The organism is Streptomyces sp. NPDC045287 (assembly GCF_056432325.1).
Map to the genome: position 1 here is coordinate 1 of NZ_JBWKJG010000008.1, position 55,331 is coordinate 55,331.

54 protein-coding genes, 3 tRNA genes, 1 pseudogene and 1 riboswitch (1 of these 59 running past the window's edge) are annotated in these 55,331 nt (G+C 74.4%); of the genes and pseudogenes, 31 read left to right on the forward strand and 27 right to left on the reverse strand.

Annotation, left to right across the window (positions count from 1 at the left end; translation table 11 throughout):
• Window positions 1-87: 87 nt before the first annotated feature.
• Window positions 88-396, forward strand: a complete 309-nt coding sequence (locus tag AC07D6_RS15010) for a hypothetical protein (RefSeq protein WP_479044547.1) — start codon at window positions 88-90, stop codon at window positions 394-396.
• A gap of 155 nt (window positions 397-551) precedes the next feature.
• On the opposite strand, the gene AC07D6_RS15015 is transcribed toward AC07D6_RS15010, so the two are convergent.
• Together AC07D6_RS15015 and AC07D6_RS15020 are read right to left on the reverse strand one after the other, a co-directional pair.
• Window positions 552-1,232, reverse strand: a complete 681-nt coding sequence (locus AC07D6_RS15015; protein WP_479044549.1) for a CmcI family methyltransferase — start codon at window positions 1,230-1,232, stop codon at window positions 552-554.
• Window positions 1,233-1,415: 183 nt separating this feature from the next.
• On the reverse strand, window positions 1,416-2,465 hold the full coding sequence (locus AC07D6_RS15020; protein WP_479044551.1) for an RICIN domain-containing protein: 1,050 nt from the start codon (window positions 2,463-2,465) through the stop codon (window positions 1,416-1,418).
• 93 nt (window positions 2,466-2,558) lie between these two features.
• Between AC07D6_RS15020 and AC07D6_RS15025 the strand changes: the two genes are divergently transcribed.
• Both AC07D6_RS15025 and AC07D6_RS15030 read left to right on the forward strand, forming a co-directional pair.
• Complete coding sequence (locus AC07D6_RS15025) at window positions 2,559-2,924, forward strand: PH domain-containing protein (protein WP_315877688.1); 366 nt, start codon at window positions 2,559-2,561, stop codon at window positions 2,922-2,924.
• A gap of 111 nt (window positions 2,925-3,035) precedes the next feature.
• Window positions 3,036-3,446 carry a MerR family transcriptional regulator gene (locus AC07D6_RS15030; RefSeq protein ID WP_479044963.1) on the forward strand — a complete coding sequence of 137 codons (411 nt, stop codon included), beginning with the start codon at window positions 3,036-3,038 and terminating at the stop codon, window positions 3,444-3,446.
• 74 nt (window positions 3,447-3,520) lie between these two features.
• Here AC07D6_RS15030 and AC07D6_RS15035 read toward each other — a convergent pair whose 3' ends face one another.
• Window positions 3,521-4,327: a VOC family protein gene (locus AC07D6_RS15035; RefSeq protein ID WP_479044965.1), complete on the reverse strand. Its 807-nt coding sequence runs from the start codon at window positions 4,325-4,327 to the stop codon at window positions 3,521-3,523.
• 487 nt (window positions 4,328-4,814) lie between these two features.
• On the opposite strand from AC07D6_RS15035, the gene AC07D6_RS15040 reads away from it, so the two are divergent.
• From AC07D6_RS15040 to AC07D6_RS15055, 4 genes are all read left to right on the forward strand, one after another.
• Window positions 4,815-5,282: a hypothetical protein gene (locus tag AC07D6_RS15040; protein ID WP_315877690.1), complete on the forward strand. Its 468-nt coding sequence runs from the start codon at window positions 4,815-4,817 to the stop codon at window positions 5,280-5,282.
• A gap of 78 nt (window positions 5,283-5,360) precedes the next feature.
• The gene (locus AC07D6_RS15045) at window positions 5,361-5,915 is read left to right on the forward strand and encodes a toxin (protein WP_479044554.1); all 555 of its coding nucleotides are present in this window, start codon (window positions 5,361-5,363) and stop codon (window positions 5,913-5,915) included.
• A gap of 75 nt (window positions 5,916-5,990) precedes the next feature.
• Window positions 5,991-7,199, forward strand: a complete 1,209-nt coding sequence (locus AC07D6_RS15050) for an MAB_1171c family putative transporter (RefSeq protein WP_479044557.1) — start codon at window positions 5,991-5,993, stop codon at window positions 7,197-7,199.
• Window positions 7,196-7,924, forward strand: a complete 729-nt coding sequence (locus tag AC07D6_RS15055; RefSeq protein ID WP_479044559.1) for a hypothetical protein — start codon at window positions 7,196-7,198, stop codon at window positions 7,922-7,924. The genes AC07D6_RS15050 and AC07D6_RS15055 overlap by 4 nt, the downstream gene beginning before the upstream one ends.
• 150 nt (window positions 7,925-8,074) lie before the next feature.
• On the opposite strand, the gene AC07D6_RS15060 is transcribed toward AC07D6_RS15055, so the two are convergent.
• From AC07D6_RS15060 to AC07D6_RS15075, 4 genes are all read right to left on the reverse strand, one after another.
• Window positions 8,075-8,890, reverse strand: a complete 816-nt coding sequence (locus tag AC07D6_RS15060; protein WP_479044562.1) for a DUF4037 domain-containing protein — start codon at window positions 8,888-8,890, stop codon at window positions 8,075-8,077.
• Window positions 8,891-8,953: 63 nt separating this feature from the next.
• Window positions 8,954-9,316: a fluoride efflux transporter CrcB gene (crcB, locus tag AC07D6_RS15065; protein ID WP_479044564.1), complete on the reverse strand. Its 363-nt coding sequence runs from the start codon at window positions 9,314-9,316 to the stop codon at window positions 8,954-8,956.
• Window positions 9,313-9,447, reverse strand: coding sequence for a hypothetical protein (locus AC07D6_RS15070; RefSeq protein WP_479044566.1), 135 nt, complete (start codon window positions 9,445-9,447; stop codon window positions 9,313-9,315). The genes crcB and AC07D6_RS15070 overlap by 4 nt, the downstream gene beginning before the upstream one ends.
• Complete coding sequence (locus AC07D6_RS15075) at window positions 9,444-9,935, reverse strand: FluC/FEX family fluoride channel (protein ID WP_479044568.1); 492 nt, start codon at window positions 9,933-9,935, stop codon at window positions 9,444-9,446. Before AC07D6_RS15075 ends, AC07D6_RS15070 begins: the two co-directional genes overlap by 4 nt.
• Window positions 9,936-10,257: 322 nt before the next feature.
• Between AC07D6_RS15075 and AC07D6_RS15080 the strand changes: the two genes are divergently transcribed.
• Complete coding sequence (locus tag AC07D6_RS15080) at window positions 10,258-10,674, forward strand: four-helix bundle copper-binding protein (RefSeq protein ID WP_479044571.1); 417 nt, start codon at window positions 10,258-10,260, stop codon at window positions 10,672-10,674.
• 142 nt (window positions 10,675-10,816) lie between these two features.
• Here the strand turns inward: AC07D6_RS15080 and AC07D6_RS15085 are convergent, their stop codons facing one another.
• A complete protein-coding gene (locus AC07D6_RS15085; RefSeq protein ID WP_315877698.1) occupies window positions 10,817-11,179 on the reverse strand; it encodes an SsgA family sporulation/cell division regulator in 363 nt (120 codons plus the stop codon).
• Between the two features lie 200 nt (window positions 11,180-11,379).
• Here AC07D6_RS15085 and AC07D6_RS15090 point away from each other — a divergent pair, with 200 nt between their 5' ends.
• A complete protein-coding gene (locus AC07D6_RS15090; protein WP_479044574.1) occupies window positions 11,380-11,787 on the forward strand; it encodes a DUF6401 family natural product biosynthesis protein in 408 nt (135 codons plus the stop codon).
• Between the two features lie 4 nt (window positions 11,788-11,791).
• Here the strand turns inward: AC07D6_RS15090 and AC07D6_RS15095 are convergent, their stop codons facing one another.
• On the reverse strand, window positions 11,792-12,589 hold the full coding sequence (locus AC07D6_RS15095) for a mechanosensitive ion channel family protein (protein WP_479044576.1): 798 nt from the start codon (window positions 12,587-12,589) through the stop codon (window positions 11,792-11,794).
• Between the two features lie 259 nt (window positions 12,590-12,848).
• Here AC07D6_RS15095 and AC07D6_RS15100 point away from each other — a divergent pair, with 259 nt between their 5' ends.
• Window positions 12,849-14,252 carry a D-alanyl-D-alanine carboxypeptidase family protein gene (locus AC07D6_RS15100; RefSeq protein WP_315877701.1) on the forward strand — a complete coding sequence of 468 codons (1,404 nt, stop codon included), beginning with the start codon at window positions 12,849-12,851 and terminating at the stop codon, window positions 14,250-14,252.
• A 13-nt stretch (window positions 14,253-14,265) separates the two neighbouring features.
• Here AC07D6_RS15100 and AC07D6_RS15105 read toward each other — a convergent pair whose 3' ends face one another.
• The 3 genes from AC07D6_RS15105 to AC07D6_RS15115 form a co-directional block, all read right to left on the reverse strand.
• Window positions 14,266-14,664: a VOC family protein gene (locus AC07D6_RS15105; protein WP_315877702.1), complete on the reverse strand. Its 399-nt coding sequence runs from the start codon at window positions 14,662-14,664 to the stop codon at window positions 14,266-14,268.
• Between the two features lie 85 nt (window positions 14,665-14,749).
• Window positions 14,750-15,919: a DUF418 domain-containing protein gene (locus AC07D6_RS15110; RefSeq protein WP_315877703.1), complete on the reverse strand. Its 1,170-nt coding sequence runs from the start codon at window positions 15,917-15,919 to the stop codon at window positions 14,750-14,752.
• Between the two features lie 665 nt (window positions 15,920-16,584).
• Entirely contained in the window at window positions 16,585-17,115 is a 531-nt protein-coding gene (locus AC07D6_RS15115; protein ID WP_315877704.1) for an FBP domain-containing protein, read from the reverse strand.
• Window positions 17,116-17,196: 81 nt separating this feature from the next.
• Here AC07D6_RS15115 and AC07D6_RS15120 point away from each other — a divergent pair, with 81 nt between their 5' ends.
• Entirely contained in the window at window positions 17,197-17,376 is a 180-nt protein-coding gene (locus AC07D6_RS15120) for a hypothetical protein (protein WP_315877705.1), read from the forward strand.
• Between the two features lie 7 nt (window positions 17,377-17,383).
• Here the strand turns inward: AC07D6_RS15120 and AC07D6_RS15125 are convergent, their stop codons facing one another.
• Window positions 17,384-18,262: an NAD(P)H-binding protein gene (locus AC07D6_RS15125; protein WP_315877706.1), complete on the reverse strand. Its 879-nt coding sequence runs from the start codon at window positions 18,260-18,262 to the stop codon at window positions 17,384-17,386.
• 288 nt (window positions 18,263-18,550) lie between these two features.
• Window positions 18,551-22,153, reverse strand: a complete 3,603-nt coding sequence (gene cobN, locus AC07D6_RS15130) for a cobaltochelatase subunit CobN (RefSeq protein WP_479044581.1) — start codon at window positions 22,151-22,153, stop codon at window positions 18,551-18,553.
• Between the two features lie 36 nt (window positions 22,154-22,189).
• Window positions 22,190-22,321, reverse strand: a riboswitch (cobalamin riboswitch).
• Between the two features lie 10 nt (window positions 22,322-22,331).
• Between cobN and AC07D6_RS15135 the strand changes: the two genes are divergently transcribed.
• The 3 genes from AC07D6_RS15135 to AC07D6_RS15145 are packed head-to-tail and all read left to right on the forward strand — an operon-like array spanning window position 22,332 to window position 25,878.
• Window positions 22,332-23,591 (forward strand): cobalamin biosynthesis protein CobG, encoded by a 1,260-nt coding sequence (locus AC07D6_RS15135; RefSeq protein ID WP_479044583.1) that lies wholly within the window; start codon window positions 22,332-22,334, stop codon window positions 23,589-23,591.
• A complete protein-coding gene (locus tag AC07D6_RS15140) occupies window positions 23,588-24,223 on the forward strand; it encodes a precorrin-8X methylmutase (protein ID WP_315877709.1) in 636 nt (211 codons plus the stop codon). The genes AC07D6_RS15135 and AC07D6_RS15140 overlap by 4 nt, the downstream gene beginning before the upstream one ends.
• The gene (locus tag AC07D6_RS15145) at window positions 24,220-25,878 is read left to right on the forward strand and encodes a precorrin-2 C(20)-methyltransferase (protein WP_479044585.1); all 1,659 of its coding nucleotides are present in this window, start codon (window positions 24,220-24,222) and stop codon (window positions 25,876-25,878) included. Before AC07D6_RS15140 ends, AC07D6_RS15145 begins: the two co-directional genes overlap by 4 nt.
• A 136-nt stretch (window positions 25,879-26,014) precedes the next feature.
• Here AC07D6_RS15145 and AC07D6_RS15150 read toward each other — a convergent pair whose 3' ends face one another.
• Window positions 26,015-26,752, reverse strand: a complete 738-nt coding sequence (locus tag AC07D6_RS15150) for a cobalt-precorrin-6A reductase (protein WP_315877711.1) — start codon at window positions 26,750-26,752, stop codon at window positions 26,015-26,017.
• Between the two features lie 12 nt (window positions 26,753-26,764).
• On the opposite strand from AC07D6_RS15150, the gene AC07D6_RS15155 reads away from it, so the two are divergent.
• Entirely contained in the window at window positions 26,765-27,877 is a 1,113-nt protein-coding gene (locus tag AC07D6_RS15155) for a cobalt-precorrin-5B (C(1))-methyltransferase (RefSeq protein ID WP_479044588.1), read from the forward strand.
• 82 nt (window positions 27,878-27,959) lie between these two features.
• On the opposite strand, the gene AC07D6_RS15160 is transcribed toward AC07D6_RS15155, so the two are convergent.
• Window positions 27,960-28,463, reverse strand: a complete 504-nt coding sequence (locus AC07D6_RS15160) for a MarR family transcriptional regulator (protein ID WP_479044590.1) — start codon at window positions 28,461-28,463, stop codon at window positions 27,960-27,962.
• A gap of 46 nt (window positions 28,464-28,509) precedes the next feature.
• Between AC07D6_RS15160 and pip the strand changes: the two genes are divergently transcribed.
• From pip to AC07D6_RS15180, 4 genes are all read left to right on the forward strand, one after another.
• On the forward strand, window positions 28,510-29,469 hold the full coding sequence (gene pip / locus AC07D6_RS15165; protein WP_479044593.1) for a prolyl aminopeptidase: 960 nt from the start codon (window positions 28,510-28,512) through the stop codon (window positions 29,467-29,469).
• Between the two features lie 402 nt (window positions 29,470-29,871).
• Entirely contained in the window at window positions 29,872-31,425 is a 1,554-nt protein-coding gene (locus tag AC07D6_RS15170) for a M28 family metallopeptidase (protein WP_479044595.1), read from the forward strand.
• 223 nt (window positions 31,426-31,648) lie between these two features.
• Complete coding sequence (locus AC07D6_RS15175) at window positions 31,649-31,945, forward strand: type II toxin-antitoxin system VapB family antitoxin (RefSeq protein WP_003999914.1); 297 nt, start codon at window positions 31,649-31,651, stop codon at window positions 31,943-31,945.
• Between the two features lie 103 nt (window positions 31,946-32,048).
• A complete protein-coding gene (locus AC07D6_RS15180) occupies window positions 32,049-32,690 on the forward strand; it encodes a LytR C-terminal domain-containing protein (protein ID WP_479044597.1) in 642 nt (213 codons plus the stop codon).
• Window positions 32,691-32,921: 231 nt separating this feature from the next.
• On the opposite strand, the gene upp is transcribed toward AC07D6_RS15180, so the two are convergent.
• The gene (gene upp, locus AC07D6_RS15185; protein ID WP_479044599.1) at window positions 32,922-33,557 is read right to left on the reverse strand and encodes a uracil phosphoribosyltransferase; all 636 of its coding nucleotides are present in this window, start codon (window positions 33,555-33,557) and stop codon (window positions 32,922-32,924) included.
• 90 nt (window positions 33,558-33,647) lie between these two features.
• Here upp and AC07D6_RS15190 point away from each other — a divergent pair, with 90 nt between their 5' ends.
• The 8 genes from AC07D6_RS15190 to AC07D6_RS15225 all read left to right on the forward strand — a co-directional run bounded on the left by AC07D6_RS15190 (window position 33,648) and on the right by AC07D6_RS15225 (window position 38,684).
• Window positions 33,648-33,830 carry a hypothetical protein gene (locus AC07D6_RS15190; RefSeq protein ID WP_315877718.1) on the forward strand — a complete coding sequence of 61 codons (183 nt, stop codon included), beginning with the start codon at window positions 33,648-33,650 and terminating at the stop codon, window positions 33,828-33,830.
• Between the two features lie 409 nt (window positions 33,831-34,239).
• The gene (locus tag AC07D6_RS15195) at window positions 34,240-34,764 is read left to right on the forward strand and encodes a tRNA adenosine deaminase-associated protein (protein WP_315877719.1); all 525 of its coding nucleotides are present in this window, start codon (window positions 34,240-34,242) and stop codon (window positions 34,762-34,764) included.
• Between the two features lie 107 nt (window positions 34,765-34,871).
• Window positions 34,872-35,300 (forward strand): tRNA adenosine(34) deaminase TadA, encoded by a 429-nt coding sequence (gene tadA, locus AC07D6_RS15200; RefSeq protein WP_479044602.1) that lies wholly within the window; start codon window positions 34,872-34,874, stop codon window positions 35,298-35,300.
• A gap of 89 nt (window positions 35,301-35,389) precedes the next feature.
• Window positions 35,390-35,477 (forward strand) — tRNA-Ser (locus AC07D6_RS15205).
• A gap of 481 nt (window positions 35,478-35,958) precedes the next feature.
• Complete coding sequence (locus AC07D6_RS15210; RefSeq protein WP_189534700.1) at window positions 35,959-36,123, forward strand: hypothetical protein; 165 nt, start codon at window positions 35,959-35,961, stop codon at window positions 36,121-36,123.
• A 9-nt stretch (window positions 36,124-36,132) separates the two neighbouring features.
• Window positions 36,133-36,426, forward strand: coding sequence for a Dabb family protein (locus tag AC07D6_RS15215; protein WP_479044604.1), 294 nt, complete (start codon window positions 36,133-36,135; stop codon window positions 36,424-36,426).
• A gap of 222 nt (window positions 36,427-36,648) precedes the next feature.
• Window positions 36,649-37,596 carry an RNA polymerase sigma factor SigF gene (locus tag AC07D6_RS15220; protein ID WP_479044606.1) on the forward strand — a complete coding sequence of 316 codons (948 nt, stop codon included), beginning with the start codon at window positions 36,649-36,651 and terminating at the stop codon, window positions 37,594-37,596.
• 233 nt (window positions 37,597-37,829) lie between these two features.
• Window positions 37,830-38,684: an RNA polymerase sigma factor SigF gene (locus AC07D6_RS15225; RefSeq protein ID WP_315876895.1), complete on the forward strand. Its 855-nt coding sequence runs from the start codon at window positions 37,830-37,832 to the stop codon at window positions 38,682-38,684.
• Between the two features lie 189 nt (window positions 38,685-38,873).
• On the opposite strand, the gene AC07D6_RS15230 is transcribed toward AC07D6_RS15225, so the two are convergent.
• Complete coding sequence (locus tag AC07D6_RS15230; RefSeq protein WP_315876896.1) at window positions 38,874-39,089, reverse strand: hypothetical protein; 216 nt, start codon at window positions 39,087-39,089, stop codon at window positions 38,874-38,876.
• A gap of 201 nt (window positions 39,090-39,290) precedes the next feature.
• Between AC07D6_RS15230 and AC07D6_RS15235 the strand changes: the two genes are divergently transcribed.
• Complete coding sequence (locus AC07D6_RS15235; RefSeq protein ID WP_315876897.1) at window positions 39,291-39,782, forward strand: MarR family winged helix-turn-helix transcriptional regulator; 492 nt, start codon at window positions 39,291-39,293, stop codon at window positions 39,780-39,782.
• 71 nt (window positions 39,783-39,853) lie between these two features.
• A pseudogene (locus tag AC07D6_RS15240) lies at window positions 39,854-41,344 on the forward strand (MDR family MFS transporter); the annotation flags it as partial.
• A gap of 241 nt (window positions 41,345-41,585) precedes the next feature.
• On the opposite strand, the gene AC07D6_RS15245 reads toward AC07D6_RS15240, so the two are convergent.
• From AC07D6_RS15245 to AC07D6_RS15285, 9 genes are all read right to left on the reverse strand, one after another.
• The gene (locus AC07D6_RS15245) at window positions 41,586-42,428 is read right to left on the reverse strand and encodes a TetR/AcrR family transcriptional regulator (RefSeq protein ID WP_479044609.1); all 843 of its coding nucleotides are present in this window, start codon (window positions 42,426-42,428) and stop codon (window positions 41,586-41,588) included.
• A gap of 30 nt (window positions 42,429-42,458) precedes the next feature.
• The gene (locus tag AC07D6_RS15250) at window positions 42,459-43,964 is read right to left on the reverse strand and encodes an MFS transporter (RefSeq protein WP_479044611.1); all 1,506 of its coding nucleotides are present in this window, start codon (window positions 43,962-43,964) and stop codon (window positions 42,459-42,461) included.
• Between the two features lie 249 nt (window positions 43,965-44,213).
• A complete protein-coding gene (locus AC07D6_RS15255) occupies window positions 44,214-46,424 on the reverse strand; it encodes a glycosyltransferase family 39 protein (protein WP_479044614.1) in 2,211 nt (736 codons plus the stop codon).
• Window positions 46,421-47,704 (reverse strand): bifunctional glycosyltransferase family 2/GtrA family protein, encoded by a 1,284-nt coding sequence (locus AC07D6_RS15260; protein WP_479044617.1) that lies wholly within the window; start codon window positions 47,702-47,704, stop codon window positions 46,421-46,423. Before AC07D6_RS15260 ends, AC07D6_RS15255 begins: the two co-directional genes overlap by 4 nt.
• A gap of 26 nt (window positions 47,705-47,730) precedes the next feature.
• The gene (locus tag AC07D6_RS15265; protein ID WP_479044619.1) at window positions 47,731-49,188 is read right to left on the reverse strand and encodes a sensor histidine kinase; all 1,458 of its coding nucleotides are present in this window, start codon (window positions 49,186-49,188) and stop codon (window positions 47,731-47,733) included.
• Window positions 49,185-49,928 carry a response regulator transcription factor gene (locus AC07D6_RS15270; protein WP_315876905.1) on the reverse strand — a complete coding sequence of 248 codons (744 nt, stop codon included), beginning with the start codon at window positions 49,926-49,928 and terminating at the stop codon, window positions 49,185-49,187. Before AC07D6_RS15270 ends, AC07D6_RS15265 begins: the two co-directional genes overlap by 4 nt.
• A 313-nt stretch (window positions 49,929-50,241) precedes the next feature.
• Window positions 50,242-51,039 carry a DUF2797 domain-containing protein gene (locus AC07D6_RS15275; RefSeq protein ID WP_479044620.1) on the reverse strand — a complete coding sequence of 266 codons (798 nt, stop codon included), beginning with the start codon at window positions 51,037-51,039 and terminating at the stop codon, window positions 50,242-50,244.
• Window positions 51,040-51,381: 342 nt separating this feature from the next.
• Window positions 51,382-51,454: transfer RNA gene (locus AC07D6_RS15280), tRNA-Arg, on the reverse strand.
• A gap of 203 nt (window positions 51,455-51,657) precedes the next feature.
• Window positions 51,658-51,748 (reverse strand) — tRNA-Ser (locus AC07D6_RS15285).
• 204 nt (window positions 51,749-51,952) lie between these two features.
• Here AC07D6_RS15285 and AC07D6_RS15290 point away from each other — a divergent pair.
• Complete coding sequence (locus tag AC07D6_RS15290; protein WP_315876907.1) at window positions 51,953-52,405, forward strand: SSI family serine proteinase inhibitor; 453 nt, start codon at window positions 51,953-51,955, stop codon at window positions 52,403-52,405.
• 157 nt (window positions 52,406-52,562) lie between these two features.
• Window positions 52,563-55,331, forward strand: partial view of a response regulator gene (locus tag AC07D6_RS15295; protein WP_479044624.1) — the 5' portion only. It continues 1,335 nt past the right edge of the window; 2,769 of the gene's 4,104 nt are visible here — the first part of the coding sequence; it begins with the start codon at window positions 52,563-52,565; its stop codon lies off the right edge, out of view.

Below are 55,331 nucleotides of genomic sequence, written 5' to 3' on the forward strand. Positions count from 1 at the left end.
CGGCGCCGGCGGCCGGGTGCTGCACCTGGCCGGCCGGCCCCGACCCTGGGTCATGACGCCCGGCTCACGGCAGGTGTACCGACCAACGTGATCGGTAACTGCTGGTACGGATTCACCCTCCCCGAGGAAACCACGACGGAGATCACCGAACGGTGGCGCGAACCACCGGGGGTGGGACCGGTCTTCTGTCTGGAGCCGGGCGGGCACGACGCACCGCACCGGGCCTGCGTGATCAGCCTGACCGTGGGAGCGGTGTGGGTGGAGTGGGCGAAATGGAACAACCCGGAACCACGGGTCCTCCTGCTGCCCGACTGCCCGGCAACCAGCCCCGACGGCATGGACGCGTGCTCGATGTACGACGAACACGAAGGCCCACACACCTGGGAGAGGATCTGAACGACCCCTCCTTGCAGACCCCACCTCCACCTCCCGCCCCCGCTGGGAAACGCACCACATCCCCTCCGGGCCCCAGCGGGAACGGCTTCCACACAGCAGCCCGGATTCCCGGGACACGCCGGCGGGGGTGTCGCTCGCGACGGCCTTCGGCCGGTCTACCGCACCCGCTCCAGCCAGCCGCCCGGGTGGCACGTGAGCCCGTACCGCTCCAGGTCGCGCCGCTGCCGGAAGCCCGCGCCGTCCGGGCCGGCCAGCCAGTCCCGCACGGCGGGCCGGACGCCGCCCGGCATGCCCGGCGGCCTCAGCTCCGGCACGTCGACGATGCCGTCCTCGACCAGGAAGAACCCGCCGACCGGCACCAGCGGCGCGAAGTTCCGCAGCGCGGCGGCCGTCGTGTCGTACGTGTGCAGGGTGTCCTCGACGACCAGGCAGCGCGCCCCGGCCGGGAGCGCCTCGCGGGTGCGCCGGGCCGTGTCCGGGTCGGTGATGTCGCCCTCCAGCAGCGTGATGCCGTCATCGTACGACGGGTCGGCGGCCGACAGGGCGGCGCGCGCCTTGTCCTGGCTCAGGTCGAGGGTGACGACCCGGACGTCGCGCGGCACGCGGCCGTACCCGGCGAGGGCGCGCAGCCGGTCGCGGAACCACAGCGCGGACCCGCCGAAGTGCGTGCCCAGCTCCACGACGACCTGGCTGCGGGAGAGCCACATCAGGTGTTCCAGCATCCGCAGGTCCTCGGGGAACTTCTTGATCCGCACCCCGGCGTAGACGTCGCGGACGTGCTGCCGCTCCCGTGCCCTCCAGTACGTGCGGACGTCGCCGTCCAGCGCCGCCTCCACGCGCGGCGGCAGCGCGTCGTCGCCTTCCGCGCGGCCCGTGTGGTCTGCACGGCCTGTGTGTTCTACGCGACCTGTGTGTTCTGTGCGGACCGTGCGCTCAGTGTGCTCCGTGTGTTCCCCGCGGTCCGCGGACTCCTCGGGCGCCTCCACGCTTCCGAGCGAACCACGCGCGCGGGCGGGTGTCTACGGTGCCTGGAGCGCCCAGCCGCGCGGGGCGGCGGCGTCGGGGGCCTGGAGGCTCAGCGGGGAGCCGTTCTCCGGGCCGGTGGGGGCCAGGGCGAGGCCCCAGCCCTTCAGGGTGAACGTGTGGGTGGCCGCGTCGGCGGACGGGGTCGGCACCCAGCGCTGGGCGTCACCGTCGACGCAGGGTCGCTGGACGACGACGGCGCCGGGGCCGAGCGGGTCGGCGGGCTGGAGGCACAGGCCCGAGTGGACGGCCCGGATCCGGACGTGGCCGTCGCCGAGGTCGTCCAGTTGCCACTGCTGGTTGGGCTGGGCGTGGCGTTCCCAGGCGATGACGGGCGCGCCGTCGTGGGTGGCGCCGGACTGGACGTCGGCCGCCCGGCCGGTCGCGGGGTCGACCAGGACGAACGTTCCGGTGGGGACGGGCGGTCGCGTCGCGGAGGGGGTCGGGGTCGGGGTGGGAGTGGGGGCCGGGACCGGGCTGCCGGAGGGCGCGGCGGCCGGGGTGGTGCCGGGGGCCGGGGCCGCCTCGGGCGCCTCCCCGCCGCCCAGGGCGGCGCCGATCGCCAGGCCCGCGACCGCGCACACGGCGATCGCGGCGGCCACGAGCACCGCCCTGGGCAGACCGCGCGTGCGGCGGGACGCGGGCGGGCGCGACGGCGGTTCGTCCTCGACGCGCGGCAACGGCCGCGTCGCCTCCACGGGCGGGGGCCCGTACGCATCTGCGGGCGGGGGCCCGTACGCGTCTGCGGGCGGGGGCCCGTACGCGTCCGGCGGGTGGGCGGACGACGGGTGGGTGGACGGGGACGGGGGGCCGTAGGGGTCCGGCGACGGGTACGCGGACGGGGACGGGGGGCCGTAGGGGTCCGGCGACGGGTACGCGGACGGGGACGGGGGGCCGTACGGGTCCGGCGACGGGTACGCGGACGGGGACGGGGACGGGGGCCCGTACGGGTCCGGTGGCGGGTACGTGCCCCGGGTCGGCGGGAGGAGTTCCGTCGCCTCCGGGTCCCACCCGTGCGGGTCGCTGCCGTGTGGTCGCTGGTTCACCCTGTTCCTCGCCCTGGCCGTGCCGTCACTCGTCGCGCCGTCCGGCGACGGTACAGTGCGACGATCGTACGAATCGATCCGCGGGGGGCTCTCATGGCACTGTTCGGCAACGCGCACACCGTCGACCCGGCGAACGCGCAGCAGGAGTACGCGCGGCTCCTCGGCCCCGACGAGCGGGTGTACGCCGCGTTCCTGCTGATCCGCGACACGGTCCTGTTCACCGACCGCCGCCTGATCCTCGTCGACAAGCAGGGGATCACGGGCAAGAAGGTCGAGTACCACTCGATCCCGTACCGCAGCATCACGCACTTCTCGGTGGAGACGGCGGGCACGTTCGACCTCGACGCCGAGCTGAAGATCTGGATCTCCGGCAGCCAGGTCCCGGTCCAGAAGACGTTCACGAAGGGCGTCGACATCTACGAGGTGCAGGCGATCCTTACGCAGTTCGTGGCACGGTGACGGCGGCGCGCCGCCGCCGTCCCGGCCGGGGCGGGCCCCGTACGTAAGCTGGGCCGATCCAGCGTGGGCGCGCGGGTGACGCGGGCGGCGACGAGGCAGGCGGGCGCGGTGATGGCGGACGACCAGCGGTGGCAGATGCGGATCGGCGAGGTGGCCGAACGGACCGGCCTGTCGCTGCGCGCGATCCGCTACTACGAGGACGTGGGGATCGCCGCCCCGTCCGCCCGCACCAAGGGCGGTTTCCGGCTGTACACCGCGGCCGACGTGGAGCGGCTGCTGGTCGTGGGCCGGATGAGGCCGCTCGGCTTCACCATGGACGAGATGCGCGACGTACTGGCCCTCACCGACCGGCTGGCCGCGCCGGACGACCCGCCGTCCGGGGAGGAGCGGGAGCTGCTGCGGGCCCGCCTCGACGCGTACCGCGGGGCCGTCGAGGCGCGGTGCGAGGTGCTGCGCGTCCGGCTGCGCAGGGCCGAGGAACTCGCCGGGGCGCTGCGCGTCCACCTGGACCCGGTCGGCTGACCCGGTCGGCTGACCAAACCGGCTGACCAGGCCGGGCGGGGCCGGGGCGCGCGGGGGCTCGGGGGCGCGCGGGGTCAGGGTCCGGCGGCCGTCCCGGGCGGCTCGTCCTCCGTCCGCGCGGCGTCGATCAGCGAGAACGGCGCGTCCCACGGGTCCAGCAGCGTCGCGGACCGGCCGGACGGGCCGTCCGCCGGCCCGGACACCACCTTGGCGCCGTGGGTCGTGGCCCGCCCGACCGCCGCGTCGACGCCGTCGACGGCGAAGTACACGCTCATGAACGGCGGCATGTCCGGCGGGAAGCCCTCCCCCATCCGCCTCCGGCCGAGCACCGGTTCGTCCCCGAGGTGGAAGACCGCGACGTCCGCGTGCCCGTCCGCCGGACGCCTCACCGCGAACGGGAAGACGGCGGGGAAGAACGCGTCGGCCTTCGCGACGTCCCGCGTGACGACCTCCGCCCAGCGGTACGCGCCGGGCACGGACCGCGCCTCGAAGCCCCGCTGGGCCTCCGGCTGCCAGACGCCGAACGCGACGCCGTCCGGGTCGCGGGCGAGCAGCGCCGGCCCGGGCTCCCCCACCACCGCCGGCCCCGTGACGACCCGGCCGCCGTTCTCCCGCACCCTGCGCGCGGCGGCCTCCACGTCGGAGGAGGCGAAGTACAGGCACCAGGTGGACCACGGCGCCTCGTCGTCCCGGGCCGGCAGGGGCGGGACGACCGCGGCGACCGCCCTGCCCCCGGCGTACGCCCGCGTGCGGTCGCCGTACTCCGCGACCCCCTCGTCGAAGGTCCAGCCCAGCACCTCACCGTAGAAGCCCTTGGCGCCCCCCAGGTCGGTGAACATCGCGTCCACCCAGACGGGCATGCCCTCGGGTTGTCCGGCCATGGCGGTCACCTCACGGGTCACGAGCGGTTTCCCTGGTCCGACTTGCCACGCTATCCACCGGTACGGGAGGGCGCGCGGCAGGTCCCGGGGGCGCCCCACGCGCGGACTACGCACGGACCACGCGCGGACCACGCACGGCCGCATCCGGCCCGCGCACAGCGCGGCGCGGCTCGGCGCGGCTCAGCCCAGCTCGGCGCGGCACGACGCGACGCGGCACGACGCGGCTCGGCGCGACTCGGCCCAGCTCGGCGAAGGACTCGACCGCGTGTGCCCGGTCCGGCCGTGGGGCAGGACCCGGGCACACGCGTTCCCGCACGGACAAGGGACTCCCCTCGTGGCCCCCTGTCCGTGTTTTTTCGAGTTAACAGTGACGTAGAGTGTTTGCGCAAGCCCGCTCCGGACCTGAACCGTCCGGGCCGGGGTCGGTACAGTACGGGCCCGTTGACTTGACCGCGCAGAAGCGGCGGACGCGAACGTGGGGACCGGGATGGACGACGGCAACGGCGGGGAGCGCACCGCGGCACCCGAGCTGAGAACGCTGCAGCAGAAGGTCGCGTACATGGTGGAGAAGACGTTCCCGGGCCAGAGGGTCTCGGGCCGGGCCTTCGCCGAGCTGGTCAGGGAGCGCGGCGGCTCCCTCTCGCACAGCTACTTCTCCAACATCCTCGCGGGCAAGGTCACCCACCCGTCCGAGGACATCCTGAAGGCGCTGGGCCTGGGCTTCGGCGTGGACTGGCGGTTCTTCAAGGAGGAGTCCGAGGTCGTCGACGACGTGGTCGCGGGGCTCCAGTTCCTCGCGAAGCGCCGTACCGGCGAGATCAGCGGCCTCGCGGGCCGGGGCGTGGACGACGCGGGCCTGCCGGCGGAGCTGCTGGAGTTCGCGCTGTCGCTGCTCAAGGAAGCGCAGGGAGAGGGCCCTTCGGAGCCTCCGGCGGGCGGCGCCGGGGGCCGTTGACGAACACGTGGCCGCGCCCGGTTGGCTAAACTCGCCGATCGCAGGTCACACACGCGTGACTCCGATCAAGAGGTCCCCATGTCCCAGCAGTCCATGCGCGCACTGCGCAGAGAGTGCGAGGCCGGACTGGCCGCCCTCCCGATCCCGGCGCCGTTCGGCATCCCGGAGCTGGTCGCCAACATGGAGGCCGCGCGGGGCCGCCGCATCGTCCTGCGGGAGCTCCCGGACCGCCTCGCGCGCGTCGACTCCGCGTGCGGACTGCGCCTGAAGACCGGCGGCACGAGCTTCGTCCTGTACCGGCGCCGCCCCACCACGTACCAGACGCAACACGTCATCCTGCACGAGCTGTGCCACGAGTGGTTCGACCACGGCACGTCCCTCGACGCCGAGCAGTTGCGCCGCCTCCTGCCGGTCTTCGACGCGTCGCTGATCTCCCGCGTGATGGAGTCGGGCACCACCGTCCAGGCGCGCGCCCAGTACGACACCCATGACGAGCGGATCGCGGAGCTCGGCGCGTCGCTGATCCCGCGCATGGCGCGGGAGGTGCCGAGCGACGACATGGTGGGGCGGCTGGCGAACTCCCTGTCCCGACCGGTCGCGCACCGCCGCCGGGGCTTCTTCCGCCGCGACTGACGGCGGGAGGAGCGCCGGTGCCGCCGGCGTCCCCCCGGTGGGCCCCCCTCCCTCCCCCTCCCCCGAGGAAGTGAATTGACCTCCCTTGACCTGGCCGGCTACCTGGTGGCCGCCCTGATGACGGCCGTGGCGCTGTGGCGGATGCCGGCGGCGCTGTGGGGCGACGAGGAGGACCGGCGCCGCCGCGCCCTGTGGGGCTGCTACGCGGGGTTCGCCGCCGCCCTGTGGACGAAGACCCACGTCGTCCGCACCAGCCTCAACAACAGCCCGGTCGTCGACCTGGCCGTCCTCATCAAGCACTACACGGCGACGATCGCGATCCTGGCGATCCTCAGCTACATCGTGGCGATCTACGGTTCGTACCCGGACGGCGGGACCGTGCCGCGCCACGTGCGCTTCGCGCGGGTGATCCAGCAGGTCGCGACGAAGGCGTCGGTGGCGACGCTGGTCCTGCTGACCGTCCTGTTCTTCACCGTCGTCGACCGCTCCGCCCCCTCGGACCGCTTCGTGTCGGACCACGCCGGGCAGTGGGGCGCGTCGCTCTACATGACGGTGTTCTACCTGTACCTGGGCGCCGCGTCGGCCGTGTGCGCGTACCAGTGGGCCCTGGCGACGGCGAACGCGCCGCTGCGGCACCTGCGGGTGGGGCTCGGGATGATGACGGCGGCGATGTTCATCGGCGTCGGGTACACGGTGAGCCGGACGCTGTTCCTGTGGATCAGCGTCGTGGAGGAGCCGACCGTCGACTTCGCGCGGACCTTCGACAAGGCGACGGAGGCGGCGCAGGTCCTGCTGTTCGCGCTGTTCGCGATCGGGGCGTCCATCCCGGCGTTCAGCACGGGCTGGCGGCGGGTGCGGCTGTGGCGGGCGCAGGTCGCGCTCCACCCGCTGTGGCGGGAGCTGATGGCGGCCTTCCCCGACCAGCCGTTCGCGCCGCCCGCGTCGCTGGCGCGGGAGCTGACCCGCTTCGGCACCCCGGCCGACCTGCGGGTCGACCGGTGGGCGGCGGACATCGCGGACGCGGTGGAGAAGCTCCGCCACCACGTGCCGGACGGGCTGCTCCCGGCGGCGCGCGAGGCGGCCGGCTCGGCGGGCCCGGTGGCGGATGCGTACTGGATCAAGGCCGCGCTGGCGGCGAAGACGGCGGGCGCCCCGGCGGGCGAGGCGGCGGACTTCGACACCCGCCAGGCGGCGGACCAGGACGGTGAGGTGGCGTGGCTGGTGCGGGTCGCCCAGGCGTACCGGTCGATACCGGAGGAGAGCGCGAGGCGGTTGCTCGCATGACGGCCACGAACCCCAACCCGGACCCGTCCACGGCCCCGTCCACGGACCCGTCCACGGACCCGAACCCGTCCACGGACCTGAACCCGTCCACGGACCTGAACGCGTCCACGGACCCGAACCCGAACCCGGACCCGCCTACGGCCCCGGACCCGGATCCGGTCGTGACCGCGGCCCGGCGGGTGACCGACGCCCTCCAGCCGCGCAACGTCCTGCTCGGCGGCATGCTCGCCATCGGCGCCTCCGCGGCCGGCCACTGGACGGGCCTCCTGTGGGGCCTGCTGGGCGCCCTGTGCGCGGGCATCGTTCCGGCCGCGTACATCGAGTGGGAGCGCGGCCGGGGCCGCTGGGGCGATCGGCACGTCGTGGACCGCACCAAGCGCGCGCCGATCTTCTTCGTGATCCTCGGCTCGATCGGTACGGGCTCGGCGCTCATGGTCCTGGGCGGCGCGCCGACCGGCATCCTGATCGCCATGCTCGCGCTGTGGGTGATGACGGTGGGGCTGCTCGCCGTCAACACGGTGTGGAAGATCTCCGTGGACTCGGCGGTCGCGTCGTCGGTGGTGACGCTGCTGGCCTGCGTCCACTCGGCGTGGTGGCTGCTCGCGTACGGCGTGACCGCCGCGGTCTGCTGGTCGCGCGTGGCGCTCCGCTACCACACCACGGCCCAGACCCTGGCGGGCGCGGGCCTCGGCGCGGCGACGGCGCTGGCGTACCTGCCGGGGTGACGCGGCCTCCCCGCGCCGCCCCGGCCGCCACCGACACGGCCCCGGCCCCACCGGTCGCTCCGGCCCCGCGTCCGGGACGGTCCCCACGACCGGCACGGCCCCGTGACCGGCACGGAGGGCGCGGCGAGTACGGCGGGCCTCGCCGGGCCGTCAGGCGCCGAGGGAGCGCATGACCTCGCCGGTCAGGCGGTCGGCGTCGTCCAGGGCGGCGTGCAGGGACGCGGGCGAGGTCCCGGCGGCGGCGAACAGGGCGTGGGCGCGCGGGGCGAAACCGGCGGGCGCGCAGGCGAGCCGACCGGCCTCGTCCACGGCGCCCTTCTCGTTCAGCACCCAGGTCCCGGCGTGGGCGTGCAGGGCGTGGACGAGGAGGCCGACCGCGCGGAAGAGGCACCCCGCGACGTAGAAGGCGTCCCCGCGCGCCGCCCCCTTGCGGGCGCCCGCCAGGATGAAGGGCGCCTCCCAGCGGGCGTTGTCGACGAGGGCGTCCCGCAGGGGGGCCGGGTAGTGCCGGACCCGCTCGCGGAGGGCCGCCAGTTCGCCGGACGGGTCGGCGAGCACCCGCCCGAGGGCCAGCTCCCCGACGTACGCGTGCGAGTACACCCCCAGCGGGTGCCCGGCCTGCGCCCCGACCTCGTACCGCCCGGCCCGGCACTGCTCCCAGATCCGGCGCACCCGGTCGAGGTCCCGGTAGATCCAGTCGATCCGCCGCCCGTCCACGGTCAGCCACGCCCCGCCGTCCACCCAGGGCCCCCAGCCGCCGGGTTCCGTCACGTCGACGGCCCCGCCGGCCAGCTCGGCCGCGAGCACCCGCAGCGCGCCGGTGTCCAGGGGCGCCCGGTAGTACAGCCCCAGGTCGTAGTCGGAGTCCGCCCGTTCCGCCCCCCGCGCCCGGCTCCCGCCCAGGCACACCCCGACGACGCCCCGCACCCCGACCAGCCGCTCCGCGATCTCCGCCACGTGTTCCATGCCCCCAGTCTGGGAGGACCGCCCCGCCGCCCGCGACGGGTTTGTCGCCGCCCGCGCCGCGGTCTAGGCGCCGAGCGCGCGGCCCAGGGCCAGGCCCGCCGCCGCGGCGCCCAGGGACGCGGCGACCGTCACCACCGCGTTGAGGGCCGCGTACCGGGGGGTGCCCGCGCGGGTCAGGAGGAGCGTCTCGTACGAGAAGGTGGAGTACGTGGTCAGCGCGCCGCACAGGCCCGTGCCCAGCAGGGCGTACGCCGGGGCCGCCACCGCCGCGCCCGCGAGAACGCCCAGGACGAGGGAGCCGAGGACGTTGACCGTCAGGGTGCCCCACGGGAAGGCCGTGCCGTGGCGGGCCTGGACCGCCCGGTCCGCCAGGTACCGCAGCGGGGCGCCCAGCGCTCCGCCCACCAGGACCAGCAGCCACGTCATCCGACCGGGCCCGCCCCGTGGGCGCGGGGCGCGGCCTCCGCGCACAGCGGCCCGCGGTGCCGCCGGTCCGGCACCCCGCCGGGGGCCGTCGGCCGCGCCACCGCGCCCGCCGGCCGGATCCACCCCGTCATGCCCGCCTCCTCCGCACCGGCGCCAGCAGGCCCCGTGTCGCCCGCGCCGCCACCGCGACCGCCAGCAGCGCCGCGACCAGCGTGCCCGCCAGGTACGCGAACGCCGTCAGGACGTGGCCCCGCTCCAGCAGCACGCGGGTCTCCAGCGCGTACGTCGAGAACGTCGTGAACCCGCCCAGCACCCCCGTGCCGACCAGGGGCCGCAGCAGGCGGTGCGGGCGCCGCACCTCGTCGAGCACCGTCATGAGCACGCCCATGAGCGCGCAACCGGCGACGTTCGTCCACAGCGTCGCCCAGGGGAACCCGCCCGGCGCGGTGGGCAGCGCCAACGCCACCCCGTACCGCGCTCCCGCGCCCAGCGCCCCGCCCAGGGCGACGGCGCCGAGCAGCGGGCCGTCGAGGGCGGCGGACCGGCGCGGGCGGACGCCACGGCCACGGGCCTCGCGCGCTCCGGGCGCGGAGCGGTCCTCCGGGGGCTTCGGGGTCACGGCCGAGCAGCCTAGTCGCCGCAGGGCCCGGTCGCGGCCGGTCCGGCGGCACCGCACAGGCCACACGGGCCCGCACACGTCACACGGGCTCACACGGGCCCCGCGGGTTCGCACAGATCCCGCGGGTTCGCACAGGCCCCTCCGGTTCGCACGCGTCGCACGAATCCGCACGCGTCCCGCAAGCCCGCACGTGTCCCGCAGGCCCGCACGCGTCGCACGAACCCGCACGCGTCCCGCGGGTCCGTCCCCGCTGCGGGCTCCCCGCCCCGGCGGGACACTGGACGGGTACGACACGGAATCCACCTGCTGGAGGCGAACCCCCATGGCTTCCCTCGTCGTCGAAGACATGCTCCGCACCTACCCCGCAGACCTCGGCGGCGTCGACCGCCAGAAGCTCGTCCGCTGCGTCGAGGAGTGCACCGCCTGCGCCCAGGCGTGCAGTGCCTGCGCCGATGCGTGCCTCTCCGAGGTCCACCACCTCGACGCGCTCGCCAAGTGCATCCGCACCAACATGGACTGCGCCGACATCTGCCAGGCCACCGGCTCCGTCCTGTCGCGCCACACCGGTTACGACGCCAACCTGACCCGCGCCGTCCTGCGCGCCTGCGCCGTCGCCTGCTCCACCTGCGCCGACGAGTGCGAGCAGCACGCCTCCCGGCACGAGCACTGCCGCGTCTGCGCGGAGGCCTGCCGCCGCTGCGAGCAGGCGTGCGGCGAACTCCTCGGCACCCTCGGGTGACCCGGTGGCCGATGCGCGCCCCCGGGTGTCCTGGTGGCCGGTGCGCACCCTCGGGTACCCCGGTGACCGGTGCCCCGGGCGGCCCCGCGCCCCCGGGCGGCCCCGTCGAGCCCCGCCCCGCCGGGTCCCGGCCGGGCGGGGCTCAGCCGGCGGTGAGGAGACGGCTCACCAGGCCGTCCACGTCCACCCGCTCCTCGCCCTCCGGCACCACCTCGTACGTCCGCTCCAGGAAGCGCGCCAGTGACTCCTCGCCCACCGTGAAGTCGGCCTCGCCGCACAGCTCTATGTGCACGCCCGGCCATATCCGGACGTCGCCCTCCCCGACCGCGCGCCGCATCCCCTCCCGCAGCATCTCCCGGTCCAACCGCCACTCCGCGTACACGTATTCGCCGTCCGTGAACGCCACGCGCACCGCGTACGGGTCGGTCTCGTCATAGGTCATGTGGGCCAGCACCGGCAGTTCGTGAAGGCGCATGAAGAGCTTGTCGTGCAGGACCGCGTTCATGGGTTCCTCCCGGGGTTCTCGGGGCGGGCTCCGAAAGAAGTTCCCTCCCAGGTGCCCCCGAGGAGCGGCCCCTATCCTGCTGACCGCGAATCGGCCCGGACCGTGACTGATTGATCAACTATCGTACGTTCAGCGTGAGATGTGTCGCATGTCGGCTTTGGAGTTCTTCGGGGAGGGGATGCCCCGCCTACCGTGGGCGGGTGCCTTCCCTGACGCCCCTCGCCGCCGTCGCCACGACGTTCGCGCCGCGCCTGGCCGAGTTCGCCTTCGAGCCCGGCTTCGCCGCCGCCGTCGACCAACACGTCGCCGCGGTGCGCGAGCGCGTCGGCGCCGCCGGCCCGGACCTCGTGCCGGGGCCGCCCGACGGGGAGGTGCTCTCCGACTACGCGCTCGGTTTCCTCGACGCCCTCGCCGAGACCGGCTGGGACGAGCCGCCGGGGTACGACTTCGCGGTGTGCCGGCTGACGGCCGTCTGCTGGCTGATACACCGCTACGACCTGCTGGGCGGGCCGGTCCGCGACGGCGACCGCACCCCGGACGCGGTCCGGGACCGGGACCGGGAGCGGAAGGCGGTCCAGGACCGGGACGCGGACCGGGACGCGGACTGACGGCTCAGATCCGGTTCGCCCCGCCCGTACCGCGGCGCTCCCGCTCCTGCTCGCGCTGCCCGGACACCGCGTCCTCACGGCCGGCCAGGTAGGCCCCGGAGCCGGTGCGGGCCTTCGAGGACTCCTGCTCGGCGGCGCTCATCCAGCGCTCCACCCGGTGCCTCATCGGGACGATCGCGCCGCCGCCGACCCCGACGATCAGGATGCCGGCCGCCGTCGCGAGCACCGCGTACAGCACGGGCTGGGTGACGGCCGTGGCGATGCCGGCCTGGCTCAGCGCGGCGATCACGCCGAGTGCGACGATCACGCCCCAGACGACGGTCGCGACCGTGTTGCCGTACGAGACGCCGGAGAGGACGCCGCGCACGACGGTGCGGACGGCGTTGGCGATGGCCATCGCGACGACCACCAGGACCAGCGCGACCAGGGCCCTCGGCAGCCAGGCGACGATGCCGTCGATCATGCCGCTGATCGGGTTCGGCCCGAAGACGCCGAAGGCGAGCTGCAGGGTGACGAGGAGCAGCCCGTAGTAGACGACCTTGCTCAGGATGCCGGTCGCGTCGTACTGCGAGTTCGCGAGCGCCCGGGAGGACCCCGCGCGCTCGCTGAGCCGCTCGAAACCGACCTTCCGCAGGACCCGGTCCACCACCTTGGCGATGACCTTGGACACGAACCAGCCGATGGCCAGGATGACCAGGAACGCCACGAACTTCGGGACGAACTGCGCGACCTTCGACCAGGCGTCGGTGACGCCCTGCTGGAAGTCCACCGCGAGAACGGTGGTCGAGGGGTACTGGGTCATGCGTGGCCCTCCGCTCGGCGAGCCCCCCATGGGACGCTTACCCCTCCGGGATACCAGCGCCGGCCCGGCCGTGCTCCCCGGGCGGCCTCCGGCAGGGCCGTCCGGCTGACGGCGGGGAGCGGGGCCCGGAAGCGGGTGCCCCGGACGGCGGGGCGGCACCACCCGGTCGGGTGGGTGCCGGGGGCGGTGGGGCGGGGGCCGTACGCCGGTTGGTGCACGCCGGGGAGCGGGGCGGGCGCAGGGTTCCTACCGTGACGGAATGATCGTCGGTTCTTCGGCCCGCTTCGCCGCGGGTCTCGTCGCCCTCCTGCTGCTCGTCCTCCTCCTGCCGTTGCTCGTGCTGTCGTCCGCCGTGTCGGTCGCCGCGCCCCGCCCGAGCGAGCCGATGCCGCCCCGCCCCGGCGCCCCCGCCGACCCGGCGCTGCTGCACCGGGACGGCACGCAGGTGCGGCTCCCGTCCGGCGTCGCCCCGCCGCCCGCCCTGTCGGCGCGCTCCTGGCTCGTCGCGGACGCCGACACCGGTGACGTCCTCGCCGCGCACAACGCCCACAAGCGGCTGCCGCCCGCCTCCACCCTGAAGGCCCTCTTCGCGCTCACCGTGCTGCCCAGGCTGTCGCAGACCGCGCGGCACACCGTGTCCGAGCGGGAGCTCGCCGGCATCGGCGCGGGCAGCAGCCTCGTCGGCGTGAAGGAGGACGTGACGTACCAGGTCGCGGACCTCTGGCGCGGGGTGTTCCTGCACTCCGGGAACGACGCCGTCCGCGTCCTGGCCGGCCTCAACGGCGGCTGGGAGGCCACCGCGCGCCAGATGGAGGCCACCGCCCGGGCCCTCGGCGCGCTCGACACGAAGGTCGTGTCGCCGGACGGGTACGACGCTCCGGGCCAGGTCTCGTCCGCGTACGACCTCGCCGTCTTCGGCCGCGAGGGGCTGCGCGACCCGGACTTCGCCCGGTACTGCGCCCTGCCGTACGCGACGTTCCCGGCGGACGGCTGGTCGTACGGCATCCGCAACACCAACCGCCTCCTCACCGGCGAGGACGGCGTCGCCCGCTACCCCGGCGTCCTCGGCGTGAAGAACGGCTACACCAGCGGCGCCGGCCACACCCTGATCGCCGCCGCCCGGCGCGGCGGACGCACCCTCGTCGTGACGGTCATGAACCCGCGCTCCGGCGGCGGAAGCGCGGTGTACGAGGAGGCCAGGCAACTGCTGGACTGGGGGTTCGGCCCCGGCGCGAAGGTCCGGCCCGTCGGGTCGCTGCTGCCGCCCGCCGCCGCGAGGCCCGTGACGTCCGCGGCACCGGAGGCACCGGTCGCGCCCGAGGCGGGCCGGGCGACGGTCGCGGGAAGGGCGCCCGGCGCGGCCCCCGCCACCGCCTCCGTGCCCGGCCCCGCCCCGGCCCCCGCCTCCGCCTCCGGTGAGGTGCCCGCCGCCGGGCCCGGGGCCCCGCTCCCCGCCCGCGGTGCGCCCGCCCGGGGCACCGCCCCGTCCGGTGGCGCCCCCGATGCGTCCGACCCCGCCGCGCCCCGCCCGGCGGCGGCGCGAACGGCGGTGGCGGCGGGCGCCGAGCCGTCGTCCAGCCCCCTGGTCCCCGTCCTCCTGGTCGGTTCGGCGTGCGCGGCCGCCGCGACCCTGTGGACGGTGCGGCGGCGCGCGGCACGCTAGGGGGCGCCGCCGGTCAGGCGGCCGGGTCGGCCCCGCTCCCGTACGGGCGGGTGATGATCTCCATGGCCTGGCGGGACGGGTCGAGGAAGTACAGTCCGCGCCCGCCGTCGTTGCGGTTGATCTCGCCGGGCCGCTCCTGGCGCGGGTCGGCCCAGAACGGGATCCCGGCCCGCCGGATCCGCTCGAAGGCCGCGTCGAACTCGGCCTCCGAGATCAGGAACGCGTAGTGCTGCATGGTGATGTGCTCCTCGGGGACCGTCGCGAAGTCGAGGGTGACCCCGTTGGCGGTCTGCACCGGGAGGAACGGCCCCGTCTCGGCGCCGACCTCCAGTCCGAGCACGTGGGCGAGGAACTCGGCGGACTCCCGCTTGTCCCGCGCGGCGACGATCGTGTGGTTGAGCTCTACCGGCATGGTGGAATGCCTCCGTCAGGCATCTCGCGGACACCTCCATGCCTCACCCGGTCGGTGACCGGCACGCGATGCCGCGCCGTCGAGCCTAGGAAGACCGTCCCGCGGGTGTCGAGCGCTTTTCGGTCAGCCCGAGCGCCCACCGCTGCGCCGACTCCAGCGGCCCCGCCGGGAACCGCCGCAGCCACAGCGACGACGCGACGAGCAGCAGGACACAGACCGCGGCCCACAGGCCCATCACCCACCACGGCTCCCAGCCGCGGCCCCCGCCGCCCAACCGCGCCGCCAGCCCGAGGCCGAACCCGTACGAGACGAGGACGCACAGCAGGTTCTGCAGGACGTACCCGGACAGGGCCGTGCGGCCCAGGGACGTGAGGCCCCGCGTCAGCGGGCCCGGGCGCCGGACCCGGTCCACGACGGCGCCGACCAGGCCGATGTACCCGACCGCGACCAGCGGCGCCGCCCCGTACCGGCCCAGCAGGAACCAGTCCTCGCCGCCCGCCGCGCACGCCGCGTTCAGCGGCACGCCCAGGCCGAGGCCCCACCGCAGCATCCGCGCCCGGATCCGCCGCCCCGTCCCGTCCGCGCCGAACGCCCCCGCCCGCAGCAGCCGCACGCCCAGCAGGAACAGGAACAGCAGCAGGCCGAAGGTGAGGACCGGCTCCAGCCGCAGGGCGACGGCGTTCTCCAGCCGGAACGCGACCTGGTCCGCCCAGCTCCCGTGCGCGTACAGGTCCACGACCTCCGGCGACACGCCGTCGCCCCCGTCCCCGTACGCGACGAGCGCGGCCGTCAGCAGCCCCATCAGCGTCAGGTGCAGCCCGGCCGCCCACACCGCCGCACGGCGGCGGGCCCGCGCCGAGCGGGTCAGCAGCCAGGCGGTGAACAGGGCCGTCACGGCGTACCCCATGAGCACGTCCCACGCGAAGACCAGCAGGAAGTGCAGGGTGCCCTCGACGAAGAGGAACAGCGCCCGCCACCGGTACCGGCCCGGCCACGGCTCGCCGCGCCGCTCGGCCGACCGGTACTGGATGGCCAGCCCCGCGCCGAACAGGATCGTCAGCAGCGACAGGAACTTGCCGTCCGCGGCCAGCCGGAACACGGCCTCCGCCACGTCCCCGGCCGCGCCGGTCGACCCGCCCGGTGTCGTTCCACCGGTGAGGACGCCCCACTCGGCACCCGGACCGGTGAAGATCCACACGTTGGTCATCAGCGTGCCCAGGATCGCGACCCCGCGCAGCACGTCCAGCAGCGGCATCCGCCCGCCGGCCCGGCCACCGGTCCCCCCGCCGGCCTCCGCCCCGCGCGCTCCGGTGCCCGCGGCTCCCGCAGGGCCCGCCGGCCCTGTCGGCCCTGCCGATCCCGTCGTCCCCGTCGTTCCTGTCGTCATGCGTCCCATCGTCCGCAGGGCCCTGCCCCGGTGCGTCGTGTCCGGGGACGAACCGCCGCTGCGCCGAAGGATGTAGTCCGTGCCGCCGCCGGTACGGGTCCTCCTGCCCGCGACGTACACCCCGGCCGCCGCGCGCCCTGCTCCACCCACCCCTCGGGCGGCCCGGCGGCCCGGCCGTCGTCGGCGGTGGGCCGGCCGTCGCCGGTGGCGGCCCCGTGGCGGTGGGGGTGCGGCGGTGGGGGCACGACGCCCGCACGCCGTGGCCGGCGGCCGTGTCGGCGGTGGGCTGCCGGGACGCCACGACCGGGACGGCCGACCCGGGGACCCGGGGATCCGGAAATCCGGAGTAGGGAACGACGCGGGAGGAGTGAGGGACCACCGGAAGGGGTGAGGGACCGCCGGGAGGCGTGAAGGGCCGCCGGGAGGAGGCGGTGGTGGCGCGGGGTGTGGTCAGGTCGGCGCGGTGGCGCGCGACGCGGGGCGGTGGGCAGGCCGCGCGCCGGTTCCCCGCCGCGCACCATCGCTCCCGGCGCTCATGCGGCGACCGGCAGCCGTACGTTCTCCACGAACGCGAGGAGGTTGGTCCGCATCCGCTCGATCCGTTCCTCCACACCGAGCGACTCCTCGTAGCGGGTGCGGAGCGCGGGCTGCCGCTTGCCGCGCACGTACAGCGAGCAGGCGAGGTCGGAGCAGACGTAGATGCCGACGGTGTTGCCGTCCCGGCCGGAGGCGCCCGCGCGCGCCGCGGCGAGCAGCGTGACGCCGGAGGAGGCGTGCCCGGTGAGGCAGATCCGGCAGAGGCTCGACTTCACGGCGCTGGTACGGGCCTTCTCCGGCACCCGCAGGGTGATCCCGACGGGGCCGTCGCCCGCCTGCCCCGGCACGGCGCCCGGGGGGAGGACGATGTGGGCGCGGAGGGGGGCGCCGGGGTCGCGCCAGCCGAGGAAGTCCAGGTCGTCCCAGGGGAGGTCGGCGAAGTCGGCCGGGAGCTTGAGGCGGGCCGCGTCGCCCTTGGAGCAGTTCACGAAGGACGCGCGGATCTGTTTCTCGGAGAGGGGTTCCACGTGGTCCGACCGTACGGGACGCCTGGGGTGGTACGCATGTGATTTTCCGTTTGGTTCGCTTTCCGTGGGTACTCGGTCGCCATGAGTACACAGACGGCCGCCGGTTCCGGCGGCGGCACCCAGACGCCCTCTTCCCCCCAGCCGATCTCGCTCTTCCGGGACATCCAGGGCAGAGTCCGCACGTGCAGGCCCGCGCGCACGGACAGAGAGTCCGAGGACCCGGCGGCGCGGGAGTGGCACATCGTCCTGGGCGAGGACTGAACCCGGCCTACCCCGTCAGGTGCGCGTAGCTCCGCGGGTGCTCCGCCAGGAACTCCCGCAGGGTCATGGGCGCGTGTCCCGCCAGCCGCTCGACGGTGTCGGAGACCGCGCCCAGCTCGCCGCGGGCGACCGCCTCGTACGAGCTGACCCAGCCGTCGACCTCCCACGGTTCGGCGCCGTACCCCGCGCGCGACGCGTACGCCTCGTCGCGGGTCTCCGGGACGTAGCGGACGGTCCGGCCGGTGGCCCGGGACATCTCCTCGGCCGCTTCGGCGAGGGTGAACGCCTCACCGCCCGTCACGTCGTACGCGGCGCCGTCGTGCCGCCCGTCGCGGGCGAGCAGGACCGCCGCGGCCACGTCGGCGACGTCCTCGTGCGCGACGGCGGCGACCCTGCCGTTCCCCGCCGGGCCGCGGATGACGCCGTCCCCGCCGGTCATCGCGGGGATGCCCGCGAGGTACCAGTTGTCGCGGAGGAACGTGTGCGCCAGGCCCTCGTGGGCGCGGACGTACTGCTCCGTGTGCCAGTGGTCGCGCGCGAAGGTGAAGGTCGCGTCGGGCGCGGCGCCCTGGAACGACAGGTACACGATCCGCCCGACCCCCGCCGCCACGGCCGCGTCGACGGCCGTGCGGTGCTCCGCCACGCGGCCCGGGCTCTCGTGCGCCGACACCAGGAACAGCGTGTCGGCCCCGTCCAGCGCGGCCCGCATCGCCTCCCCGTCCCCGTACGCGGCGGGCGGCGCCTTCACGGCCCCCGGCACGTCCGGCAGCCGCCCGGGGTCCCGCCCCACCAGCCGCAGGGGCACCCCGGCCGCGCCCAACCGGTCGGCCACCCGCCGCCCGACCCGTCCACTGGCCCCGGTCACGGCCACGACGTCATCGCTCATACGGACCAGTCTCCGTCCCGCGCCGCCCGCCGGCACCCGGAGCGGCACCCGGGCGGCCCGTACGATCCACGCGGTCCGTCCGGCTCCCGTGATCTGGGCGGTCCGTCCGGCCCGCGCGTTCCGTGCGGCCTGTGCGTCTACGCGGCCTGTGCGTCTACGCGGTCGACCCGGACCTTGCGGTCCACCCGGCCCGTGCGGTCCGCCCCGCTCGCGCGGCCCGTGCCGGCCGCCCGGCCCGTGCGCCCCGTGCGAAGACCTCCGCCCGGGGCGCGCCGGCACGTCCGGGCGCTACTCGGCGTCCCCGCCCTCCAGGTTCCCCTCGGTCTCCAGGTACACCTGCTTCAACGCCTCCAGCACCTGCGGGTCCGGCTTCGCCCACATGCCGCGGGACTCGGCCTCCAGCAGCCGCTCCGCGATGCCGTGGAGGGCCCACGGGTTGGCCTCCTGGAGGAAGGCGCGGTTCTCCGGGTCGAGGACGTACGCCTCGGTCAGCCTGTCGTACATCCAGTCCGCGACGACGCTCGTCGTGGCGTCGTACCCGAAGAGGTAGTCGACGGTCGCCGCCAGCTCGAAGGCGCCCTTGTAGCCGTGGCGGCGCATCGCCTCGATCCAGCGGGGGTTGACGACGCGCGCGCGGAACACGCGGGACGTCTCCTCGACCAGCGTCCGCGTCCGCACCGTCTCGGGGCGGGTCGAGTCGCCGATGTACGCCTCGGGTGCCGTGCCGCGCAGGGCGCGGACGGTGGCGACCATGCCGCCGTGGTACTGGAAGTAGTCGTCGGAGTCCGCGATGTCGTGCTCGCGGGTGTCCGTGTTCTTCGCGGCCACGGCGATCCGCCGGTACGCCGTCTCCATCTCCTCGCGCGCGGGCCGCCCGTCCAGGCCGCGGCCGTACGCGAAGCCGCCCCACACCGTGTACACCTCGGCGAGGTCCGCGTCGGTGCGCCAGTCGCGGGAGTCGATCAGTTGGAGGATGCCCGCGCCGTACGTACCGGGGCGGGAGCCGAAGATGCGGGTCGTGGCGCGCCGCTCGTCGCCGTGGACGGCCAGGTCGGCCTGGGCGTGGGCGCGGACGTGGTTCTCCGCGGCCGGTTCGTCCAGGGAGGCGACGAGCCGCACCGCGTCGTCCAGCAGCCCGACCGTGTGCGGGAACGCGTCGCGGAAGAAACCGGAGATGCGCAGCGTCACGTCGATGCGGGGGCGGCCCAGCTCGGCGAGCGGGATGGGCTCCAGGCCGGTGACGCGGCGCGAGGCGTCGTCCCAGACGGGGCGGACGCCCAGCAGCGCCAGCGCCTCCGCGACGTCGTCGCCGCTGGTGCGCATCGCGCTGGTGCCCCACAGGGACAGGCCGACCGAGGTGGGCCAGTCGCCGTTGTCGGCGCGGTACCGCTCCAGGAGGGAGTCGGCGAGGGCCTGCCCGGTCTCCCAGGCGAGGCGCGACGGGACGGCCTTCGGGTCGACGGAGTAGAAGTTCCGGCCGGTCGGCAGGACGTTGACCAGGCCGCGCAGCGGGGAGCCGGACGGGCCGGCCGGCACGAAACCGCCGTTGAGGGCGTGCACCGCGTGGTCGAGCTCGGCGGTCGTCGCGGCGAGGCGCGGCACGACCTGGCGGGCGGCGAAGTCGAGGACGGCGGCGACCTGTTCGCCGTGGCCCTCCGCCACGGACGCGACCGCGGCCGGGTCCCAGCCGGCCTCCTCCATGGCCTCGACGAGGGCGCGGGCCTTCGCCTCCGCCTCGTCGGCGGTGGTGCGGGTCGCGGCGGACTCGTCCAGGCCGAGCGCCTCGCGCAACCCGGGCAGCGCCTGCGTACCGCCCCAGATCTGGCGGGCGCGGAGGATGGACAGGACCAGGTTGACCCGCTCGGGGCCGGTCGGGGCGGTGCCGAGGACGTGCAGGCCGTCGCGGATCTGGGCGTCCTTCACCTCGCACAGCCAGCCGTCGACGTGCAGGAGGAAGTCGTCGAACCCGTCGTCGTCGGGCCGGTCCTCCAGGCCGAGGTCGTGGTCGAGGCGGGCGGCCTGGATGAGGGTCCAGATCTGCGCGCGGATCGCGGGGAGCTTCGCCGGGTCCATGGAGGAGATCTGCGCGTACTCGTCGAGCAGTTGCTCCAGCCGCGCGATGTCGCCGTAGGAGTCGGCGCGGGCCATCGGCGGTACGAGGTGGTCGACGAGCGTGGCGTGGGCGCGGCGCTTGGCCTGGGTGCCCTCGCCGGGGTCGTTGACGAGGAACGGGTAGATCAGCGGCAGGTCGCCGAGGGCCGCGTCGGGGCCGCACGCGGCGGACAGGCCGGCGTTCTTGCCGGGCAGCCACTCCAGGTTGCCGTGCTTGCCGAGGTGGACCATGGCGTCCGCGCCGAAACCGCCGTCGGACGCGGGTGTGGCGATCCACCGGTAGGCGGCCAGGTAGTGGTGGGACGGCGGCAGGTCCGGGTCGTGGTAGATCGCGATCGGGTTCTCGCCGAAGCCGCGCGGCGGCTGGATGAGGACGAGCAGGTTCCCCCGGCGCAGCGCGGCGAGGACGATGTCGCCCTCGGGGTTGCGGGACCGGTCGAGGAACATCTCGCCGGGCGGCGGGCCCCAGTGCTCCTCGACGGCCGAGCGCAGCTCCTCCGGCAGCGTCGCGAACCAGCGCCGGTAGTCGGCGGCCGGGATGCGGACCGGGTTGCGGGCCAGTTGCTCCTCGGTGAGCCAGTCCTGGTCGTGACCGCCCGCCTCGATGAGGGCGTAGATCAGCTCGTCGCCGTCGCCGGACGCGAGGCCCGGCACGTCCTCGTCGCCGAAGTCGTACCCCTCCTCGCGCAGCCGGCGCAGCAGGGCGACGGCGGAAGCGGGCGTGTCGAGGCCGACGGCGTTGCCGATGCGGGAGTGCTTCGTCGGGTACGCGGAGAGGACCAGCGCCAGGCGCTTCTCGGCGTTGGGGATGTGCCGGAGCCGGGCGTGGCGGACGGCGATCCCGGCGACGCGGGCCGCGCGCTCGGCGTCGGGGACGTACGCGGGCAGGCCGTCCTCGTCGATCTCCTTGAAGGAGAACGGGACGGTGATGAGCCGCCCGTCGAACTCGGGTACGGCGACCTGGCTGGCCGCGTCGAGCGGGGACAGGCCCTCGTCGTTCCCCTCCCAGTCGGCGCGCGAACCGGTGAGGCACAGCGCCTGGAGGACGGGCACGTCGAGGGAGGCGAGCGCGCCCGCATCCCACGCCTCCTCGTCCCCGCCGGCCTGGGCCTCGGCGGGCTTGGTGCCGCCGGCGGCGAGGACGGTGGTGACGACGGCGTCGGCGCCGCGCAGCCGGTCGAGCAGCTCGGGCTCGGGGGCGCGCAGGGAGGCGACGTACAGGGGGAGGGCGCGTCCGCCGGCGTCCTCGATGGCGTCGCACAGGGCGCCGACGAAGGCGGTGTTGCCGCTCATGTGGTGGGCGCGGTAGTAGAGCACGGCGACGGTCGGGCCGTCGGTGGCACGGGGGGTGCGCTCCAGGGGGCCCCAGGTGGGGGCGGCGGCCGGCGGGTCGAAGCCGTGGCCGGTGAGGAGGACCGTGTCGGACAGGAACCGGGCGAGCTGCTCCAGGTTGTCCGGGCCGCCGTGGGCGAGGTAGGCGTGGGCCTCGGTGGCGACGCCGATGGGGACGGTGGACGCCTCCATGAGCTGTGCGTCGGGCGCCTGTTCGCCGGTGAGGAAGACGACGGGGCGGTCCTGGGCGCGGAGCAGGTCGATGCCCTCCTCCCAGGCGCGCAGTCCGCCGAGGAGGCGTACGACGACGAGGTCGGCGCCGTCGAGGAGGCCGGGCAGCTCGTCGATGGGGAGGCGTGCGGGGTTGGCGAACCGGTACTCGACCGGGCCTCCGGCCGCGCGGGCGCTCAGCAGGTCGGTGTCGGAGTGCGACAGCAGCAGGATCACGGCGTGCCGGGCCTTCCTCGGGGTGTCCTCGCCCCGGGTGGTCGTGGGTGGCGGGAGTTCCTGACTCGCGGGACCCCGGGGGCCCTGCTCACAGTGGCGGGACCGCGCCGGATTCGCACCGTGCTTCCTCCCTAGGGTCCTGGGACCCTGTGCCGTCTGCATAGTAGAGGCTGCGCGTATGCTCGCCGCCATGCCGCCCAGCCCATCAAAGCCCCGGAACGGGGGCGAATCCCACATACGGGACCGTGTCCGCGACCGTGCCGACGCGTGCCCCGGCGCCCTGCGGCTGCACCGGGCGGACGACGGCGGACTCGCCCGGCTGCGGCTGCCCACCGGCGTCCTGACGGCCCACCAGGTGGCCGTGCTGGCCGGGGCAGCGGAGCGGCTGGGCGACGGCCGGCTCGGTGTCACCTCGCGCGGCAACCTCGACCTGCGCGGCCTGCCCGACGACTGCGGGCTCGCCCTCGCGGAGCTGCTCGGCGAGGCCGGGCTGCTGCCCTCGGCGGCGCACGAACGCGTGCGGAACATGGTGGTGTCGCCCCTCTGCGGACTGGACGGACGGTCCCACGGGGACGCCCAGGCGTGGGCGCGGGAGCTGGACGCGCTGCTGTGCGCGCGGGCGTGGACGACCGCCCTGTCGGGACGCTTCCTGTTCGCCGTGGACGACGGGCGCGGGGACGTGGCCGGGCTGGGCGGTGATGTGACGTTGCTCGCAGAGCCGGGCGGGTGCGCTCTGGTACGGATCGGGGACCTGTCCTGGCGGGTGGCCGCGGGCGACGCGCCGTCGGCCGCGCTGGCGGCGGCCGAGGCGTTCCTGGCCGTTGCCCGGGAGGCCGGCACGGGTGCCTGGCGGGTGGCCGAACTGCCGGACGACCGGCCCCTGGAGGTGGCCGTGACGGAGCGTCTGGCGGGTGCGGGGGTGGCCGCCTCCGCCGCCTCGCCGGGTGCGGTGCCGGTGGCGGCGCCGCCGGAGCCGGGTGTGGTCGGTGACCGTGCCGTGTCGGTCGTGGCGCCCCTGGGCCGGATCACCGCCGAGCAGTTCCGGGCCCTGGCGCCGGGGCCCGGGGGCGAGGTGCGGGTGACGCCGTGGCGCGGGTTCGTCGTGGCGGGCCTGCCCGGCCGCGCGGCGGCGAAGGAGCGGCTCGCGGCGCTGGACCGGGCCGGGTTCCTCACCCGCCCCGGGTCGCCCTGGCTGACGGTGAGCGCCTGCACGGGGCGGCCCGGCTGCGGCAAGGCCCTGGCCGACGTACGGGCGGACGCCCGGCCGCTGGACGACGCGGCGGTCCGGGGGCTGCCCGTGCACTGGTCCGGCTGCGACCGCCGCTGCGGCCACCCGCAGGGCGACTGGGTGGACGTACTGGCCACCGGCGACGGCACGTACGGCATCACCGTACGGACGGCACGACGAGACAACGACGACGCACAGGCACAGAGATGAGCGGGAGCACAGTGTTCGACTACGAGAAGGACGGCGCGGAGATCTACCGCCAGTCCTTTGCCACGATCCGCGCCGAGGCGGATCTCGCGGGGCTGCCCGCCGACGTCAGCCAGGTCGCCGTGCGGATGATCCACGCCTGCGGCATGGTCGATCTCGTCCGCGACCTCGCCTACACGCCGGAGGTCGTCTCCCGCGCCCGCGCCGCGCTCCGCTCCGGCGCGCCGATCCTGTGCGACGCGCAGATGGTCGCGAGCGGCGTCACCCGCAAGCGGCTCCCCGCCGACAACGAGGTGGTCTGCACCCTCTCCGACCCGTCCGTGCCCGATCTCGCCGCCGAGCTGGGCACGACCCGCAGCGCGGCCGCCCTGGAGCTGTGGCGCGACCGCCTGGAGGGCTCGGTCGTGGCGATCGGCAACGCACCCACCGCCCTGTTCCGGCTGCTGGAGATGGTCCGGGACGGCGCCCCCCGCCCGGCGGCGGTGCTCGGCATACCGGTCGGCTTCATCGGTGCGGCCGAGTCCAAGGACGCGCTGGCCGCCTCGGACCTGGACCACATCGTCGTACGGGGCAGGCGCGGGGGCAGCGCCATGGCGGCCGCGGCGGTCAACGCGATCGCGAGCGAGGCGGAATGAGCACGCACGTTTCACGTGAAACAGTCACCGGCGCGGACACGGAGACCGGCACGGGCACGGAGACCGGCACGGGCACGGAGACCGGCGCGGACACGGAGACCGGCACGGGCACGGAGACCGGCACGGGCACGGAGACCGGCACGGGCGCGGGCGCGGGCAAGCTGTACGGCGTCGGCCTCGGCCCCGGCGACCCGTCGCTGATGACCCTGCGCGCGGTGGAGGCCATCGCGGAGGCGGACGTCGTCGCGTACCACTGTGCCCGGCACGGCCGGTCCATCGCCCGGTCCATCGCGGCGAAGCACATCCGCGAGGACCACGTCGAGGAGCGGCTGATGTACCCGCTCACCGTGGAGACGACGGACCACCCCGGCGGCTACCGGGGCGCGCTGAACGACTTCTACGAGGAGGCGTCGGCACGGCTCGCCGCCCACCTCGACGCGGGCCGGACGGTGGCGGTGCTCGCCGAGGGCGACCCGCTGTTCTACGGCTCGTACCAGCACATGCACAAGCGCCTCGCACACCGCTACGAGACGGAGGTCGTCCCCGGCGTCACCTCCGTCAGCGCCGCCGCGGCGACCATCGGCAAGCCGCTGGTGGAGGCCGAGGAGGTCTTGACGATCATCCCCGGCACGCTGCCGGAGGACGAGCTGACGGCCCGCCTCGCGGCGACCGACTCGGCGGTGGTGATGAAGCTGGGCCGGACGTTCCCGGCGGTGCGCCGCGCCCTGGAGCGCACGGACCGGCTGGCGGACGCCCACTACGTGGAACGCGCCACGATGGAGGGCCGGCGCACGGCGGCGTTCGCGGACGTGGACCCGGACACGGTGCCGTACTTCTCGGTGGCGGTGCTGCCGTCCCGCGTCGACACGGGCCCGGCCGTGCCCGAGCGGGGCGAGGTGGTGGTCGTCGGCACCGGCCCGGCGGGCCCGCAGTGGCTGACGCCGGAGACCCGCGGCGCGCTCTCGTCGGCGACCGACCTGGTCGGTTACACGACGTACCTGGACCGGGTGCCGGTGCGGCCGGGCCAGCGGCGGCACGGCTCCGACAACAAGGTGGAGTCGGAGCGGGCCGAGTTCGCCCTGGACCTGGCGCGGCGCGGGCGGCGCGTGGCGGTGGTGTCGGGCGGCGACCCGGGGGTCTTCGCCATGGCGACGGCGGTCCTGGAGGCCGCGTCGCAGGAGGAGTACGCGGACGTGCCGGTGCGCGTACTGCCGGGCGTGACCGCGGCGAACGCGGCCGCGGCGAAGGCGGGCGCACCGCTGGGCCACGACTACGCCACGATCTCCCTGTCGGACCGGCTCAAGCCGTGGGAGGTCATCGCGGAGCGCCTGCGCGCGGCAGCCGCCGCCGACCTGGTGCTGGCGCTCTACAACCCGGGGTCGCGGAGCCGCACCTGGCAGGTCGGCAAGGCCCGCGAGCTGCTGCTCGGACTGCGTGCCCCCGACACCCCGGTCGTCGTGGCGCGGGACGTGGGCGGCCCGGAGGAGTCCGTCCGGGTGGTGCCGCTCACCGACCTGGACCCGGCCGAGGTCGACATGCGGACGCTGCTGCTGATCGGCTCCTCCCAGACGCGGGCGGTACGGCGCGGCGACGGGCACACGGTGGCGTGGACACCGCGGCGTTACCCCGAAACGCCCTCGGACGGCGCCGAGTAGGCGCCGCCCGCCGGCCACGGTCCCGCCCCGGCCGCCGCGCGGACGTCTCCCGCGCGGCGGTCGCGCCGGGCCGCGTGACCGGGCGTACCGGACCGCGTAACGGTCGCGTCGGGCCGCGTTGCGGTCGCGCCGGTGTTCAGCGGGCCCGGGCGGCCACCCAGGCGGCGGCCTCCCCGACCGTCGCCGCCACCGGGACGCCGTCCGGGACGGGCGGCCGACGGACGATCACCACCGGCACACCGGCCTCGCGGGCGGCGGCCAGCTTCGGGGCCGTGGCCGCGCCGCCGCTGTCCTTGGTGACCAGCACGTCGATCCCGTACGTCCGCAGGACCTCCCGCTCGCCGGCCGGCGTGAAGGGGCCCCGGTCGAGCAGGACCTCCATCCGCTCCGGGTACGGCGGTTCCGGCGGGTCCACCGAGCGGACGAGGAACCACACGCCGGGCACGTCCGCGAACGCCGCCAGGCCCATGCGCCCCGTCGTCAGGAACACCCTGCGCCCCAGCCGCCCCACGGTGCGCGCCGCCTCCTCCAGGGACGCCACCGGATGCCAGTCGTCGCCCTCCACGGGGGTCCACCCGGGGCGCCGCAGAGCGAGCAGGGGAACATGGGACGTGACGGCGGCCCGCGCCGCGTTGAAACTGATCGTCCCGGCGAAAGGGTGAGTGGCGTCGATGACCGCGTCCACCTGGTGCTCCCGCACCCAGCGGGCCAGGCCGTCGGCACCGCCGAAGCCGCCGACCCGCACCTCGCCCGGCAGCGGCTTCGGGCTGGCGACCCGGCCCGCGAGCGAGCTGGTCACCCGGACGCCGTCCGCGTCCAGCGTCTCCGCCAGGCGGCGGCCCTCGGTCGTGCCGCCGAGGATCAACACATGCATGGGGCACCGTCCATGAGTACGAGCGGGGGGCGCACCGCCCAACTCAAGCACACCGGCCTCCGGCCCGGCTGGACGACCGGCGCCTGCGCGACGGCGGCCACCACGGCCGCGTACACCGCGCTGCTGACCGGGGACTTCCCTGACCCGGTGGCGATCACGCTGCCGAGGGGCCAGACCCCGGCCTTCGCGCTCGCCGCGGAGGAGCACGGCGGCTCGTACGCGATGGCCGGCGTCGTGAAGGACGCGGGCGACGACCCGGACGTGACGCACGGGGCGCTCGTCCGCTCGACGGTGCGGCTCCTGCCGCCCGGCTCCGGCGTCGTATTCCGTGCCGGCGCCGGTGTTGGCACCGTCACTCGGCCGGGCCTCCCCCTCGACGTGGGGGAACCGGCCATCAACCCGGTGCCGCGACAGATGATCCGCGACCACGTGGCGCGGGTCGCCGCCGCGCACGGCGGCACCGGTGACGTGGAGGTCACCGTCTCCGTGGACGACGGCGAGGAGATCGCCCGTTCCACGTGGAACCCGCGCCTCGGCATCCTCGGCGGCCTGTCCATCCTCGGCACGACCGGGATCGTCGTGCCGTACTCGTGCTCCGCCTGGATCGACTCCATCCGCCGCGGCGTGGACGTGGCGCGCGCCGCGGGCCGCACCCATGTCGCGGGCTGCACGGGGTCGACCTCCGAGAAGACCGTCGTGTCCCTGTACGACCTGCCGGAGGACGCCCTCCTCGACATGGGCGACTTCGCGGGCGCCGTGCTGAAGTACATCCGCCGCCACCCGGTGGACCGGCTGACCATCTGCGGCGGCTTCGCGAAGCTGTCCAAGCTGGCGGCGGGCCACCTGGACCTGCACTCGGCGCGCTCCCAGGTCGACAAGTCCCTCCTCGCGGACCTGGCCCGCGCGGCGGGCGCCGACGACTCCCTCGCCGCCGAGGTCGCCGTCGCCAACACGGGCCTGGCAGCACTCCAGCTCTGCGCCGCCCGCGGTGTCCCCCTGGGTGACCGCGTGGCGGAGACCGCCCGCGACCAGGCCCTGGCCGTCCTCCGCGGCGCCCCGGTCGTCGTCGACGTCGTCTGCGTGGACCGGGCGGGCACGGTGGTGGGCCGCAGTACCCCCCGCTAGGGCAGCCGGCCGCTGCGCCGACCCGCCCCGCCGGGGCCGGGGAAGCGCGCGGCGCCCCCGTCCGGTTCTCGCGAGCCGGTCGCTACGGCCGTCCCCCCTCTCCCGCGCGCTCCCCCATCCGTTCCCGCACGCGGGCGCGCAAGGGGTGGCGGGCCAGGGCTTCGAGGGTCTCCTCGACCAGCCGGCTCAGCGGGTACGGGAGTTCTTCCTCCAGGGCACCGGCCGCCTCGGCCGTCGCCGTCCACTCGGCCTCCAGGACGGGCAGCAGCGCCTCGGCGCGCGCGGTGAGCCGCGCCAGTCGGCGGCGCTGGTCGGACGGGTCCGGAGCGAGGTCGACCAGGCCGTCCTGGACGAGGTGGGCGACGGTCTGGCTGGCCGCCGAGTGGGTCACCCCGACCGCCTTGGCGATCTCCCCCACGGAGGCCGGACCCGACACCGCCAGGGCACGGACGGCCGAGGTGTACCGGGGCCGGAACCCGGTGAGTCCGAGGTCGGCGTACACGGCGGCGACCTCGCCGTCGAGAACGTCCAGCAGATGCCGCAGTCGGGTGCCCAGCAGCTCCGGGCCGTGGTCGGGGAAAGACACGTCCGTTAATGTAACAGCGCTGTTGTAATCGATGCGAGGGGGCACCATGTATCCGTTGAGCGAGCCGTACGAGCACGGGACGCTCGACGTCGGGGACGGCAACGTCCTGTATTGGGAGGTCCACGGCAACCCCGCCGGCAAGCCCGCCCTCGTCGTCCACGGCGGTCCCGGCACCGGCAGCCACCGGGGTGGCACGCGCTACTTCGACCCCGCCCGCTACCGCCTCATCGTCTTCGACCAGCGCGGTTGCGGCCGCAGCACCCCGCACGCGAGCGACCCCGCCACCGACCTGTCCGTCAACACCACGCACCACCTCCTCTCCGACATGGAACGGCTCCGCGTCCACCTGGGCGTCGACCGCTGGCTGCTGTACGGCGGGTCGTGGGGCTCCACCCTCCTGCTCGCGTACGCCGAAGCGCACCCGGACCGCGTCACGGAGATCGTCGTCTCGGCCGTCACGACGACCCGCCGCTCCGAGATCGCCTGGCTGTACGAGGGCGCGGGGCGGTTCTTCCCGGAGGCGTGGGAACGGTTCCGGGAGGGCTCCGGCACCGACGCGGACACCGCCGCCGAGTTGGTCGCCGCGTACGCCCGCCTGACCGGCGACCCCGACCCGGCCGTACGGGAGAAGGCGACGGCCGACTGGTGCGCCTGGGAGGACGCGGTGGCGTCCCTGGAGGGCGTCGCCGACCCGTACGCGGACCGGCCGGACGCCGACCGCCTCGCGATGGTCCGCATCTGCTCGCACTACTTCGCCCACGGTGCCTGGCTGGAGGAGGGCGCCCTCCTCCGCGACGCGCACCGGCTCGCCGGCATCCCCGGCGTCCTGGTCCACGGCCGCCTGGACCTGGGCAGCCCACCCTCCACCGCGTGGGAGCTGGCCCGGGCCTGGCCGGACGCCGAGCTGACGGTCGTGGCGGACTCCGGCCACTTCGGCACGGAGACGACACGCGCCCACGTTCGCGAAGCCCTGGACCGCTTCGCTGCGGGACACCCGTCGGCGTGACCCCACGGGCGCAAGCCGCCGTGCGGCGGGGCGGCCCCCGCACGATCATCGATCCATGGGCATCCGCGACTCCGAGACCCGCCCCGCCCGGCGCCCCGAAGCGGGCACCCCGCCCACCCGCGGCCCATGGACCGCGGACCCCACGGGTCCCGCGGCGCCGGCGACAGCACGCGCACACGAGCAGGAGGTGAAGCACGCGGCCGAGGCCGCGAAGGAGAACACGTCGAACCAGTCGTCCACTCATGCGTCGAGAGTGACCGCCCGAGGGGAGATCGCGCGGCGAACCGTCCACAGCTTCCTCGAACAGTACGAAAAAATGACACGTATTGTGGGACATCTGTTCACAGGAGCACGGCTGATCGCTAGCTTCCCCTCAACCTCGTCCGTACGGGAAGGACCTCTGTGAACGCATCCCCTCGCAGAGCCGTGGCCGCCCTGGCCGCAGCCGCGCTCGCGACCCCGCTCCTGCTGGCTTCCGCCTCTCCCGCCTCCGCCGGCCGCGCCACCCCGGCCAAGGACGCCTCGAAGCTCGCCCGTCAGCTGGTCGACTCGGCCTCCGCCGACAGCGCCTACCGGCACCTGCGGAAGTTCCAGCAGATAGCCGACTCCGCCGGCGGAAACCGCGCGGCGGGCACGCCCGGCTACGACGCCTCGGCGGCGTACGTGTACCAGCAGCTCAAGAAGGCCGGGTACGACGTCTCGTACCAGGAGTTCCCGTTCATACACACGGAGACGCAGGCGGAGAAGCTGGCCGTCGTCTCGCCCGCGCCCCGCGACATCACCGTCTCCGCGATGACGTACACGAAGTCGACCCCGGTCGGCGGCACGAAGGCCGCGCTGGCCGCCGCCCCCGTCGACGCGGACGGCTCACACGGCTGCGAACCGTCGGACTTCGCCGCGGGCGCGTTCACCGGGAGGATCGCGCTCATCCAGCGCGGCGGCTGCACGTTCGCGGCGAAGCAGGCCAACGCCGCCGCGGCCGGCGCCGTCGGCGCCCTCGTCCACAACAACGTGGAGGGCGCCCTCGGCGGCACGCTGGGCTCCGCCGAGGCCGCGAAGATCCCCACGGGCGGCATCTCGAAGGCGGACGGCGAGGCGCTCGCCGCCGCCGTGGCCGCCGGCCCGGTCGAGGTGAACCTGGAGCTCCGCCAGCTCCAGGAGGAGCGGACCACGCGGAACGTCATCGCCGAGACCCGGCGGGGCAACGCCGCGAACACGGTGATGCTCGGCTCCCACCTCGACTCGGTCACCGCCGGCCCCGGCATCAACGACAACGGCTCCGGTTCGGCCGGCCTGCTCGACGTGGCCCTCGCGTTCGCCAAGCACAAGGACAGGACCACCAACAAGGTGCGGTTCGCCTGGTGGGGCGCGGAGGAGAACGGCCTGCTCGGCTCCGAGCACTACGTCGGCGCCCTCGACGAGCTCGGCCGCAAGGAGATCAAGCTCTACCTCAACTTCGACATGATCGCCTCGCCCAACTACGGCCTGTTCGTCTACGACGGCGACGACTCGGACGGCGCCGGTGCCCCCGCCGGGCCGGCGGGCTCCGCCCAACTGGAGCGGGACATCAACGCGTTCCTCGACAAGCGGGGCCTCCCGCACGAGGGCACGGACTTCACCGGTCGCTCCGACTACGGCCCGTTCATCGAGGTGGGCATCCCGGCCGGCGGTACGTTCACGGGCGCCGAAGGCGTCAAGACGCCTGCGCAGGCGCGGAAGTTCGGCGGGACCGCGGGGATCGCGTACGACCCCTGCTACCACGCGGCGTGCGACGACCTGGACAACATCGACATGACGGCCTTCGACGTCAACATCGACGTCATAGCCAACGCCGTGGGCACCTACGCCCACGACCTGAGCTCGCTGCGCGAGCCGGTCGAGTCCGTCCCGACGGACGGCGACGCGGGCAGCGGCGGTGGCCTGCACGACGGCCACGACCACGAGGTCACCGAGTGACACGCGGGTGACCGCCGCGCCGCCACCCGGCCCGTGCCGGGCGGCGGCGCGGTGCCCTCCCCGCCGACGGGCGGTCCGACCTCCCCCGGAGGAGGTCGGACCGTCACCTTTCGGGCCCGAGTGATCGAAACACCCCGTTTGTCGTGATCATCGTGTCCCTCTCGGGAGGGCATCCGACGCCGCGTGGCTGCGCCGGGTGCCGCTTGCCCGGTAGGCTTTCCGTGTGATCTTCAAGCGCATCGGTAACGGGCGGCCGTATCCCGACCACGGCCGGGAAAGCACCCGGCAGTGGGCGGATGTCGCGCCGCGTCCGGTCCGCCTCGATCAGCTCGTTACCACCAAGGGCCAACTGGACCTCGAAACGCTCCTCGCCGAGGACTCGACGTTCTACGGCGACCTCTTCGCGCACGTCGTGAAGTGGCAGGGCGACCTGTATCTCGAGGACGGCCTGCACCGCGCCGTGCGCGCGGCCCTACAGCAGCGGCAGGTGCTGCACGCGCGGGTGCTGGAGCTCGACTGATCCCTTTCGGGAATGACCCTTTCCGGGATGATTCCCACCCGTCCGGCCCTCAGCCGCTGATCGTTTAGTAGGCATAGTCATCGGGCCGCACTACGCTGCGCCCATGAGCATGCTCACTCCCCCCGGTATGGGCGGAAAGTACCGCATCACGGGCACGGTGTATCCCCGTATGCGCCGACCCCGCCGCCGCGGTCGGATCGCGGTGGCCGGCATCGCCGCAGCCACCGCGCTCGGCCTGGCCGGCTGGGGGACGCTCCAGCTCATCGACGTGTTCGGCGGCGGGAACGGGTCCGCGCCGCGGTCCACGGCCGCCGGGGTGTGCAAGCCGGCGGCCACGTCGTCCGCGGCGCGGACCACGGCCTTCCCGAAACCGGCCGACATCACCGTGAACGTCTACAACGCGACGCCGCGGAGCGGGCTGGCCAAGACCACCGCGGACGAGCTGAAGAAGCGCGGCTTCACGGTAGGCAAGATCGGCAACGCGCCGGTCGCCTACGACAAGAAGGTGCCCGGCCCCGGCGTCCTGCTCGGCGCCCCGGGCGCCGTGAAGGGTGCCTTCCCGGTCCTGGCCACGCACCTGAAGGGCGCCACGACCAAGACGGACACGCGGGCGACGGCGGACGTGGACCTGATCATCGGTACCGCGTTCACGTCCCTGGCGGCCCCGCAGGACGCGACGGCCTCGATGACCGCCCTCCTGCATCCGAAGCCCACCCCCACGAACTGCGCCCCGAAGCCCGAGTAGCCGGGGCCGTACCGGGGCCGGGCCCGTAGCGGGGCCGGCATCAGGGCCCGAAAAGGGCTCCCCGAAAGACGCGTCCCGAGACCGGGCACCCCCCCCCCACCGCGGGCCCGGAAACCGCTCCACCGCTGGCCCGCTGGCCCGCTGGCCCGAGGCCGGACACCACCCCGCCGCGAGCCCGGAACCGCTCCACCGCTGACCCGAGGCCGGGCACCGCCCGCCGCGGGCCGGGGACTATTCCGCCGCGCCGTACATCCGGTCGCCGGCGTCGCCCAGGCCGGGGACGATGTAGCCGTGCTCGTTGAGGCGCTCGTCGATCGAGGCCGTGACGACCGTCACCGGCGCGCCCGCCAGATCGCGCTCCATCACCTCGACGCCCTCCGGGGCCGCCAGCAGGACGACCGCCGTCACGTCGTCGGCGCCGCGCCTGATCAGCTCGCGGATCGCCGCGACGAGCGTGCCGCCCGTGGCCAGCATGGGGTCGAGGACGTACACCTGGCGCCCGGACAGGTCCTCGGGCATCCGCGTCGCGTACGTCGACGCCTCCAGCGTCTCCTCGTTGCGGATCATGCCGAGGAACCCGACCTCGGCGGTCGGCAGCAGCCGCACCATGCCGTCGAGCATGCCCAGTCCGGCGCGCAGGATCGGCACCACCAGGGGCCGCGGGTGCGACAGCTTCACCCCGGCCGTCGCGGTGACCGGCGTCTCGATCCCGACCTGCTCGGTGCGCACGTCACGGGTCGCCTCGTACGCGAGCAGGGTCACCAGCTCGTCGGCGAGCCGCCGGAAGGTGGGGGAGTCGGTGCGCCTGTCGCGCAGCGTGGTGAGTTTGTGCGCCACCAGCGGGTGGTCGACGACGTGGATCCGCATGGCCACAACAGTAGCCCGCACTGGCATCAACCCACGCCGTGGAGGGAAGGTGGAGTCGGACGAACGCATCCCTGGGGTGGTGGTGTGGCCATGCCTGACCAGGAAGAATCCGACGGCCGCCGGGCGGCGGTCGACGCGGAGCGCAGGCGCCGCAGAGCGCAGTTCCTGCGTGAGCTGAACGAGGCGCGGGCGCTGCGCGAGCGCGTCCAGCCGCGCCGCGCCAGGGCGGCGCGGATGCGGCAGGCGATGCGCATGCGGACGTTCCGCTGGTAACCCGCCGCGCGCCCCCGGGCCCCGGCGGGACGCCCGCCGCCGCCCCGGCCGCCGCCGGTGGCTCGCCGTACGGAGGCCCGACCGCCGCCGGCGACGCGCCGTACGCCGACCGGACGCCGACCGGACGTCGACCGGACGCCTGCCGGTCACGCGCCGGTCGCGCGCCGTGCGCGCACCTCGCGAGCCCGCGGCCGACGCCCCGCCGTGCCCCTTCGTGATCACCGCGCCGACTGTGCCGGAGATACGGGGGGCGGCGTGACGCCGACCGGGTCGCGGGCTCAGACTGGTGCACGACGCAAGAGCGGAACGCCTCTCCTTGAGGCCCCGCATCTGCCACGATGCCGAGTGGGCGGGGCATTCAGGAGCGTGCCGCCCGATCGTCACACCTCTGATCAGTGGGAGAGTCACGGTGTACTTCGCCGCACTGCTCACGCTCACCGAAGACGGGTGGGTAGCGAGCGACACAGAGCTCGACGATGTGGAGACCCTGGCGGATCTGACCGACCTGGCCCGCGAAGCCTCGCCGGACGCCGACACGGTGCTCGTCTTCATCGAGCAGGAGGACGCGTGGTTCGGCATCGTCCGCGTGGAGGGCGAGGACGACCCTCGCATCTTCGTGTCGGACGGGGCCGCCGCCGCCCGCTCCTCGTACGGGGAGATCCTGACCAAGGAACTGCTGGGCGACGACCGGGCCGACGAAACAGCGGACCTGGACGCGCTGGACCTGGACGGCACCGAGGACGGGGAGCCGGACGACACGGAGGAGGAGACGGAGGCGGCGGCCGAGACCGTGCCCGCCGCGCCGGTCGGTGACCGGCTGATCCTGGACGACCTGGGCATGTCGGAGGAGGAGCTGCTGGCTCTCGACACCGACGCGCTCACCGAGATCGCGGACGCGCTGGGGGCCTCCGAGGTGCTGGAGGCCGTCCGCTAGTGCACGTCCCTCCGACGGGCGAGCCTTCATCGCCCGATCCCATATCCGCCTCCACCGGCGTCGGCGCCCCCGCGCCCGACCCCGTGCGCGCCCCCTGGCGGGCGCCCATGGAGCGGGCGTTGGCGGAAGCCGAGCGTGCCGCGCTGGCCGGCGACGTGCCGGTCGGCGCGGTGGTGCTCGGACCGGACGGCGCCCTCCTCGCGACCGGTCACAACGAGCGCGAGGCCACCGGTGATCCGACCGCGCACGCCGAGGTGCTGGCGCTCCGTCGCGCGGCAGAGCGGCTCGGCGCGTGGCGGCTGGCCGGCTGCACGCTCGTCGTGACGCTGGAGCCGTGCGTGATGTGCGCGGGCGCCCTCGTCCAGTCCCGCGTGGACCGGCTGGTGTTCGGCGCGCTCGACGAGAAGGCCGGCGCGGTCGGTTCGCTCTGGGACCTCGTACGGGACCGGCGTCTCAACCACCGCCCCGAGGTCGTCCACGGCGTACTGGCCGAGGAGTGCGCCGAACTGCTCACCCGCTTCTTCCGCGACCGCTGAAGGGGCGGCTCCGGACGGCCCCCGTCCGCGCCCGCCTCCCCCCGATACGGATTTCTGCGTCGGGGCACCTTTGGGATAAGCTCTCTCTCGGTAGCGTGTCCGAGCGGCCGAAGGAGCTCGCCTCGAAAGCGAGTGTGGCGCAAGTCACCGAGGGTTCAAATCCCTCCGCTACCGCCAGCAACACCCCCCTGATATGCGGAGACGCAGGTCAGGGGGGTGTTTTGCATGAGCGGTTCGAGCGAGTCGAGCAGGCCGGCCGAGTTCGGCTACCGCCCCGGGGCGACGCCGGAATCCGGCCCCTCGCCCGCGGTCGCCGGCGGGACGGAACGCGGAGGGGCGGGCCGCGAAGCCGGGGCGGCCCTCATGGTGCCGCCGTCGAGATCACCCCGGGGCGGACAGGTCGGGTCGTACGCCACGTGCCCCACGACCCGCCGTCCACCGCCCGCCGCCCGCCGCCTCGCGACCGCGGCCACCACCCGGGAGGGGACCACCCGCCCCACGCCCGCGGCCACCACCCGGGAGGGAACCGCCCGCCCCACGCCCGCGTCCCCCGGAGCGGCAAGGAGCCGGGATCTTCCCGGCCTTGACCCCCCGTCGCTCGGTTAGACTCACCCGACCGCCGAGGGGATCACAGGGGAGAGACGGGGAGTCAGCGACGATGGCGCAGGCGAAGAAGATCACGCTGTACGCCCTCACCGTCTTCGTGCTCTACACGATCATCCAGTCCCCCGAGCGGGCCGCCGACCTCGTCCAGATAGGCTTCGAAGGCATTTCCAGCGCCGCTCAAGCGGTCGGCGAGTTCATGACCGCCCTCATCAACTAGGAGTCCCGAGTGATCCGCCACCTGGTCCTCTTCAAGCTCAACGAGGGTGTATCGCGTGACGAGCCGCGCGTCGAGGCGGGCGTACGGGCCTTCCGGGAACTGGGCGACGTCATCCCGGAGCTGAAGTTCTGGGAGTGCGCCTGGAACATCAGCGACCGCCCGATCGCGTACGACTTCGCCATCAACTCCGCCGTCGAGGACCTGGACGCCCTCAAGCGGTACGTGGAACACCCGGCCCACCAGGCGGCCGCCGGGCAGTGGCGCGAGTTCGCCACATGGGTGGTCGCGGACTACGAGTTCTGAGGCCCCCTCGGCAGACTTCCGGCAGGAGCCCCGCACCCCTGTGGTGCGGGGCTCCCCTGTTACGGCCGTCTGCGGACCTCCAACACGGCGTTATGGGGTGCTTGCACACGGTGGACATGTCTTGTGATGCTATGACCGCTTTTGACGGAGGACTTGCCCGAAGTTGACCGCTAGCCGTGAAGGGGTGGCGTGAACGTGCCGGCCAGTACCACGCCTCACCAGGTGCCACCCCAGAACGAGCAGCAGAACGACCCCGCCAGGTCCGTCGAGCCCACCGTCGAGCCCGCCCCCGAGACCGCGTCCGCGCCCTCCGCCGAGTCCGGGTCCAGCTTCGAGTCCGCGTCCGCGCCCTCCGCCGAGCCCGGGTCCGCCCCCGGGCCCGCGTCCGAGCAGGACGCCCGCGTCCGCAGGACCGCCGACACCCGCGCGCTCACCCAGGTCCTCTTCGACGAGTTGAAGAAGCTGGAGCGCGGCACCCCCGAGCACGCGCGCGTCCGCGCCGCCCTCATCGAGGCGAACCTGCCGCTCGTGCGGTACGCCGCCGCCCGCTTCCGCTCCCGCAACGAGCCGATGGAGGACGTCGTCCAGGTCGGCACGATCGGGTTGATCAACGCCATCGACCGGTTCGACCCCGACCGCGGCGTGCAGTTCCCGACCTTCGCGATGCCCACGGTCGTCGGGGAGATCAAGCGGTACTTCCGCGACAACGTCCGCACGGTCCACGTCCCGCGCCGGCTGCACGAGCTGTGGGTGCAGGTCAACGGCGCCACCGAGGACCTGACCACCCTGCACGGCCGGTCGCCCACGACCGCGGAGATCGCCGAACGGCTGAAGATCTCCGAGGAGGAGGTCCTGTCCTGCATCGAGGCCGGCCGCTCGTACCACGCCACGTCGCTCGAAGCGGCCCAGGAGGGCGACGGACTGCCCGGCCTGCTCGACCGGCTCGGCTACGAGGACCCGGCGCTCGCCGGCGTCGAACACCGCGACCTCGTACGGCACCTGCTCGTCCAGCTGCCCGAGCGCGAGCAGCGGATCCTGATGCTCCGCTACTACCGGAACCTGACGCAGTCCCAGATCAGCCAGGAGCTCGGGGTCTCCCAGATGCACGTGTCACGGCTCCTCGCACGCAGCTTCGCCCGGCTGAGATCCGCAAACAGAATCGAAGCGTAGCTGGAACGGGTAAACCGTTTAGTCCTCAATCAGCCGTTCCAAAAGCCGCAGATCATTTGTTTCCCGCACATATTCACCGTTGCCATGTCGACAAGTCACTACAGCGTGTTGCCGACATGTGACATTCTGCTGGAACCGCGTTTGCCGCAGTCTCGGCGCCGGTATTCACGTGGAGGCTGCGTTCCTCCGATGGTCGCGGCTCCCGCGACCGTCCGCGACCTCAAGGGGGTGGCATGTCCGCAGAACAGGGCAGCTCGAAGGTGCTCACGCTGACGCAGAGTGAGCCGGCCACGCTTCCCGACCCCTCGGAAGCCATCGACACGCGCACGCTCTCCCGCTCCCTGTTCCTCCGCCTCCGCGCGCTGGACACGGCGGGAGCGGCGGCGGACAGTCCGGAGCGGACGTACGTACGCGACACGCTCATCGAGCTCAACCTGCCGCTCGTGCGGTACGCCGCCGCCCGCTTCCGCTCCCGCAACGAGCCGATGGAGGACATCGTCCAGGTCGGCACGATCGGCCTGATCAAGGCGATCGACCGGTTCGACTGCGAACGGGGCGTGGAGTTCCCGACGTTCGCCATGCCGACGGTCGTCGGGGAGATCAAGCGTTTCTTCCGCGACACCTCGTGGTCGGTGCGGGTGCCGCGCCGCCTCCAGGAGCTGCGGCTGGCGCTCACCAAGGCCGGCGACGAGCTGGCGCAGAAGCTCGACCGCTCCCCGACCGTTCCCGAACTGGCCGCGGTCCTGGGCGTGTCGGAGGAGGACGTCGTCGACGGCCTCGCCGTCGGGAACGCGTACACCGCGTCGTCGCTCGACTCGCCGTCGCCGGAGGAGGACGGCGGGGAGGGCTCCCTCGCGGACCGCCTCGGGTACGAGGACAGCGCGCTCGAAGGCGTCGAGTACCGGGAGTCGCTCAAGCCGCTGCTGGCCAAACTGCCCGCGCGGGAGCGGCAGATCATCATGCTGAGGTTCTTCGCCAACATGACGCAGTCGCAGATCGGCGACGAGGTCGGCATCTCGCAGATGCACGTCTCGCGCCTGCTGACGCGCACGCTGGCACAACTGCGCGCGGGCCTCATCTCCGACTGAGGTCCGCCGGTCCGTCGGTCAGGTCCCCTCGGGCCGGACCGACGGCGGACGTGCGGGGGTACGGGAGCGGAGCCCCCGTACCCCCTGCCGTCGTACACGTACGCGCGCGGACGTACGCAGGCGTACGCGTACGCGTATGCCTATGCGCACGCCGGCGTGCGGGACCGCACCGGCGCCGGCGCTCCGGGGTCAGCCCAGCGCGAGCCAGGCGACCACCGCGACGACCACGACCGCCGCGACGATGCCGACGATCAGGCCGACGCGGGGGCCGGCCGACTGGGTCACGGCCTGCTGCTGCCGCTGCGGAGCGCCCTCGTCGACGAAGGCGCGGAACATCTGGGTCGAGCCCGCGGGGTCGTAGGAGCTGCCCTCGGGGCCCTGGGGGGCGTGCGGGTTGTGTGCCATGGAGCAGGACCCTAGCGAATCGCGCCCTCCCGCCCCACTTCGGGAGCCTTCTCGGGCCCTCCGGGAGCCCCCGGGGGCCTCTGGGGGAGGTCTTGACCTTTCTTTGCCAGCTCTTTGGCCGCATACATCCGATTTCGTTTGCCTGTAGCAACCATCCAGACATATGGTTGCCCTAAGCAACAAGATGCGGAGGTGCCCAGGGTGGCAGCACGCAGTCAGTACGAAGAGCTGGCCCGCCAGATCAGCGCGGTCGGAGTCGTCAAGCGCGGCATCGCACGGCTGCTCCCCGCCGAGTGCCCGGGCGGTGCGGCCGCCGTGCTGGCCCTCCTGGACCGGTACGGGGACATGCGGCTGAGCCGGCTCGCCGAGCTCCTCGCCATCGACATGTCGGTGACCAGCCGGCACGTCGCCCACGTCGTGGAGCACGGCTGGGTCGAGCGGTCACCCGATCCGGGCGACCGGCGCTCCCGCATCCTGCGCCTCACCCCCGCGGGCCGGGACGTCCTGGGCGACCTCGGGCGGCGCACCGCGGACCTGTTCGCGGACCGCCTGCGGGACTGGGACGACGACGAGGTCGGGCAGCTCGTCACCCTGCTGGCCCGCCTCCGGTCGTCCTTCGGGGACGGCCGGACGCACCAGACGAGGACGCCCCTCACGACACAGACGAAGACGAAGCAGACGACGCACGCGTAAGGAAGTACATGGCCACGACCACACCGTCCGGAGTGCGGGTCGGCGACGCCGGCGAGGCCGCCGGCACGCCGATGACGCACCGACAGATCATGGAGGCGCTGTCCGGGCTGATGCTCGGCATGTTCGTCGCCATCCTGTCGTCGACGATCGTCTCCAACGCCCTCCCCGAGATCATCACCGACCTCGGCGGCGGCCAGAGCGCCTACACCTGGGTGGTGACGGCGTCACTGCTCGCCATGACCGCCACGACACCGCTGTGGGGCAAGCTCGCGGACCTGTTCTCGAAGAAGCTGCTGGTCCAGCTCTCCCTCGTCATCTACGTCGTCGGCTCGGTCGTGGCGGGCCTGTCCCAGAGCTCCGGCATGCTGATCGCCTGCCGGGTCGTCCAGGGCATAGGCGTGGGCGGCCTCTCCGCCCTCGCGCAGATCGTGATGGCCGCGATGATCTCCCCGCGCGAGCGGGGCCGCTACTCCGGCTACCTCGGCGCCGTCTTCGCCGTCGCGACGGTCGGCGGCCCGCTGCTCGGCGGCGTGATCACGGACACCGACTGGCTCGGCTGGCGCTGGTGCTTCTACGTCGGCGTGCCGTTCGCCGTCCTGGCCCTGCTCGTCCTGCAGAAGACGCTGCGCCTGCCGGTCGTCCGGCGCGAGGTGAAGGTCGACTGGTCGGGCGCCGCCCTGATCAGCGCCGCCGTGTCGCTCCTCCTCGTCTGGGTCACCTTCGCGGGTGACAAGTACGACTGGATGTCCTGGCAGACCGCCGTGATGGTGGGCGGCTCGGTGCTGCTCGGCGCGCTGTTCCTCGCCGTCGAGTCCCGCGCCGCGGAACCGATCATCCCGCTGCGTCTGTTCCGCAACCGCACGATCGCGCTGGCGTCGCTGGCGTCGCTGTTCGTGGGGGTGGCGATGTTCGCCGGGACGGTGTTCTTCAGCCAGTACTTCCAGCTGGCGCGGGACAAGTCGCCGACGATGTCCGGCGTCATGACCATCCCGATGATCGCGGGCCTGTTCGTCTCGTCGACGGTCTCCGGCCAGATCATCACCAAGACGGGCCGCTGGAAGGCGTGGCTGGTCAGCGGCGGCGTCCTGGTGACGGCGGGCCTCGGCCTGCTCGGCACGATCCGGTACGACACGGAGTACTGGCACGTGGCGCTGTTCATGGCCGTGCTGGGACTGGGCCTCGGCATGATGATGCAGAACCTGGTCCTGTGCACCCAGAACCAGGTCGCCCCGAAGGACCTGGGCGCCGCGTCGTCGGTCGTCACGTTCTTCCGCTCCCTGGGCGGCGCCGTGGGCGTCTCCGCGCTGGGCGCCGTGATGGGCAACAAGGTCACGGAGTACGTGAAGGAGGGCCTCGCCGCCCTCGGTCCGAAGGGCGCCGCCCTCGGCCACGGCGGCACGGGCGGCGGCGGCATCCCGGACCTGGACGCCCTGCCGGCGCCGGTCCGCCAGGTGATGGAGAGCGCGTACGGGCACGCGGTGGCCGACATCTTCCTCTACTCGGCGCCGTTCGCCCTGATCGCCTTCCTGGTGACGCTGCTCATCCGCGAGGTCGCCCTGAAGAACGCGACCCACTGATACCCCGGGCGCGCCGCCCTTGAGCGGAGAGCCGCGCGCCCGGTCCAGTAGGCCCCGGTGGCAGGCGAGGAGGGCAGGGGACGCCCCGCGCCCGGCCACCGGGGCCTCACCTCGTTCCCGGCCCGGCCCCCGACCGGTCCCGGCGGGACTCGACCGAGCTCGACCGGTCCCGGCGGGGGCCGGCGAGGGCCGGCGGGAGCCGGCGGGGGGCCGACGGGGGCCGTGTCTAGCGGCCCGTCTGGGCCTCGATGCCCGCGATCAGCAGGTCCAGGGCAAACACGAAGTCGCGGTCGCGCATGTCGTCGACCGTCCCGCCGCCGCGCGCCTCCTCGATCTCCCGCCCGGATTCCCTGACGGGGGCCAGCTCCGGCCGGCGGTTGACGGCGTCCATGGCGTGGGCGAAGTACTCGTCCTGGGTCAGGCCCGCCTCCGCGCAGCGCTTGCGGAAGTGGCCCTCGATCGTGCCGAAGCCGTACACGAACTGGAAGACCGCCGCGATGCCGCCCGCCTGGCGCTCGGGCGGCAGGCCCGTCCTGCGGATCAACCGCTGGACGCACAGGGCCAGCGCCGACCAGTTCGGGCCGATGTTGAGGAAGCGGCCCACCAGCGGTGACAGCCACGGATGGCGGACCAGCAGGGCACGGTAGCCCTGGGCGAGGTCCCGTAGCTGGTCCCGCCAGTCGGCGCCCGTACCCGAGCCCGTACCCGCGTCCCCGCCCGTACCCGTACCCGTACCCGAGCCCGTACCCGCGTCCTCGTCCAGGTCCGGGAGGACGATCTCGCCGACCACCGCGTCGCTCGCCAGCTCCAGCAGGTCGTCCTTGGAGTCGACGTACCAGTACAGCGACATGGCGGTGACGTTCAGCTCGGCCGCCAGCCGGCGCATGGAGAACTTCGCCAGGCCCTCCGCGTCCAGCAGCCGCACCGTCGCCGACGTGATGCGCTCGCGGTCCAGGCCGGACGGCTGGTCGCCGCCCGCCCTGCGGCCGCGCGGCGCCGCCGCCTTGCCGTCCAGCCAGACGCTCATGCGCGCCGGACGCTTCGTGTCGCGGTCGGCTGCCGCCGCCATGGGCTTCCTCCTCGTTCCGTGCCGCCGATGCTATGCCGGGGCCTTCCCGCCCCGCTCCGCACGGCGCAGCAGCAGCGCCGCGAGCAGACCGCCCGCCAGGACCGCTACCGCGCCGACGAGCTGGCTGGTCTCCAGACCCGCCGCGAAGGCGTCCGCGATCCGGGCGCGCTCCGCCGGTCCGTCGGCCGCCGCCAGCGCCGCGGGCAGCGACGCGGCGGTCACCGAGGCGAGCGCCGTGAACCGGGCGTTCAGCACGGCGCCCAGCACCGCCACGCCCAGGCCGTTGCCGAACTCGGCGAGCGTGCCGTTGACGCCGGCGCCGACACCCGCCTTCTCCGGTGGGATCGCGCTCATGATGGCGTTGGCCATGGCCGGCATCGACAGGGAGACGCCCACGCCCATGACGACCAGGCCGAGCAGCATCCCGCCGTAGCCGTGGGAGCCGAGGAGCGCGATCGACGCGAGGCCGCCCGAGACGAGGGCCATGCCGAGGGCGATCGTGCCGGGCGTGCCCAGCTTCGGCAGCAGGCGGGCGCCGACGCCGCTCAGGTTCAGCACGACGACGGTCAGCGCGAGGGGCGCCGTCCGCAGACCCGCGTCCAGCGGGTCGTACCCGAGGACGAACTGCAGGTGCTGGGTGAGCAGGAACAGCGATCCGGTCATGCCGAACGCCACGAGGATCGCGCCCGCGACGGCGCCCACGAACCGCTGGTCGCGGAAGAAGTGCAGGTCCAGCATCGGATGCGGGGTGCGCAGCTCCCAGAGCGCGAAGGCGCCCATCGCGAGGAGGCCGACCGACGCCGACCCGAGCACCTGGCCGGAGAGCCAGCCGTGGTCGGGGCCGTTGATGATCGCGTACACGAGGGCGGTCATGCCGATCGTGGACAGCACCGCGCCGAGCAGGTCCGGACGGTCGCCCTGCTTGTGCCGGGACTCCGGTACGAGGACGGCGACCGCGGCCAGGCCGAGCGCGGCGACCGGCAGGTTGACCAGGAAGATCGCGCCCCACCAGAAGTGGTCGAGCATGAAGCCGCCGAGCAGGGGACCCGCGGCGAAACCGAGCGAACTGACGGTCGACCAGATGGCGATGGCCTTGACGCGCTCGGTCTCGTCGAAGATCTGGACGACGACCGCGAGGGTCGTGGTCATCAGCAGCGCGCCGCCGACGCCCATGCCCGCACGGGCCGCGATCAACTGGGCGGAGCTCTGCGCGAGTCCGGCGGCGAGCGAGCCGATGCCGAACAGCGCCAGACCGGTGAGCAGCATGCGCTTGCGGCCGTAACGGTCGGCGGCGTTGCCGGCGGTGAGGAGGAGGCCGGACTGGACGAGCGCGTACGCGTTGATCATCCACTGGATGTCGGCGGTCGATGCGGCCAGCTCCCGGGTGAGGGACGGGATGGCCACGTTCAGGACGGTGTTGTCGAGCAGCACGGTCAGCTGGGCGAGGCAGATGACGCCGAGGATCAACCAGCGCTGCGGGTGGCCGCCGCCGGACGCGGCGGCGGGGTTCGGGTTCTCGGCGGTCGTCGCCGTCAACGGACCCTCCTTGTACGGTGTAAGGGAAGAGGTTCCCTTGCACCGTACAAGGCTTTCTCTTACGCCGTATAGCGATATTTTCCGGCGCACCGGGTCGGGGGCCGCCGGGGCACGGACCCGTCCGGGCGGGACGGCCCACCGTTCCGGGGCGTCTCAGACTCTCCGGTCCGGGCATCCCAGGCCCCCGCCGGGTCAGGGCGCCTCAGGCCCTCCGTCCGGGGCGCCCCAGGCCCGCCGGGTCAGGACGTCTCAGGCCCGCCGGGTCAGGTCGTAGAGCGTGACGCCGTCGACCGTCACCTGCCGGAAGGTGGAGGTGACCCAGGAGGTGATCTCCGAGCCGCCGCTTCCGCCCGAACCGCCGGGGCCGCCCCCTTCTCCGCCGCCGCCGCGCATGCCGCCGCCCGCGATGAAGTAGTGGATCCTCCCCTCCTCGACGTACCGCTTGAACTGCGCGAGGGTCGGGGACGGGTCGGTGCCGTTGAAGCCGCCGATCGGCATGACCGGCTTCTCCGTGGCGAGCTGGTAGCTCGCGGCGTTCTGGGAGCCGACGGCGGCTGCGGCCCAGGTGTACGCGTCGGCGTTCTCCGTGAGCTTCGCCTTCGCCCCGGCGCTGACGGTGGCGCCGTTGAGCAGGCCGCCCATGCCTCCCCCGGGGGCGCGCTCCCCGGGACCGACGGCGGTGTTGCCGCCACCGTTCGTACCGTTCGTACCGTTCATGCCGGGCGGGACCGACGTCGCCGCACCGCCGCCCGCGCCCGGCATGCCACCCTGGCCGCCCTGGCCGGTACCGGGCGGCATGCCGCCCTGGCCGTTCCGCCCCGCCTGACCGTCCTGCCCCGGCGGCTGCATACCGCCGGCGCGGAACCGCCCGTCGTCCCCGCCCGGCCGGCCGCCCCCCGGGAAGCCGCCCGGACCGCCGCCCCGCGTCGACGGGCCGGCCGTGACGATGGAGCCGGAGTGTCCCGTGGCCAGCGTCGACAGCGAGTACGCCGCCGGTGCCGCCAGCGCGGCCGCCAGGCCCAGCGCCGCCATGCCCAGGGCGGGTCCCCGCCCCAGCCGCGCGCCCGCCAGCAGCCCGGCCGCCGCGAGCAGGCCGCCCACGAGTACCGCCCACCGCAACCACGGCAGGTAGTCCGGCGTCCGGCCCAGCAGGACGTACGCCCACACCGCCGTCCCGGCCACCGTCACCGCCAGCGCGGCCGAGGCCGCGAACCGGCCGCGCTCCTCCCACAGCACCGTCGCGCCCATGCCGACGAGGGCCGCGATGTACGGGGCCAGGGCCACCGTGTAGTACTCGTGGAAGATCCCGGCCATGAAGCTGAAGACCGCCAGGGTCATCAGCAGCGAGCCGCCCCACACCAGGAACGCGGACCGCGCCGTGTCGGTGCGCGGCGCCCGCCAGGTGACCACGAGCCCGGCGACCAGCAGGAACAGCGCGGCGGGCAGCAGCCAGGAGACCTGACCGCCCACAGCGTCCCCGAACATCCGCCCGATACCCGTCTCGCCCCAGCGGCCACCGCCACCGGCCGGGCCGCCGCCCACGCTGCCGACCTCGTCGCCGTTGATCCGGCCCAGCCCGTTGTAGCCGAAGGTCAGCTCCAGGAAGCTGTTGTTCTGCGAACCGCCGATGTACGGCCGCGAGGACGCGGGCCACAGCTCGACGACCGCCACCCACCAGCCGCCGGACACGACCACCGCGAGCCCCGCCAGAGCCAGTTGCCCGAACCGCCGGGCCACGCCGGTCGGCGCGCACACCGCGTACACGGCGGCCAGCGCCGGCAGGATCAGGAACGCCTGGAGCGTCTTGGTCAGGAACGCGAACCCGATCGCGACACCGGCCCACAGCAACCACGTGGTCCGGGCGTCCTCCAGCGCGCGCAGCACGAAGTACACGGCCACGGCCATGAGCAGGGCCAGCAGCGCGTCCGGGTTGTTGAAGCGGAACATCAACGCCGCGACCGGCGTCAGCGCCAGCACCGCACCCGCGAGGAGTCCGGCCGCCGCGGTGAACCGGCGGCGCACCGCCGCATACACGACGGCGACCGTCCCGACGCCCATCAGCACCTCGGGCACGAGGATCTGCCACGATCCGAGCCCGAAGAGGCGTACGGACAGCGCCATCGGCCACAGCGCGGCCGGGGGCTTGTCGACGGTGATGGAGTTCCCCGCGTCGGAGGAGCCGAAGAAGAACGCCTTCCAGCTCTCCCCGCCCGCCTGCACGGCGGCGGAGTAGAAGGAGTTGGCGAAGCCGGACGCGTCCAGGTTCCAGAGGTAGAGGAGCCCGGTGGCGGCCAGCAGGGCGAGGAAGGCGGGACGCACGTAAGGCGCGTCCTCGGCCCGGCCCCGCCAGAGCCGCGCGGTGAAGGAGGCCGCGGACCGGTCGGTTTCACGTGAAACCGCCGGGGCGTCACCGGTTTCACGTGAAACGTCGCCCGAGGCGGCGGAGAGGGGCGTGGTCATCGGGGGTCTCCCTGTCCGTACGAGTGGTCGCGCCGCTCGGGGAAGACCCAGGCGCGGAAGAGCAGGAACCGCAGGACCGTCGCGGCGAGGTTGGCGGCGATGAGCACGGCCATCTCGGTGGCCTGCGAGGGGTTGCCGGTCGCGGCTTCGAGTGCGGCGAGCGACCCGCTGGTGAGCACCAGCCCGATCCCGAAGACCACCAGGCCCTGCGCCTGGTGGCGCACGGCCCGGTCACGGCCCCGCACGCCGAAGGTGAGGCGCCGGTTGGCGGCCGTGTTGGCGACGGCGGACACGAGCAGCGCCGTCGCGTTGGCGGCCTGCGGGCCGACACCGAGCCGGAACAGCGCGTACAGCGCCAGGTAGAACAGCGTCGACAGCACACCGACCGTGCAGAACCCGACGAGTTGCCGGGCCAGTCCGCCCGGGACACCGCTGATGAGCCGGTCGCGCGGGTCGTCGCCGAACGGCCGGGAGAGCCGGTCGAGGGGCAGGGTGCCCCGGGCGAGGGCCCGGCCGACCCGCCACACGCCCTTCAGGTCGTCCGTCGCGGTCCTGACGATGTCGACCGTCGAGTCGGGGTCGTCGACCCAGTCGACCGGCACTTCGTGGATGCGCAGCCCCGCCCGTTCCGCGAGGACCAGCATCTCGGTGTCGAAGAACCAGCCGGTGTCCTCGACCATCGGCAGCAGCCGCTCGGCGACCTCGCGCCGTATCGCCTTGAAGCCGCACTGGGCGTCGCTGAACCGGGCGGCGAGCGACCCGCGCAGGATCAGGTTGTACGTACGGGAGATGAACTCCCGCTTCGGTCCCCGTACGACACGGGAGCCGTCGGCCAACCGCGAGCCGATCGCCAGGTCCGAGTGGCCGGAGATGAGCGGCGCGACGAGCGGCAGCAACGCGTTCAGGTCCGTCGACAGGTCGACGTCCATGTAGGCGAGGACGGGGGCGTCGGAGTGCGACCACACGGTGCGCAGCGCCCGTCCCCGCCCCTTCTGCTCCAGGCGCACCGACCGCACCTCGGGAACGATCCGCGCGAGGTGCGCGGCGACGGCCGGGGTGAGGTCGGTGCTGGCGTTGTCGGCGACGGTGATGCGGAAGCCGTACGGGAAGGTGCGGGCGAGGTGCTCGTGCAGCCGCCGCACGCACGGTTCAAGGTCCTTCTCCTCGTTGTAGACGGGGATCACGACGTCGAGGACGGGCCGGTCGGCAGCGCCCACGGGCAGGTGCTCCCGGGCCGGCAGGGCACCCACGAGGTCCTTGGCAGGCAGGTCGGTTGGCATGGCTCCGACCGTTCCGGCCGGCGCTGTCAGAGCTGTGTGACGAGCCTGTGGCCCACCTGTGAGTCCGGGAGGCGGACGGCGAACACGGTCCGCCCGGGCACGCTCGACACGTCCACGTGCCCGCCGTGCGCGGTGACGACCGCCTGCACGATGGCCAGCCCCAGCCCCGTGGACCCCGACTGCCGGGACCTGGAGGTGTCACCGCGTGCGAACCGCTGGAAGACGTACGGCAGCAGCTCCCCCGGCACCCCCGGCCCGTCGTCACAGACCTCCAGCAGCACCCCGTGCCCGTCGCGGCGCACCCGCGCGGTCACGGTCGTCCCGGCGGGCGTGTGGGCGCGGGCGTTGCCGAGGAGGTTGACGAGGACCTGCTGGAGTCGTGCCGGATCGCCGTGCACGGTGACCGGGTCGGGCGGCAGGTCGAGCCGCCACACATGGCCGGGCCCGGCGGCGCGGGCGTCGCTGACGGCGTCGACGACCAGCGGGGACAGGTCGGTCGGCTCGTACGAGAGGGGGCGGCCGGCGTCGAGACGCGCGAGCAGCAGGAGGTCCTCGACGAGCCCGGTCATGCGGGTGGCCTCGGCCTCGATCCGGGTGAGGGCGTGCCGCGTGGCGGGCCCGGCCTCCTCGTGGCCGCGCCGGGTCAGCTCGGCGTACCCGCGGATCGACGCGAGCGGGGTGCGCAGCTCGTGGCTGGCGTCGGCGACGAACTGGCGGACGCGGGTCTCGCTCACCTGACGGGCGTGGAGCGCCGAGTGGACGTGGTCGAGCATCCGGTTCAGGGCGGCGCCCACCTGGCCCACCTCGGTGCGCGGGTCGGCCTCCGTGTCGGGGACGCGTTCGTGGAGGGCGACCTCGCCGCGGTGCAGGGGGAGTTCGCTGACGCGCCGGGCCGTCGCGGCGACCCGGCGCAGGGGCCGCAGGGCGACCCCGACGAGGGTGCCGCCCGCGATGGCGGCGGCAACGAGTCCGGCGGCGGTGACGCACACCTCGACGAGGACCAGCGTGCCGACCGTGTCCCGCACGTCACCGAGCGGGAAGGCCAGGACGAGCCGCGCGTCCGGGGAGGAGAGCACCCGGTGGTCGCCGAGACCGGGCAGGGTGACCGTGTGGACGGCGCCGTCGCGGGGCGCGGCGGACAGGGCGGCGAGCTGGGCGCCGGTGAGCGCCCCGGGGACGTCGCCGGGTCGAGGACTGTCGAGCCGGCCCGCCACGCCCAACGGCCCGCCGGGCGTCTCCGCCCTCCCGCCGACCGTCCCCAGCTCGTTGCCGGGGGCGCCGACGAACCGCAGGCCGCCCGCGCGGTCCATGGTGCCGCGGCGGACGGCCTCACGGAGCTGCCCGTCCTTCTGCTCGACGAGGTACGAGCGCAGGGCGATGGTGGTGACGGCGCCGATCACGGCCGCGACGACGGCGATCAGCGCCACGGCGGAGACGACGAGCCGGGTCCGCAGCGACCAGGGCCGCCTCCTCGCCGCCGTCATTCGCCCGGCTTGATCAGGTATCCGGCGCCGCGCCGCGTGTGGATCATCGGGGAGCGGCCGGCGTCGATCTTGCGGCGGAGGTACGAGATGTAGAGCTCGACGACGTTGGCCTGGCCGCCGAAGTCGTACGACCAGACACGGTCGAGGATCTGGGCCTTGCTGAGGACGCGGCGCGGATTGCGCATGAGGAACCGCAGCAGCTCGAACTCGGTCGCCGTCAGGTGGATGCCCTGCCCGCCACGGGTGACCTCGTGGCTGTCCTCGTCGAGGGTGAGGTCCCCGACGACCAGCAGCGACCCGCTGCGGACGAGCCCGGCGCCGGAGCGGCGGATCAGTCCGCGCAGCCGCGCGACGACCTCCTCCAGGCTGAACGGCTTGGTGACGTAGTCGTCGCCGCCCGCGGTGAGCCCGGCGATGCGGTCCTCGACGGAGTCCTTCGCCGTGAGGAACAGGACGGGCACGTCGTTCTGGTCGCGGCGCATCCGCTGGAGCACGCTCAGCCCGTCCATGTCGGGCAGCATCACGTCGAGGACGACGGCGTCGGGCCGGAAGTCGCGCGCGGCACGCACGGCGTCGATGCCGTTCTCCGCGCTGCGGACCTCCCAGCCCTCGTAGCGGAGGGCGAGGGACAGCAGCTCGGAGAGGGACGACTCGTCGTCGACGACGAGGACACGGACCGGACTGCCGTCGGGCCGGCGCATCTCGGAGCGGGCGCGGGACTGGGGAGGGGAGACGGTCATGCTGCCACGCTGCGCCCGGCCGCTGAGAGGCCGCTTACGCGTTCCTGTGAATTCCCTGAGAAACCTCCGGACAGCGCTGCGCCGTTGCCCTGGACCACTCGACGACCGGTCGTCCCCGGGCCCCTGCCGTTCCCGCGCTCCTGCCGTTCCCGCGCCCCCGGTCGGCGGGGGCACCCGTAGCCCCCGGACGCGTCCGCGTACGGCTTCGGCTTCGGCTTCGGCTTCGGCTTCGGCTTCGGCTTCGGCTTCGGCTTCGGCTTCGGCTTCGGTCACGAACGGCCTCGGCCCCGCCCCGTACCGCGGATCCGTCGCGTCAGAAGAGTCCCCGCTGTACGACGTCGACGGGCAGGGTGACCCGGCCCCCGCCCCGGACGACCTCCCACCCGGCGACGAGCCGGCCGTCGAGCACGACCTGCCGCCCGTCGCCCAGCTCAAGGTGCAGGTCGGGACCGGCGACCGCCAGCAGGGTGCCGGCCAGTTCCCCGCCCGCCACGAGGCCGCCGACGACGCCGTCGACCCGTGCCACCCGGTCGAGCCCGAAGACTCCGGCGTGGTCGCGCACCCCCTCGAACGGCAGGGCCTCCAGCGTGTCCTCCCACCCCGGTACGGCGCGGGCGGCCCGGTACAGCCGCTCGACCTTCCCCGCCCGCTCCGCGGCGCCCGGCAGCTCCACGCGCGCGAGGCGCTTGGCGGCGTACGGGATCCGGTCGGGCACCCCGAGCGCGGCGCCCAGCACCTCCTCGGTCCGGCGGGCTGCCATCAGCGGCCCGCGCCCGAGCCAGGTGAACGCGACGGCACCCTGTTCGAGCAACCGCGCGTCGCCCCGCTCCTCGGCGGTGATGCCCACCTTGGCCAGGGCGCCGCCGAACCAGGCGAGGTACACGCGGAAGACCCTCGGGTCGTCGGGCGCGGTGTCGGCGGCGACGGAGTGGGCGCGGTCGAGGCGCACGCACCGCGGGCACAGTCCTCCGGTGCCGCGGGCGCCGACGACGGCACGGTCCGGGCAGGGATTGCCGCGCGCACCGGGGCACAGGCGTTCGCCGACGATCCGGAAGGCCAGTGCGCGCCCGTACGCGAGGGGGCTGGTCCGCCCGCCCTCCCAGGCCCACACGGGCCGGTGCCCGTCCCACCGGACGCCCCGGCTCCGCCACCCGCCGTTCACGGGGCGGTGAGCGCGGCCGGCTCCCCGCGCACCAAAGCGCCGCCCCTCCCCGGAACGGGCAGGACATCCGGCACGGAACACCGGTTCCCAGCAGGCACCACCATGCGCGCCACTGTCCCACACGCCCCCGCCGTCCGCCGCGGCGAGCGGCGGAGAGGTCCGGACGGCGATCGGCCGGCTCTCCGACGCGATGTGGGCAACCCGAACGGCTGAACCCGGTCGCTGTACTTCGCTGCTGTACGCCCCGGCAACGCAAGAGGCCCCGGATCTCTCCGGGGCCTCTCATTCATGTGCACTCGGCAGGATTCGAACCTGCAACCTTCTGATCCGTAGTCAGATGCTCTATCCGTTAAGCTACGAGTGCCTGCCAGGGATCTTACTCTCTGGCTTTCCTCCCGGGCTTTTCGGCCCGGTCGGCGTTGCGAGAACAACATTACATGACCTGCGCCGTGACGCGAAATCCATTAGCCAAACCACCCCTGACCTGGGCAAATCACCCACCACACCCCTGTCGGACGGCCCGGGAACGGCGGAAGCCCCGGCCGTGGGGCCGGGGCTTCCGTGGGGCGGAGGCGGAGGGATTTGAACCCTCGATGGGCTTTAAGACCCAAACCGCATTAGCAGTGCGGCGCCATAGACCGGACTAGGCGACGCCTCCAGTGCACCCGCGCTCGCGCGTGTGGTGCGTGCAGATGATGACACAGCCGGGGGCCGCGCCACCAATCGCCGTCCACGGTACTAGGCGCCGGGGGCGCAGGGCAAAGGCTTACGGTTGCGCAACGCGGCGGCCGGTGCAGCGTTAGAGAGGTGGGGAGCCGGGCCCCGCCGGCGCCCCGCATGATTCCCGAGCCCTGGAGCACCCATGCTGCGCCGTATCGTCCTGACCTCCGCCGCCTCCGTCGTCGCCCTCGGCCTCGGCGCGCCCCTCGCCGTGGCCGTGCCGCTGCCGCAACTGCCCCCGCTGCTCGCCGCCGACAGCCCCGACGCGCTGACGGTCACCGTGGAGCAGACCGGCAACCCGGCCGCCGACGGAACGTTCAGGCTGGAGTGCGACGGCGACCGGGGCAGCGGCACCCACCCGCGCGCCGACCGGGCCTGCGCGCGGCTGGCGGCGCTGTCCGAGGAGGACCAGGACCCGTTCGCCCCCGTCCCCCAGGACCGGATGTGCACCCAGCAGCACGGCGGCCCTGCCACCGCCCGCGTCACCGGCACCTGGCACGGCCGCGAGGTCGACGCCCGCTTCACCCGGACGAACGGCTGTGAGATCGCCCGTTGGGAGAGCCTGCAGCCCGTCCTCCCGATGGCCCGGTCATAGCGCGACGGCGCTCTCACCAGTGATGACGGGCCAGGGGCGTACGCCAAGCGCACACAAACCCGCGCAGGGCTCCCCCTCATCCGCCGCCCCGCGTACACCCCCAGCCCTTAGACTCCCTCCCGTAAGCGGCAGTAGGTCAGTGGGAGGAAGCGTCGTCGTGAGCAGCAGGCCATCCCGAGGCGCTGCTCGCCTCGCAGCCATACTCGACGCCCTGCCTGACGGGCTCGTCCTCGTCAACACCAACGGCACGGTCGTCAACGCCAACACCGTCGCGCTCGAAATGTTCGAGACGCCCGGCACTGCGCTGGTGGGGCGCGGCCTGCTGGACCTGCTGCCCTCGTTCGACTCGCGCCTCATCCCCGGCTCCATGCGGCGCCCCGAGGCCGTGGGCCCGCTGGGCCGGACGAAGCCGAACCGCATGGTGGCCCGGCGGACGGACGGGAGCGAGTTCCCCGTCGAGGTCACCAGCGCCGGTCTGGAGGACGGCCGCGAGGCGTACGCCTCGTACGGCCCCAGCTCGTACAGCGGCGACGAACTGCTGATGATCGTCGTCCGCGACCTCTCCGGGACCATCGACACCGAGGCCGAGCTGGCCCGCTCGCAGCGCCAGACCGAGATGATCCTGCGCGCCGCCTCCGAGGGCGTCGTCGGCACGGACACGGACGGGCGCATCGTCCTGGTCAACCCCGCCGCCGCCCAGATCCTGGGCTGGCGGGCCAGCGACCTGGGCGGCAAGGAGCTCCACCCGCTGATGCTGCACTCGCGCGCGGACGGCGAGCCCTTCCCGTACGACGAGTCGCCGCTCGCCGACACGCTGCGCTCGGGGCGGAAGCACCGCGTCCGGGGGCAGGTCGTCTGGGCGAAGGACGGTTCCGCCGTACCGGTGGACCTGACGACCGCTCCCGTGCGGGACGGGGACCAGCTCGTCGGCGCCGTCATGACGTTCGCGGACCGGCGGCCGTACGAGCAGCTCGCCGAGGAGCACGCCGCTCGGATCGCCGCGCTCACGGAGAAGCACGCCGCGGAGACCGCCGAGCTGGCCGAGAAGCACGACGCCGAGATCGCCGCGTACGAGGAGCGGCTCGCCGGCGCCGGGAAGCGGTACGAGTCGCTCGCCGGACGGCACGCCCAGTTGACCGCCGTCCTGGGCGGGTCGCTGCGCGGGCCGCTGGAGGAGCTGCGCCGCGAGCTGGGCACGCTCGCCGCGGACCCCGCCGGGCAGCTGTGGCCCGAGGCCAACCAGATCCTCCACCACCTGGCCGCCGGGTACGCCCGGATGACGACCCTCGTCGACAACGTCCTCGGCTTCCAGCGGCTGGACGTGGGCGAGGAGGAGCTGCGCAAGGAGCCGGTGCTGCTCGACGCGGTCGTGGCCGGCGGCATCGACGGCGCGGTCGAGCTGATCGGGCCGGGCCGGGTGCAGTTCGCGGTGCACGCGCCGCCGATCGAGGCGGAGGTCGACGGCGGGCGCCTGGCGACCGCCCTCGCGCACCTGGTGGCCGATGTCGCGGGGGTCGACTCCACGGGCAAGGCGCGCGTCCCCGCGGACGGCGGCTACGCCGGGTCGACGATCGTGGTGGCCGCGGCGCAGCGCGGTGAGGTCGTGCGGATCGAGGTGCGCGGGCCGTACGCGGGCGGCGACCCGGTGCACGAGCCGATCGTGCGCGGGATCGTGCGCGCGCACGGCGGTGTCCTCCAGACGCACGACGTGCCCGGTACGAGCGGCAGCGCGTACGTGCTGGAGGTGCCGCTGGGCGCGGGGAGGGGCGCCGACGCGCCGGCCGCCCCCGAAGGGCGCGACGAGGCCGCCGCCGGCACGGGGACCGGGAGCGGTGCCGGTCCGGCGGCCGGGAGCGGTGCCGGAACCGAGGGCTCCGCGGGTGGTGCGGGGATCGTGGCCGTGGCGCTGCCCGCGCAGCAGTCCGGTCCGGACCGCGGTTCGGGTCCGGGTGTCGTCGCGGGCTCCGGCGACACCGCGGCGGGCGGTGGTCGGCGGCGGGCCCGGCGCGCCTCGACGGACGCGTTCCTCGACAGCCCGGTACGCGCCGAGGACCCCGTGGCGGCCCCGCCGACCGGTCGGCGCCGCGCCGCCGGGTCCTCCGGGGACGCGACGGGGGGGCAGCGGCTCGTACCCGTGCAGGGTTCCGGGGGAACCGAACCGACCGGGCGCCGTCGAGGGCGCCCCAGCCCGGCCGAGGCCGTACCGGCGGAGGGCTCCGTCGTGACGGCCGCCGAGTCGGCGCAGGCCCGTCCGATGGCGCTCGGGGACACCGTCCCGCCGCAGGGCGTCGCCCCGGCGGGTGACGCCGTACCGGCGCTGCCGCCCGCGCCGGTGCCCGCGCAGGCGCCCGTGCCCGCGGGGCGCCGTGCGCGCCGGGTCCTCGCGGTGGGTCAGGGCCGCTCCGGGGCGCCCGCCGAGGACGCGGGGCGGGCGGCCTTCGCCCTTCCCCCGGCGGAGGCGGACCGGGCCCGACCCGCCCCCGCTCCCGCTCCCGCCCCGACCGGTCAGGCCGGTCAGCCGGCGCAGGCCGCGCAGCCGGGCCGGGTCGCGCAGCCGGGCGAGCCGGCCCCGGCGGCGCGGACGCAGCCGGTCGCGCCGGCGGCACCAGTCGCGCCGGCCGCACCGGCCGCACCGGCCGAGGACAGTCGCCACGACGCCGTACGCAGGGTGCCGGACGCCGACCACACCCCGCCGCAGCCCCATCCCCTCCCGGTGCCGCCGGGCGCGCCGGTACCGCCGGGTGCCGCCGTACCACCGGGTGTTCCTGGTGTGCCGGGTGCCCGAGCGGTTCCCGGTGCGGCCGTACCGCCCGGTCCCGCTGGTGCTCCCGTGCCGCCAGGTGTCCCCGGTACGCCCGTACCCCCTGATGCCGCCGCGCCCGACGGCGCCCCTGTGCCGCCGGTCTCCCCCGGCGCTCCCACCACC

Bases quoted from the DNA above. Each gene is read 5' to 3' on its own strand.
- AC07D6_RS15025 (WP_315877688.1), top strand. From the start codon at position 2,559: ATGGCACTGTTCGGCAACGCGCACACCGTCGACCCGGCGAACGCGCAG.
- AC07D6_RS15030 (WP_479044963.1), top strand. From the start codon at position 3,036: ATGGCGGACGACCAGCGGTGGCAGATGCGGATCGGCGAGGTGGCCGAA.
- AC07D6_RS15035 (WP_479044965.1), bottom strand. From the start codon at position 4,327: ATGGCCGGACAACCCGAGGGCATGCCCGTCTGGGTGGACGCGATGTTC.
- AC07D6_RS15040 (WP_315877690.1), top strand. From the start codon at position 4,815: ATGGACGACGGCAACGGCGGGGAGCGCACCGCGGCACCCGAGCTGAGA.
- AC07D6_RS15045 (WP_479044554.1), top strand. From the start codon at position 5,361: ATGTCCCAGCAGTCCATGCGCGCACTGCGCAGAGAGTGCGAGGCCGGA.
- AC07D6_RS15055 (WP_479044559.1), top strand. From the start codon at position 7,196: ATGACGGCCACGAACCCCAACCCGGACCCGTCCACGGCCCCGTCCACG.
- AC07D6_RS15060 (WP_479044562.1), bottom strand. From the start codon at position 8,890: ATGGAACACGTGGCGGAGATCGCGGAGCGGCTGGTCGGGGTGCGGGGC.
- crcB (WP_479044564.1), bottom strand. From the start codon at position 9,316: ATGACGTGGCTGCTGGTCCTGGTGGGCGGAGCGCTGGGCGCCCCGCTG.
- AC07D6_RS15070 (WP_479044566.1), bottom strand. From the start codon at position 9,447: ATGACGGGGTGGATCCGGCCGGCGGGCGCGGTGGCGCGGCCGACGGCC.
- AC07D6_RS15080 (WP_479044571.1), top strand. From the start codon at position 10,258: ATGGCTTCCCTCGTCGTCGAAGACATGCTCCGCACCTACCCCGCAGAC.
- AC07D6_RS15085 (WP_315877698.1), bottom strand. From the start codon at position 11,179: ATGAACGCGGTCCTGCACGACAAGCTCTTCATGCGCCTTCACGAACTG.
- AC07D6_RS15095 (WP_479044576.1), bottom strand. From the start codon at position 12,589: ATGACCCAGTACCCCTCGACCACCGTTCTCGCGGTGGACTTCCAGCAG.
- AC07D6_RS15100 (WP_315877701.1), top strand. From the start codon at position 12,849: ATGATCGTCGGTTCTTCGGCCCGCTTCGCCGCGGGTCTCGTCGCCCTC.
- AC07D6_RS15105 (WP_315877702.1), bottom strand. From the start codon at position 14,664: ATGCCGGTAGAGCTCAACCACACGATCGTCGCCGCGCGGGACAAGCGG.
- AC07D6_RS15110 (WP_315877703.1), bottom strand. From the start codon at position 15,919: ATGCCGCTGCTGGACGTGCTGCGCGGGGTCGCGATCCTGGGCACGCTG.
- AC07D6_RS15120 (WP_315877705.1), top strand. From the start codon at position 17,197: ATGAGTACACAGACGGCCGCCGGTTCCGGCGGCGGCACCCAGACGCCC.
- AC07D6_RS15125 (WP_315877706.1), bottom strand. From the start codon at position 18,262: ATGAGCGATGACGTCGTGGCCGTGACCGGGGCCAGTGGACGGGTCGGG.
- AC07D6_RS15135 (WP_479044583.1), top strand. From the start codon at position 22,332: ATGCTCGCCGCCATGCCGCCCAGCCCATCAAAGCCCCGGAACGGGGGC.
- AC07D6_RS15140 (WP_315877709.1), top strand. From the start codon at position 23,588: ATGAGCGGGAGCACAGTGTTCGACTACGAGAAGGACGGCGCGGAGATC.
- AC07D6_RS15145 (WP_479044585.1), top strand. From the start codon at position 24,220: ATGAGCACGCACGTTTCACGTGAAACAGTCACCGGCGCGGACACGGAG.
- AC07D6_RS15150 (WP_315877711.1), bottom strand. From the start codon at position 26,752: ATGCATGTGTTGATCCTCGGCGGCACGACCGAGGGCCGCCGCCTGGCG.
- AC07D6_RS15155 (WP_479044588.1), top strand. From the start codon at position 26,765: ATGAGTACGAGCGGGGGGCGCACCGCCCAACTCAAGCACACCGGCCTC.
- pip (WP_479044593.1), top strand. From the start codon at position 28,510: ATGTATCCGTTGAGCGAGCCGTACGAGCACGGGACGCTCGACGTCGGG.
- AC07D6_RS15180 (WP_479044597.1), top strand. From the start codon at position 32,049: ATGAGCATGCTCACTCCCCCCGGTATGGGCGGAAAGTACCGCATCACG.
- upp (WP_479044599.1), bottom strand. From the start codon at position 33,557: ATGCGGATCCACGTCGTCGACCACCCGCTGGTGGCGCACAAACTCACC.
- AC07D6_RS15190 (WP_315877718.1), top strand. From the start codon at position 33,648: ATGCCTGACCAGGAAGAATCCGACGGCCGCCGGGCGGCGGTCGACGCG.
- tadA (WP_479044602.1), top strand. From the start codon at position 34,872: ATGGAGCGGGCGTTGGCGGAAGCCGAGCGTGCCGCGCTGGCCGGCGAC.
- AC07D6_RS15210 (WP_189534700.1), top strand. From the start codon at position 35,959: ATGGCGCAGGCGAAGAAGATCACGCTGTACGCCCTCACCGTCTTCGTG.
- AC07D6_RS15225 (WP_315876895.1), top strand. From the start codon at position 37,830: ATGTCCGCAGAACAGGGCAGCTCGAAGGTGCTCACGCTGACGCAGAGT.
- AC07D6_RS15230 (WP_315876896.1), bottom strand. From the start codon at position 39,089: ATGGCACACAACCCGCACGCCCCCCAGGGCCCCGAGGGCAGCTCCTAC.
- AC07D6_RS15245 (WP_479044609.1), bottom strand. From the start codon at position 42,428: ATGGCGGCGGCAGCCGACCGCGACACGAAGCGTCCGGCGCGCATGAGC.
- AC07D6_RS15255 (WP_479044614.1), bottom strand. From the start codon at position 46,424: ATGACCACGCCCCTCTCCGCCGCCTCGGGCGACGTTTCACGTGAAACC.
- AC07D6_RS15260 (WP_479044617.1), bottom strand. From the start codon at position 47,704: ATGCCAACCGACCTGCCTGCCAAGGACCTCGTGGGTGCCCTGCCGGCC.
- AC07D6_RS15265 (WP_479044619.1), bottom strand. From the start codon at position 49,188: ATGACGGCGGCGAGGAGGCGGCCCTGGTCGCTGCGGACCCGGCTCGTC.
- AC07D6_RS15270 (WP_315876905.1), bottom strand. From the start codon at position 49,928: ATGACCGTCTCCCCTCCCCAGTCCCGCGCCCGCTCCGAGATGCGCCGG.
- AC07D6_RS15290 (WP_315876907.1), top strand. From the start codon at position 51,953: ATGCTGCGCCGTATCGTCCTGACCTCCGCCGCCTCCGTCGTCGCCCTC.